Genomic DNA, 57671 nt, shown 5'->3' with positions numbered 1-57671 from the left:
GCCGCCGGGACGGACTCCCGGCTTGTCTCCACGGCAGTGCAGCGGTGTTGCGTCACCCGGCAAGGCACGGGCAGCACTGTCGACGTTGACGTTGACGTTGACGTTTCTAAGCAAACTGCGAACTGCAAAGTCAAAAGCAACTGCTGCTTCGCAGTGACGTCTTTACGCCGGGTGAAACAAGCTGACTGCACTGTCGTCATGACCAGGCCGGGTGTTCGCCCCGGCAGGCGACCTACTTCTTTTGCTTCGCCGTAACTATTCAGCATTCATAGAACGCAAGACGTATGCAGCCTTAACCTGTCGAAGGCATGCGACCGCTAAATAGCATGGTCAATGCCTGTATCAGATCCTTCGATTGCTTCTGCAATGTCCCTATGTAGGAACGAATGCTGCAATACGCCTGCGCGCCCGCAAAGCTGCGGTAGCATCCGCATACCTTCTGCTTGAGCTTGGGCATGCGAAGGTCGCGCTCGGCAAGGTTGTTCGTGAACGGCACCCGTGCATCATGCATGAAACGCAGCACATCATCAGCGTGTTGCTCCAGCCGCTTGATCAGGTTGTATGTGGTGCTTTGCTTGATGCCGCCTCGCTTGTCCTTGCGGGTCAGGTCAGTCAGCCTTTGCGGATTATGCTGGCGACCCTGCTCAAGGAGCTCACGGTATCGGCGACGGTAGCTTGCAGCAACATGCTGGCTCAACACCCCATCCTCGCTGGCATCCACAGCATGATTCATCTTCACAAGCAAGCTCATCATGTCTTGCGCCCATTGCTGCCCGGTCGAGTCGATTACGAACTCCAGCTCACGCAAATGATGCGCGTTGCATAACGCATGTTGTACGTTGAAACGGTAGTAGGAAGGCCAGCCGTCATGCACGGCCACACCCTTGAAGCGCGGCAGCAGGTTCAACGCCTCCAGCGCCTGGTAGCCGCGGCGCGCATGCACCTGATAGACCACTGCGTCCTCGGTCGATGCACTGTGCATCCAGTACAGCTTGGTGCCCACGCGCATGCCCGTTTCATCGAAGTGCACTACTGGCGCCTGCAGCAGTGACTCGCCCAGCGCCTGCACCACCGGTGCCACAGCGGCGTGCGCCTGCGCAATGGCGGCATGCACGCTGGCCGGGGACATCGTCACGCCAAACAAGTCCTGCATCAGGCGCGTGCATCGCTTCATCGGCACATGCTGATACTGCGTCAGATAAACCACCGCAGCCTTGATGGTCGCACCGTACTGTGCCGCCTGCGTCACCCCCTCGGGATAGCATCCGGTATGCGCCTGGCCGCAACGGCAGCGCACACGCTGCAGGCGATGCTCAATCACCGTCATGCGAATGGCAGGCAAGTCAATGACCTGACGCCCTTGCACATCGATCGTGGCGGTGCGCAGGTCGAGTTTGCTGCCACATGCCGTGCAGCGTTGCGGTGGCTGATGCACTTGCACTTGGTCAGCCACGTCGACTCGTTTCAATGTCGATCCGGGATGTCCCTTCTGCCCGCCCGCACTGGCCTTGCCAGCCACGCGGCGTGATTTAGGCTTGCGTTTGAAGCCGTCTGACGAAGGCGGCTTGCTGGAGTTACTGCTGTTTTTAAGCAGCATCGCTTCGAGCTTGTCGAGGCGATCCCAGAGTTGCAGGATCAGCTCGTCCTTTTGCTCGAAGCTCAGAGTGGAGAGATCGGGACGTGATTTCATGACATCGCACTATGCACCTGAATGAAGGAATTTAACAGTCTGATGCTGAATAGTTACGCTTCGCCAAAAGAAGTAGGCAAGAAAAGGCGACCCGGTGATCGCGCCCCGCTGCGCGGGGTCCCCGTGACGGCGACGCCTGAAGCGGGGCGCGGCTAAACTCGCTACGCTGCGCTGCGCTGCGCTCAGACAGACGCCGCACCTTATCCGCTTCAGGCGTCGCCGTCACGGCGCGCTCAACGGGACTTCACTGCAACGGCCACTTCAAAAGCAACTGCAACTGCAACTGCAACTGTCGCTATGCGTACTTCAACCGCAACCGCGTTCGCAAACCGGCACAGCCTTATCGGCCAACTTCCGTGGTTCACCATCCGTGGAATGCCCCTGCGGGGTATTCCACCCTACGAAAGACGCCGCACCTTATACGCTTCAGCCACCGCCTTCAAGGCGCGCTCAACAAGACCTGAAGTGCTACTGCAGCCAGCCCGTTGCCCAAGCCTCCTAACCTCACCCCACAGGATGCACAGCCCCAACCTCCTGCTCCTCCTGCGCCAGCGCAAAGCTGACCGAGAAAACCGTTCCACGCCCACCGCTGCCCGGCCCCACCTTCAGCTCGGCATTGTGGTCGGTGACAATGTCGCGCACGATGGCCAGGCCTAGGCCGCTGCCAGCGACGTCATTGTTGAGCCGGTAAAACCGGCTGAAGATCAGGTCGAGTTCATTCGCCGGTATGCCCGGCCCATCGTCCTCCACCCGGAGCAGGCCGCGGCCGTCGGCTTCATGGCAGCTTACCGTGACACGGCCGCCCGGCTGGGTATAGCGGATCGCATTGTCGACCAGGTTGTCGATCAGGTCACGCAGCAGGAAACGGTCGCCGGCGATGGTCAGCGGCGCCAGCTCGAAGCCGAGGTCGATCTGCTTCTTGTCGGCTTCCTCGACGAAATGCTGGATCGAGTCCTGCACCAGCTTGTCGAGCTCCACCGGGTACAGCCGGGTCTTCTGGAACTGGGTAGGTTCGGCCCGCGCCAGCGCCAGCAGCTGGTTGGTCTGGCGGATCATGCGCTCGGTGGAGGCCAGCATCATCGCCACCGAACGGGCGCTGTCGGGGTCGTTGGCGTGGCGCCGGTCCATCCATTCGAGCTGGGTCTTCAGGCCAGCCAGCGGCGTGCGCAGCTGATGCGCGGCATTGGCCAGGAAATCCTGCTGGCTGCGGGCGGCCCGGCGCACCCGTTCCAGCAGGCCATTGAAGGCGGCGGCCACGGGCTTGAGTTCCAGTGCCATCGGATCATCCGGCAGATTGGCCAGGTCATCGTCGGCGCGGCCGTGCAGGTTGGACTGCATCGCCCGCAATGGCGCCAGGCCGCGCGTCACGGCAATCCACACAATCGCCACCGACAGCAGGGTCAGCAGAAGCTCGTGAATCAGCAGCCCGGCGAAGTTCGACCCCGAGCGCACGCTGATGCGCTTCCACAAGGTTTCGGCAACGCAAATCGTGACCGGCTCGCTGCCCACCAGCGTTGACAAGGTGATCACGCGGATTGCCACGCCGCGCATCCGGCCGTCGCGCGCCTCGGGCTCGTTCATTGCCTTCGGTTCCGGCGTTTCCGGGAAATCGGCGTCCCCGGCGACGATCTCGCCCTTGTGGTTGCGCACCACGAAATACACGGCATCGACATGGTCCAGCCGCAGCACCTGCTCGGCCTGGCGCGACAGATCGACCACGATGCCGCCATCGCGCTGCGTCACATAAGGCAGCAGCGCCCAGGCCACGTCGGCCAGGCTCTGGTCGAAGGCGATCTGGGTCGGGCGCCAGGCCAGCAGGTAGGTGCCGGCCGCGCCGATCAGGTTAAGCAGGAGCAGCGGCAACAGCAGCCACTTGAGCAGACTCAGCCGTATGCTGCGCATCTTAGCGTTCAGTTTCCAGCATGTAGCCGAAGCCGCGTATCGTGCGCAGCGCCAGGCCGGCGTCGCCGAGCTTGATGCGGATGCGCGAGACATAGACTTCCACCGCGTTCAGCGTCAGCTCCTCGCCCCACGGCAGGATGGCGTCGATGATCTGCTGCTTCGAGACAACCCGGCCGCTGTGCCGTATCAGGTATTCCAGGATGCCCCATTCGCGCACCGACAGCTCGATCGGCCGGCCGCGCACCATGGCCCGGCGCGCGGCGGTGTCCAGCGTGAGTTCGCCCATCTGCACGCTGGTCTGGGCCGGGCTGGCCCGGCGCAGCAGCGCCCTTACGCGCGCCACCAGTTCCGGCGTGGCGAAGGGCTTGGCCAGATAGTCGTCGGCACCCAGTTCCAGGCCGAACACCCGGTCTTCCACCGCGTCGCGCGCGGTCAGGAGCAGCACCGGCGTGGTGCTGCCGCGGGCGCGCAGGCGGCGCACCACCTCGAAGCCGTCGATGCCGGGCAGGCCAATGTCGAGCACCACCACGGCGATGTCGCGCCGCTGCAGCGCGAGGTCGGCATCACGGCCGTTGGACACAACGTCCACCACCATGCCATGGTTGGTCAGGTTGCGGGCGATGCCGTCGGACAGTACGGCATCGTCTTCGACTAAAAGCACATGCATTGCGTAGGGAAAAGGCGGCGAGATTCGGGAGGGCCATTGTATGTGAAAACGACAATCGCCTGCCGTCAGGATTTTGTCAGCAAATCCTCAGTTGCCTGACAGGAAGCAACTCTAGGATGACTCCGCCGGCGAGGTCTTGCGCCTGTTTTGCAATGACCGTCCGGCAAGCGCGGGATAGGACGTTGTTTCACTGATCACGTAACAGTACATGAAGAAGTTTATTCTGCTGCTCGCCTGTGCATTGTCGGGCTTGAGCGCCGCCGCCCAGGACACTGGCATGGCCCTGAGGCTGGACGATGCGCAACGCATCGCCCTGGACAGCAACCATGACCTGAGGCTGGCCCTGACGGCATTGCGCAATGCGCAGGCCGGCGTGAGGTCCGCCGATGTCGGCCCCAATCCATTGCTGACCCTGCAAACCGTCAACATCAATCCGTCCCAGGGCGTGGGCAGCGGCCCGCTGCGCAGCAAGGCGGTCGACACCACAGTGCGCATCGACCAGCAGATCGAACGCGGCGGCAAGCGCGCGCTGCGGGTCGAAAATGCGCAACTGCTGGAGCAGGCGGCGCGCAACGACCTCGGCGACGTGCGTCGACAGATGCGCCTGGCAGTGGCGCAGGCCTATTACGACCTGCTGGAAGCACAGGAGCGGCGCGACATCGTGCGCGAGACCGCCAGCCTGTACCAGAAGACCCGGGAAGCGGCCGTGCAGCGCCGCAAGGCGGGCGACATCGCCGGCGCCGACGTGGCCCGTGTCGAGGTCGATGCGCTGCGCGCCGCCAACGATGTGAACCAGGTCGAAGCCGAGGTGCGACGCGCGCAGCAGACGCTGGCGCTGGCCCTGGGCGGCCTGACCGGCACATCCGACCTGCGCGCCACCGACGCCTGGCCGGTGCCGGACCCCGACCTTGCCTATGAGGCAATGGCCGACGCGGCGATCGCCAACCGTGCCGACATCCGCGCCGCCGAGGCCCGGGTACGCGCCGCCGACGCCGCGCTGCGCCTGGCCCTGTCGCTGCGCACCCGCGACGTGACGGTCGGCGTGCAGGCCGAACACTGGCCGCAGAACGGCGCCAACAACCAGGGCAGCGGCAATAGCGTTGGCGTGTCGATCCAGATTCCGCTGTTCCTGCAGAACCAGTTCACGGGGGAAATCCGCAGCGCCCAGGCCGCGGCCGACAATGCCGCAGTGGCGCTGGAAAAGATCCGCGCCGCTGCCCGCAGCGAACTCATCATCAGCGCCAGCGACGCGCGCCAGGCAGCCATCCGCCTGCGCCGCTACGACACCGAACTCCTTGCAGCCTCGGCCAAGTCGGCGGATGCTGCTGAATACGCATTCCGCAATGGCGCGGCCGGCGTCATGGATGTGCTTGATGCGCGCCGCACCCGCCGCGCCACCCTGCTCGAAGCGGCTGCCGCCCGCGCAGACCACGCAAAAGCACTGGCTGCCTGGGAAGCCGCCAAATCCAACGCCTCCGGAGACCAGCCATGAATTCCAAGAAACGCATCCAGACAGTCCTAGCCGTCGCCGTGGCGGCCGCCATGGTGCTGGGCGCCGTCAGCCTCACCCGCCACCTGCAGGCGGCCAACCAGCCTGTCGTCGCCGAGCCCGAGCAAGTCGCCAACCCCGCCTATCAGAATGGCGTGCTGCAATATCCGGCCAATGCGCCGCAACTGTCGACGCTGCGCACCGAAACCGCTAACGCCCTGCCGCTGCCGGTGTCGGAGCCGCTCAACGGCCGCCTGGCGCTGGATGAAAACCGCACTGCCCGCATTTCCAGCCCGATCGCGGGCCGGGTGCTGGCGGTGCGCGCCGAAGTGGGCGACCGCGTCGCCCGCGACGCCGTGCTGCTGCAGGCCGATGCGCCGGAACTGGCCGCCGCCGATGCCGACAACCAGAAGGCCGTGGCCGACGAGCGCCGCAGGAAGCTGGCCTACGATCGCGCCCGCACCTTGCTGGCGCATGAAGTGGTGCCGCAGAAGGAAGTCGAGGCCGCCGAGGCGGATTACCGCCAGGCAATGGCCGAGAGCCGGCGCAGCGCCTTGCGTTTGAAAAACCTGCATGCATCCGGCGCCGACAACGGCAGGTTCAACCTGCGTTCGCCGCTGGCGGGCGTGGTGGTGGAACGCCAGGTCACGCCCGGCATGGAGCTGCGGCCGGACCAGGCCGCGCCGCTGTTCGTGGTCAGCGACCCGGCCAGGCTGTGGCTGCTGGTGGACGTACCCGAACGCAGCCTGGGCCGGGTGCAGCCCGGCCAGAAGGTCGGCATCGAGACCGAGGCCTATCCGGGCGTGCAGTTCGCCGGTACCGTCGAGAAGGTCGGCTTCGGCCTGGACCCGGCCACCCGCCGCGTACAGGTACGCTGCAGCGTCGACAATGCCGACGGCCGCCTGCGGCCGGAAATGTTTGCCCGCGTCTCCTTCCTGGCAGACAACAACCGGCGCGCAATCGCCCTGCCCAACGGCGGCCTGGTGACCGAGGGCATCCATACCTATGCCTTCGTTGAAAAGGCGCCCGGCGCCTTCGAAAAGCGCAAGGTCAGCCTGGCCCTGCGCGGGCGCGATGTGAGTTTTGTTGAAAGCGGCCTGTCGGCCGGTGAAAGAGTAGTGGTGGAAGGTGCGCTGCTGCTGAATGCAGAAATGGCGTCCCATGCTCGATAAGCTGATTCGTTTCGTCCTCAACCAGCGGATATTCGTGCTGGTGCTGACCGCCGCGCTGGCGGTCTTTGGCTACCGCTCCCTGACCAACCTGCCGATCGAGGCCTTCCCCGACGTGCAGGACGTGCAGGTGCAGATCGTCACCCAGTACCCCGGCCAGGCGCCGGAGGAAATCGAGCGTACCGTCACCCTGCCGATCGAGCGCGAGATGAGCGGCGTGCCGCGCCAGACCCAGTTGCGCTCGGTTACCATCAGCGGCCTGTCGGTGGTGACACTGACCTTTGAAGACGGCACAAATGATTATTTCGCGCGCCAGCAGGTGCTGGAAAAGCTGCAGGGCGTCAACCTGCCGACCGGCATCCAGCCTACCCTGGCGCCGCTGACCACTGCCGTTGGCGAGGTCTACCGCTATATCGTCGAGGCGCCGTCCTCGATGTCGGAATCCGAGGTGCGGGCGCTGCAGGACTGGGTGATCCGCCCGTCGCTGCGCAGCGTGTCCGGCGTGGCCGATGTGGTCAGCTTCGGCGGCGCCGTGCGGGAATACCAGGTGCGCATCGATCCGCAGGCCCTGAAACGCTACGGCATCACCATGGACCAGGTCAGCCAGGCGCTGACCAACAACAGCGCCAATGTCGGCGGCGGCTATGTCAAGCGCGGCGACGAAGGCCTGATCGTGCGCGGGATCGGCCTGTTTTCCAGCGTGGACGACATCGGCCGCGTGATCGTCAGCGCCAAGGCCGGCAAGACGGTGCTGGTGTCCGACCTGGCCGAAGTGGCCATCGGCATCCGGCCCAAGTCCGGCATCGTGGCCTTCAACCGCAGCGACAGCGTGGTGCAGGGCGTGGTGCAGATGGTCCGCGGCGGCAATGCCGCCAAGGTGGTGGAAGACATCAAGGCACGCATCGAGGAAGTCCATACCCGGCTGCCCAGGGGCGTGAAGCTGCATGCCATCTACGACCGCACCAAGCTGATCGACCACACCGTGCATACCGTGGCGGAAAACCTGCTGGTGGGCGCGGCGCTGGTGATCGCGATCCTGGTGATCTTCCTGCGCGACTGGCGTGCCGCGCTGGTGGTGGCGGCGGTTATCCCGCTGTCGCTGCTGTTTGCCTTCATCATGCTGGACCTGAAAGGCGTGCCGGCCAACCTGATCTCGCTGGGCGCGGTCGACTTCGGCATCATCATCGACAGCGCCGTGGTGCTGGTGGAAGCGCTGATGGTCAGGCTGGCGGCGCACAACTTCGATCCGACCCATGCCGACGCCGACTACCTGTGGCGCAAGGATGTGCTGCGCGGCACGCTGGTCGACCTGGGCCACCCCATCCTGTTCGCCAAGGCCATCATCATCGTCGCCTTCATCCCGATCTTCACGTTCCAGCGGGTCGAGGGCAAGATCTTCACGCCGGTGGCGCTGACGCTGAGCTTTGCGATGCTGGGCGCCATCCTGCTGACCATGACGCTGGTGCCGACCCTGCTGGCATTGCTGATGAAGCGCCATACCATGGCCGAGCGGCACAGCCCATGGATGCACTCCCTGCAGGAACGCTACCGCGCCTTCCTGCTCCGCTTGCATCCGGGCCGCTTCATGGTGTTCGGCATCTCGGCCGCGGCGCTGGCAGTCACGCTGGCGCTGGCGCCCAGGCTGGGCAGCGAGTTCCTGCCCAAGCTCGATGAAGGCAATATCTGGCTCACCATCACGCTGGCGCCTTCCAGCTCGCTGGAGCAGACCAAGCGCATCGAGGGCCAGGTGCGGGCCGTGATGCTGACCTATCCCGAGGTCGGCAACGTGATCACCCAGGTCGGCCGGCCGGATGACGGCACCGACCCCAAGGGCCCGAACAACCTGGAAGTGCTGGCCGAGCTGAAGCCGCGCGACGCGTGGCGTTTCGAGACGAAGGAAAAGATGGTGGCCGACATGTCGGCCCGGATCCGCCGCCTGCCGGGCGTGCCGACCAACTTTTCCCAGGTCATCCAGGACAACGTGGAAGAGGCGCTGTCGGGCGTGAAGGGCGAAATCGCGGTCAAGATCTTCGGGCCCGAGCTCGACGTGCTGACGCAGAAGAGCGAACAGGTTGCTGCCATCCTCAACGGCATCCGGGGCTCGGCCGACGTTGCCGCGATCCGCATCGGCGGCCAGAGCGAGCTCGACATCGTGATCGACCGCGACCGTATCGCCCGTCTCGGCATGAACGTCTCGGATGTCAATGCATCGATCCAGACCGCGCTGGCCGGCAATGCGGTCAACCAGTTCTACGAAGGCGACCGCCGCTTCGACATCACGGTGCGGCTGCGCGCCGACGCGCGGGAATCGGTCGATGACATCGCGGCCATTCCGGTGCCGCTGCCGGGCGGCGGCACGATCAACCTGGGCGATGTCGCCAGGGTGCAGACCCGCCAGGGCGCGGCACGCATCAGCCGCGAGGCGGGCGGGCGCAATGCCTCGGTCAAGGCCAACCTGATCGGCCGCGACCAGGGCAGCTTTGTCGCCGAAGCCCAGCGCAAGGTCAGGGAACAGGTGGTACTGCCTGCCGGCTACAGCATGACCTGGGGCGGCCAGTTCGAGAACCAGCAACGCGCGGTGCGCCGGCTGACGGTGATCGTGCCGGTCACGGCGCTGCTGATCTTCTCGCTGCTGTTCTGGGCCTTCCGTTCGGTCGGCAAGGCCACCCTGGTGCTGTCCATCGTGCCCTTCGCCCTGATCGGCGGCATCGCCGGCCTGGCCGCTGCCGGCCTGCATTTCTCGGTGTCGGCGGCGGTTGGCTTCATCGCCGTGGCCGGCATCTCGGTGCAGAACGGCGTGATCATGGTCGAGCAGATCATGGAACTGGCCGGCAATGGCGCGGCTTCGCTGGAAAGCGCGGTAGAAGGCGCGGTGGCGCGCCTGCGTCCGATCCTGATGACGGCGCTGATGGCGGGCCTGGGCCTGTTGCCGGCGGCGCTGTCGCATGGCGTCGGCTCGGAAACGCAGCGGCCGTTCGCGGTGGTGATCGTCGGCGGCATCGTCTCGGCCACCTTCTTCACGCTGCTGCTGCTGCCGCTGGCCTACGGCTACTTCGCGCGCACGCCGGCGGAATAGCCGCATGCAGCGTTACCAGCGCCAAGAACACTAATAAAAAATAGTAACGATGAGAGACGAGACATGTATCCCCTTCTTGACACGATGCTGCTGTGGACCGTGCGCGCGCTGGCGGGCAGCACGGCCGCGCAGCGGATAGGCGCTGCCACAGAATGGCTCTATCCTGCAGCCGACCCCAGGACGGCGCGCTACCGGCGCAGCAAGATGCTGCTGCGCTCGCTGACCCACCTCGGCCCGACCATGCGGGTCCTGAACTGCCTCTGGGACAGCAAGCTATTGCTGGCATTGCTGCGGCAGCATCCCTACCTTGCCGAGAAAATACATCGTCCCTACAGCTACAAGAGCCTTAATGCCAATGCCCGCGCTGGCAATCTGATATCGCATTACGAATTCGTGCTGCGACAGCCCGGCGCCCAACTGCTGCTCGAAGCCATGCAGGCCGATGCCGTCCTGGCCGAATTCACCGGCAGGAGCGGCGCCAGTTACCGGTTGCGCCTGGGCTCGGCGCGAGACCTGCCCAAGGAAGGCGAACTGATGCTGCGACTGGAATGCGAGGGCTTCACGCTGCTCAAGACCGCCTTCACCTGCGGCAGCAGGAACGGCGTGCCCGGCCTGGTCGTCGGGTGCTGGCAGGGGAATAATTGCCCGACCAGCCGCGACAGGATGCGGGACGCCACCCGTCACCTGTGGGGCCTGCGACCGCGCGACCTGCTCTTCACCGGCTTGCAGGCGGTAGCCGCGGCGTGCGGGCTGCAGGGCATGGCGGGCATTGGCAACGCGCAGCACATCTACCGCCACTGGCGCAAGCGCCGTGCCATCGTCCAGTCGTATGACGCGATCTGGACCGATATGGGCGGCACCGAAGGCCCCGATGGCCTGTTCAGCCTGCCGCTGGAGCATCAGCGCCGGCCCCTCAATGCCTATCCGTCGAACAAGCGCGGCGCGGCAGCACGCCGCCATGCGCTGGAAGACCAGCTGCTGGCCCAGTTGATCGCTGCCTTCGCTGCATCGCAAGCGGAGCAGGAACAAACGAGGTCCACCCCTGCGGCCATGGATGAAAACAGCATCATGCGCAGCGGCTGGAAGACAGTGGCACATTCATAATGCCAGTCAGGCAAGTACAAAATATTTTCGTGGCGGAGGTCAACCGCCGCGCTTTTCGTCCGCTAATGAGTGACTCACTTGATGGACGAAATAATGCCTCTGGATCTGCCATCCGATATCGATTCTGCAAGCCTGGAATTCTCCCTTGATGCATTAAACAGCCAGCGGCAACCGTCCATGCTGATGGGCCCTCACCGGCCCGACTTCATCCGCGACGAAATCCTTGCCGACCTGCTGGAAGCTACCGCCCGGCGCATGCCGCACAAGACGGCGCTGGTCGACGGCATGCAGTCGCTGACCTATGCCGAACTCGATCATGCCGCCAGCCTTGCCGCATCCCGGCTGATCGAGGCCGGGATCGGCCCGGGCCAGATCGTTGGCCTGTGGCTGCCGCGCGGTGCAAACCTGCTGGTGATGCAGGCGGCCATTGCCAAGACGGGCGCGGCCTGGCTGCCGTTCGATGCCGACACGCCCCTGGCCCGCATCCAGGCCTGCCTCGAAGACGCGCAATCGCCGGGTCTGGTAGGTTGCAGGGACGCGGCCGGCCAGCTGGCGGCGCTGCCCTTCCCGACATGGCTGGCCGAGGACCTGCTGCTGCCGGCAACGGTACCCCTGCGCCAGCGCGGCCAGGTGCTTCCTACCGATCCGGCCTATGTGATCTACACGTCAGGCTCCACTGGCAAACCCAAGGGCATCGAAATCAGCCAGGGCGGGATCTGCCATTTCCTGCGCAGTGAAAACAGCGTGCTCGGCGTGCGCGAGAGCGACCGGGTATACCAGGGCTTTTCCGTGGCCTTCGACATGTCGTTCGAGGAAATCTGGATCAGCTACCTGGTCGGCGCCACGCTCTGGATTGCGCCGCGCGCGGTGGCCACCGATCCCGAAGCGCTGCCACAGGCGCTGGCCGCCAACGGCGTCAGCGTGCTGCATGCGGTGCCTACCCTGCTGGCCCTGTTCAAGCAGGACGTGCCAGGCCTGCGCATCATCAACCTGGGCGGCGAGATGTGCCCGCAGGCCCTGGTGGCGCGCTGGGCGCGGGAGGGCCGGCAGGTATTCAACAGCTATGGCCCCACCGAAGCGACAGTTTCGGCCAGCATGACCGTGCTGCACTCGGGCGAACCGGTCACCATCGGTTCGCCGCTGCCGAACTACGGCCTCCTGGTGCTGGACGCAGGCAGCGGCGACGCGCTGCGTCTGGCGCCGCGTGGCGAGGCTGGCGAGCTCTGCATCACCGGCCCCGGCGTAGCCCGTGGCTACCTCGGCCGCGCCGAACTCACCGCCGAAAAATTCATTGCCAATCCATGGGCAGCCAGCGCCGCCCATGCCCGCATGTACCGCACCGGCGACCTGGCGCGCATCGATGAGAATGGCCAGGTGCAATGCCTGGGCCGCACCGATGACCAGATCAAGATCCGCGGCTTCCGGGTCGAGCTGGGCGAGATCGAGGCCGTGCTGATGCGCCAGCCGGGCATCGGGACCGCGGCCGTGGTGCTGCGCAGCGAGGAAGGCATCGAGAAACTGATTGCCTTTTATGTTGCCGAAAGCGGCCGGGCAACCGGGCGCACCGCGCTGCGCGCCGCCCTCGCCGCCAGCCTGCCGCCCTACATGGTGCCAGGCCATTTCGAGGCGCTGGCGCAGATGCCGCGCCTGATATCGGGCAAGATCGACCGCAATGCGCTGCGCGCCCTGCCGCTTGCCATCGCCGTAGCCGCCGGCGGCGACCTGCCCGGCACGCCGGCGGAAGCGGCGCTGTTCGATGCGCTGCGCGTGCTGTTTCCCGGCCAGACGATCCGGCGCGATGCCGATTTCTTTTCCGACCTGGGCGGTCACTCCCTGTTCGCGGCGCGCCTGGCGTCGGCGCTGCGCGCCATGCCGGGCTACGCCCATGTCACCGTGCGCGACGTCTACCAGCATCGCACCGTGTCGGGCATCGCCGCGGCCATCGCCGCGAGCCAGCCGCAAGCCGCCGCCGCGCCGGCCACGCAGCCGCCGGCGGTGCGCATCGCCGCCTGGCGCCGCTGGCGCTGCGGCGCGGCCCAGGCCATTGCCGCCCCCGCGCTGATGACCCTGCGCATGGCGCAGTGGCTGGCGCCCTTCTTCACCTATCACTTCTACACCGGCGATCCGGGCGACTCGATTGCGCTGGCAGTGACGGCCTCAGCCGGCGTCTTCCTGCTAATGACCCTGCTGGCCTTCGCCATCTCGGCGGCCGGCGTGCGCCTGGTGGCCGGCAATCTCAAGCCCGGCAGTTACCCGCTCTGGGGCCTGACCTACTTCCGCTGGTGGCTGGGCGACCGTCTGGCCGAAGCGGCGCCGACCTATCTGCTGGCCGGCTCCTCGCTGTATGTCCGCTGGCTGCGCTCGCTCGGCGCCCGGGTCGGCCATGACGCGCTGGTCGGCTCGATCACGCTGCGGGTGCCGTCGCTGCTGGCCATCGGCGACGGCGCCAGCATAGGCCATGCGGTCAACCTGGAAAACGCCCATGTGCAAGGTGGCCGGCTGCACCTCGGCCGTATCGACATCGGCGCGGGCGCCTTTGTCGGTTCCTATGCGGTGCTGGAAGGCGATACCGCGCTTGGCGCCGACGCCCATCTCGACGGCCAATCCGCGCTGACCGCCGGCATGCGGATACCCGCCGGCCGCTGCTGGACCGGCTCGCCGGCGCGCGACGCCGGCGCCTTCGACCGCGCAGCGCAGCCGCCACGGCCGGCCGTGTCGCGCCGCCGCCTTGCGATGGAAACCGCATTCTTCGGCGTCGGTGCGCTGCTGGTGGCGCTGCTGTTCTTCCTGCCGGTGTTCCCGGCATTCATGCTGATCGACTGGCTGGGCGAGCCGGGCCGCTTCGGCTGGCTGCAGTCGGAAAACGTGCCGACCCAGCTGGCGCGCTACTTCCTGCTGGCGCTGCCGGCGTCGGCGCTGCTGATCGTCTGCACCGTGCTGCTGTCGGTCGGCATCCGCTGGACCGTGCTGCCACGATTGAAACCCGGTTCCTGGCCGGTGCACAGCATCGTCTATTGCCGCAAGTGGCTGGTGAACCAGATCCAGGAAGCCAGCCTGCATGTGCTGCACGGCGTCTATGCCACCGTCTACTCGGGGCTGTGGTACCGCCTGCTCGGCGCCAAGGTGGGCCGGGATGCGGAGATCTCTTCCGCGCTGGGCGTGGTGCCCGACATGCTGACGCTGGGCGATGAAACCTTCATTGCGGACGCGGTGATGCTGGGCGACGAGCATATCGATGGCGGCTGGATGACCATGCAGCCCACCGTGATCTCGCGCCGCAGCTTCGTCGGCAACGGCGCCTATGTGCCGGACGGCACGGTGCTGCCGGAAAACACCCTGATCGGCGTGCATAGCCGCGCGCCGTCGAACAGCCAGATGCAGCCGGGCGATACCTGGCTGGGCACGCCGCCGATCAATCTGCCGGCACGCGAAGGCACCACCGGTTTTCCGGAGACGCTGACCTTCCGGCCGTCCCGCCTGCGCCGCCTGTGCCGTGGCAGCGTCGAGGCATTCCGCATCGCCGCGCCGCACGCGATCATGACCGCAGTGGGCTACGTGGTGGTGCTCGACCTGATGCCGGCGGCAGAAGCCGGCCGCTGGGGCGACGTGACACGCGGCCTGGCGCTGGCCGGCCTGTCCTATGGCATCGGCACGCTGCTCTTCGTGGCCGCGCTGAAATGGCTATTCATGGGCCGCTATCGTGCCCGCACCGTGCCGATGTGGACGCCCTTCGTCTGGCTGTCCGAAGCGGTGACCAGCATGTATGAAGGCATTACCGTGCCCAACTTCCTGCGCTACCTGCGCGGCACGCCGTGGCTGCCGCTGGCCCTGCGGCTGCTGGGCACCCGGATCGGCGCCGGCGTCTACATGGACACCACCGACATCACCGAATTCGACTGCGTGACGATTGGTGCAAACAGCGAAATCAATGCGCTGGCCTGTCCGCAGACCCATCTCTTCGAAGACCGGGTGATGAAGATCGACCACGTGCTGATAGGCGAAGGCGTCTGCATGGGTCCGCGCAGCGCGGTGCTGTATGGCGCCCGCATCGGCGATGGCGCGCGACTGAACGCGCTGACCCTGGTGATGAAGGGTGAGGTAATCCCCGCCGGCAGCGCATGGCGCGGCTGCCCGGCGGCGCCGGCCCACGCATGAGAGGCGACGGCGCATCCGGCGCCAGGCTGGCGCCGCACTGGAGGGCTGGCTCCGGACCAGGCTCCGGCATGCCGACGCCTGCGCCGGACGGCAGCCTTTCTATCATTGCCGTGCCGACGCCGCGGACGAACCTGCGCGGCCAGGCGCGTGAACTGGTGCGCGACGCCTTGCGCGCATCGCTCGCAAAGCTTCTGGGCTGCGCGCCTGAAGCAGTGCCGCTGGAGAGCGAGCCGGGCCAAGCGCCAGCGCTGATGCTGCCGACTGCATCGATTCATCTGTCCATCAGCCATGAAGCAGGGCTGTCGCTGGCGGCCATGCGCGTGGGCGGACGGATCGGCGTCGACCTGATGGCATTGGGGGACGCCGCCCTGCCAGACCAGGAAACGCTGGCGCGGGACTATCTGGGGCCTCGCATGGCCGCCGCCTTGAACGGGACGCCGGCACCGCAACGGCAAGCTGCATTTGCGCGCGCGTGGAGCAGCCATGAAGCCTGCCTGAAATGCCTGGGCATGCCGCTGCAGGAATGGTCGCCCGAGCTTGCAACGCGCATGCGCAGGTGTCGCCTGGTTGAAATTGCATTGCCGCCAAATTACATCGGGATGGCAGCGTTGCTCGATTAGGTACATTGCCTGCTCGCCGTTGTTCTTGCAAGGCGCCTCATCAGCTTGCCCCCTGCTTGGGGTTTCCTTGTACTTCGTATCTATCCATGCCACAGAACTGGTTCGCAATTGCAGCAGGTTGGCTTACCAAGATCCCATGGGCCTGCCAGATTGAAGCTTTATTGCGCACCGTTCCCAGGAGAAATGAAAATGGACAAGATATCAAACAAGGTCATCGCCTTGCTGCAACTGGCCCGCAAGGACCCGGCGCTGGTAGACAGGATCAGCACGATCATGGCTGAGGAGAAGCGGGTTGATGCCCTGCTCGCATTCTCAGCGCAGAACGCGATCGCGATCGACTGCACTGAAATTACCGCTGGCTGCGAAGCGCTGATCAAGGCCAACATTCCGTTTCTTTCGGATGAAGACCTCCAGGAAATCAACGGCGGCCTGATCGGACAGAATATGGCGGAGGAAATGGCATGCATGGTGTTTAAGGAGCAGGCCTTTAACGCAAAAATCAGGGAGATGAGAAGCAGGGGCTGTAGTAAGGAATTAATTGATCGATACGCTTTTGTTTACAACAACCCCGGCAGGAAAGTTGTTTTCGATTTCAACTCCTGACAACAACACTGGCAGTTCGTGGGTTACGCTGGCCAGGGGCAGTGTTGGAGCAACCGCAACGCTGCGCCAAGCCGCCGCCGGCAAAGAGGGAAATGGCAAATAGGCAGCGTCAAAGATACTTGCGAAGCAAGGGCAACAGCCGCTCCCTGGTCGCTTCCGGCATCGCCGCCGGCGGCGTCACCAGCGCCTGCTTCAGCGCGTCATGCGCCTTCGACGGCGGCGCATCGGCGGCCAGCCGGCGCACGCAGGCGCGCAGCACATTCTGCGCATTGGCGGCGTTATGCATCAGGTTGGCAATCGCGATCTCGGCCGTCACTGCGTCATGTCCTTCATGCCAGCAGTCGTAGTCGGTCACCAGCGCCAGGGTGGCGTAGGCAATCTCGGCTTCGCGCGCCAGGCGCGCCTCGGGCATGTTGGTCATGCCGATTACCGAGGCATCCCACGAGCGGTACAGGCGCGACTCGGCCAGCGTGGAAAACTGCGGCCCCTCGATGCAGACATAGGTGCCGCCGCGATGCAGCATGGCGGCAGGCAGCGCGCAGTCGGCATAAGCCTCTGCCAGCACCCCCGACAGCGCGGCGCATACCGGCTGCGCGAGGCTGACATGGGCCACCGCGCCGTCGCCGAAGAAGGTGCCGGCGCGGTGCCGCGTCAGGTCGATGAACTGGTCCGGCAGCACCATGTGGCGCGGCACCAGCGCTTCTTTCAGCGAACCCACTGCCGAGACCGACATCAGATAATCCACGCCGAGCGACTTCATTGCCCAGATATTGGCCCGGTAAGGCAGGTCGCCTGGGAGTGTTGAATGGCCCCGGCCATGGCGTGCAAGGAACGCGACCGGCACGCCGTCGAGCAGGCCGGTGACGATGGCATCCGACGGCTTGCCGAACGGCGTGTCCAGCATGATTTCACGCGCCCCGGACAGGCCCTCCATCTTGTACAGCCCGCTGCCGCCGATGATGCCAAAACGTATCGCTTCCATAGTGCTCCGTGTCAGGTTTTCAGTCATGCCGGCCACAGGGGCGGCTCGGTCATCAGCGCCACCTGCTCCCGCAATTCGAGGATGCGGTCCTGCCAGTAGCGCTGGGTATTAAACCAGGGGAAGGCCGCCGGAAAGGCCGGGTCGTCCCAGCGCCTTGCCAGCCAGCCTGAATAATGAATCAGCCGCAGCGTGCGCAGCGCCTCGATCAGGTGCAGTTCGCGCGGGTCGAATTCGCAGAAGTCTTCATAGCCGGCCAGCAGGTCAGACAACTGGCGCACCATGTCGGCCCGATCGCCGGAGAGCAGCATCCACAGGTCCTGCACCGCCGGACCGTTGCGGCTGTCGTCGAAGTCGACGAAATGGGGGCCGTCCGGCGTCCACAGCACATTGCCGACATGGCAGTCGCCATGCAGCCGAAGCAGGCGCACCTCGCCGGCCCTTTGATAGCAGCCGCGCACGCCGTCAAGCGCCTGGTCGATCACGCTGCGCCAGGCCGACAGCAGCTCGGGCGGGATGAAATCGTGGGCCAGCAGGAAGTCGCGCGGCTCGATGCCGAAGGTGTCGAGGTCCAGCGCCGGCCGCGTTCCGTAAGGTTCAAGCGCGCCAACCGCGTGGATGCGGCCAAGGAAGCGGCCCATCCATTCCAGCGTGTCGCGGTCATCGAGCTCCGGCGCGCGGCCGCCATGGCGCGGAAACACGGCGAAGGCAAAGCCGCCGTGGTGATGCAGCGTGGCGCCGTTGATGCGCGATGCCGGCACCACTGGAATCTCCCGCGCCGCCAGTTCGTCGACGAAGGCATGCTCTTCCAGGATTTGCGCATCGCTCCAGCGGTGCGGCCGGTAGAACTTGGCCACCACCGGCGGACCGTCCTCCATGCCGATCTGGTAGACCCGGTTTTCATAGCTGTTCAGGGCCAGCAGGCGGCCGTCGCTGTAAAGGCCCAGGGTATCGAGCGCGTCGAGCACGAGGTCGGGCGACAGCGTGGCGTAGGAGGTGGCGGAATGGGTCATCCGCGCATTCTACGTCGGACGCGCCCGAACGGTTAAACTAGGCGCCCCGCTTCTCTCTCATTTCAAACGCCATGCATCTGGATGAACCGCTTTCCGACAAGGAATTCAACGAACTCGACACCTTCCTGCTTTCGGACCGCTGCGGCGACGACTGCATGACCATGGATGCGCTGCACGGCTACCTGACTGCACTGGCCATCGGCCCGCAGGAAGTGCCGTTTGCCGAATGGCTGCCACGGGTCTGGGGCGCCACGCCCGAGGATGCGCCGGCCTTCAAGAACGACAGGGAAGCCCAGCGCATCACCACGCTGATCGCGCGCTTCATGAATGAAGTGGCGATGACCTTCGAGGTGGCGCCCAAGGAATTCGAGCCGCTGTTCTGCGAGCACCAGTGGAATGGCCGCACCGTGCTCGACGGCGAAGCCTGGGCCTGGGGCTTCTGGGAAGGCATGCAGCTGCGTGCCGATGCCTGGCAGCCGATCTATGAATCGCCGCTGGCGCCGCTGTTGCGGCCGATCTACCTGCTGGGCGCGGAAGAGATCGAGGAAGAGGAACTGGCGCTGGTCGACGATCCGGGCAAATGCCACAAGCTGACCATCGAGGTCGAGGCGGCGATACCGCATATCCACAAGTTCTGGGCGCCGTTGCGCAAGTCGGCGGTGACCACGGTCAGGCATGAAACCGCCGCACCGGGCCGCAATGACGTCTGTCCCTGCGGTAGCGGCAAGAAGTACAAGAAATGCTGCGGCGCTGCCGCCGGGCCGGACCAGACGGGTAAGGATTGATTGAAAACAAAGGCCTGGCAGGTCGCGAAAATAGTTGAATCCGATTAGCCTGCCGCTGCATACAAGTCATCACAGCGTTCCGTTGTGCCGAATCCGTTCGGCTCCATCCAACCGAGGAGATGACCATGCGACTTGCCCTGCCCTTGCTGAAAACCACCTTATTGGCCACTGCCGTGGCCGGCGCGTTTGCACTGCCCGCCGCCGCGTCCAGCCATCGCGAAGGCCCCTACATTACCGGCGCGCCCAAGGTGGACGGCACCGACTTCTACATGTTTCGCAGCTACGAGAGCGGACGGCAGGACTACGTGACGCTGCTGGCCAACTACATTCCGTTCCAGGATCCGCAGGGCGGCCCGAACTTCAACCAGTTCGATCCCAACGCGCTGTACGAAATCCACATCGACAACAATGGCGACGCCAAGGAAGACATCACCTTCCAGTTCCGCTTCAAGAGCACTTCCAAGCGCACCGCGCTGCCGGTCGGCGACAAGCAGGTACTGATACCGCTGATCAATTCCGGCCCGGTCGATGGCATCAACCCGGCCAGCCTGAACGTGCGCGAAACCTATACGGTGGGCATGGTGCGCGGCGACCGTCGCAGCGGACAGCGCGCCAGCCTGACCAACCTGTCGGCCGGCGGCATGGAATTCGACAAGCCGGTCGACAACATCGGCGAGAAGTCCTTCCCCGGCGGCTATGCGGCCTATGCCAACCAGCACATCTACAACGTCGCCATTCCCGGCTGCGGCAATGGCCGGGTGTTCGTCGGCCAGCGCAAGGAGCCGTTCTATATCGCGGTCGGCAAGATCTTCGACCTGGTCAACCTGAACCCGCTCGGACCGGAAGTCGGCGGCAACAGGAATGACCTCGAACAGAAGAATGTCAGCACCATCGCGCTGGAAGTGCCGGCAGCCTGCCTGGCCGCCGCAGGCGACCCGGTGATCGGTGGCTACACCACCGCCAGCGTGCGCCAGGGCCGTCTCGCCAATCCGGCGCCTGCCTCCGGCCTGGCCAATGCCAGCAAGGAAGGCGGCGCGTGGACCCAGGTGTCGCGGCTGGGCATGCCTCTGGTGAATGAAGTCGTGATCGGCCTGGACGACAAGGACCGCTTCAATGCATCCAAGCCGCAGAACGATGCCCAGTTCGCCAACTATGTCACCAACCCGGCGCTGCCCAAGCTGATCGAATCCCTGTTCCCCGCGGCCAAGGCGCCCACCAACTTCCCGCGCACTGACCTGGTGACCGTATTCCTCAAGGGCATCAAGGGCGTGAACCAGCCGGCCAACGTGACCGCCTCGGAAATGCTGCGCCTGAACACCTCGATCGCGGCCACGCCGGCGGCCTCGCAAAGTCCGCTGGGCGTGGCGGCCGGCGACAATGCCGGCTTCCCCAACGGCCGCCGTCCGGCCGACGACGTGACCGACCTGTCGTTGCGGGTGGCGATGGGCGCGCTGTGCGTGCTGACCGGTGCGGCAGATGCGCTGCAGGTCGGCTGCAAGCCGGCGGATGCGCCCGCTGGCGGCCTCGTACTGACCGATGGTGTGCGCAAGACCGCCGCCGACTACCAGGCTACCTTCCCCTACCTGACCACGCCGCTGTCGGGCGCCACCAACAATTAAGGAGCAGGCGATGATGACCAAGCGATCCTACGTCGCGCTGGCGCTGCTGCTGGCGCTGGCCGCCTGCGGCGGTTCCAGCAACGACCATGGCAATGGCAATGACGGCGGCCAGGCCGCCAACCCCGGCCCGGCCGATGCCTTCCTCGCGAAGGTGCAGGCGCTGATAGGCACCAGCCCGGACAACACCGAGCCGGAGTCCATCGACGCCGTTGCCGTCACCACGCCGGAAACGACGGAGCCGGCGCCGCTGTAGCCGGCAGGGGTTAAGCACGGCAGGAAAATGGCGCACTGCCTTTACGCAGTGCGCCATTGCACATGGGAGAACTGCTGTTTTGCAAGCGCTATCGCGCTACACCCGCTCCAGCACGATCGCAATGCCCTGCCCCACGCCGATGCACATCGTGCACAGGGCAAACCGGCCCTTGGTGCGATGCAGCTGCCGCACCGCCGTCATCACCAGCCGCGCGCCCGACGCGCCCAGGGGATGGCCCAGCGCGATGGCGCCGCCGTTCTGGTTCACGCGCGGATCATCGTCCTGCAGCCCCCAGTCACGCAGCACCGCCAGCGCCTGCGCGGCAAAGGCTTCGTTGAGCTCAATCACATCCATCTGGTCCATGGTCAGGCCGACCTGCACCAGCACCCGGCGCGCCGCCGGCGCCGGCCCCATGCCCATGACCCGCGGCGGCACGCCGGCGGTGGCCATGCCGAGCACGCGGGCGCGCGGCATCAGTGTGTATTTGTAGGCAGCCTTCTCGCAGGCCAGCAGCAGCGCGCAGGCGCCATCGTTGACGCCCGACGCATTGCCGGCGGTAACCGTGCCTTCCGGCCCCAGCAAGGGCGGCAGCGCCGCCAGCGCCTCGAGCGAGGTCGCGCGCGGATGCTCGTCTTCCGTCACGATCAGCGGGTCGCCCTTCTTCTGCGCCAGCGTGACCGGCGTGATTTCCTCACCGAAGAACCCTTCGCGCCGTCCGCGCACCACTTTCTGCTGGGAAGCCAGCGCAAAGCGGTCCTGCGCCTCGCGCTCGATGTTGAATTCGCGTGCGACGTTTTCCGCGGTCTGGGGCATCGACTCGGTGCCGTACTCCGCCTGCAGCAGGCGGTTGACGAAACGCCAGCCGAGGGTGGTGTCATGGATCTCGGCATGCCGTGAAAACGGCGACTCGGCCTTGGGCATCACGAACGGCGCGCGGCTCATCGACTCGACGCCGCCGGCGATCATCATGGCCGCTTCGCCCGCACGGATCGCGCGTGCCGCCGTGCCCACCGCGTCCATGCCCGAGCCGCACAGCCGGTTGATGGTGGCGCCGGGCACGCCGACCGGCAGGCCTGCCAGCAGCGCGGCCATGCGGGCGACGTTGCGGTTATCCTCGCCTGCCTGGTTGGCGCAGCCCAGCAGCACATCATTCAACTGTTCCCAGTCGACGCCGGGGTTGCGCACCATCAGCGCCGCCAGCGGAATGGCGGCCAGGTCGTCGGCGCGCAAGGTGGAAAGGATGCCGCCATGGCGGCCGAAGGGCGTGCGGATCGCATCGCAGATGAAGGCAGGGATAATCATGGCGCTCCAAAAAAATAGTGACTGTCGATAAGTTCCTATTCCCGGGCATGACGCATGTGCTGCTTCGGATGGACTGATGAGCGGGCCGCGGCCCGCCGGGCTCATGCCTTGATGAAATGCTCGCGGTAGTAACGCAGTTCCTCGATGGACTCGATGATATCGGCCAGCGCAGTGTGCTTCTGATGCTTCTTGAAGCCCGCAATCAGTTCGGGCTTCCAGCGGCGGCAAAGTTCCTTCAATGTGGATACATCGAGATTGCGATAGTGAAAGAAGCTTTCCAGCCTGGGCATGCCGCGCGCCATGAAACGGCGGTCCTGGCAGATGGTGTTGCCGCACATCGGCGATTTGCCGGCCGGCACGAAGTGTTTCAGGAAATCGATCAGTGCGGTCTCGGCGTCGGCTTCGCTGACGGTGGATGCCTTGACGCGGTCGATCAGGCCGGAGCGGCCGTGGGTGCCCTTGTTCCAGGCATCCATGCCGTCGAGTATCTCGTCGCTCTGGTGGATGGCGAACACCGGGCCTTCGGCCAGGATGTTGAGAAGGGGATCGGTAACGACAACGGCGACTTCGATGATGCGGTCGGTGTCGGGATCAAGTCCGGTCATTTCCATATCGACCCAGACCAGGTTGAATTCATTGGGCCGTGCCGGAATGGCGGCCCGCCCGTCGACTTGGGTGGCTTGTGACATAATTTGTTTTTCCTCCGGTTTGTCCGCATTTTCTCACAGGCATAGCATGTCCACACACGGCTTTTCCATTTTGTTCATTGCGTTTCTGCTGGCCACGCTGACGGTGCGTTGCTGGCTGCTGTGGCGCCATGTCCGCCATGTGCAGGGCCATCGCGGCGCGGTGCCGGCCCAGTTTGCCGAAAGGATACCGCTGGCGGCGCATCAGAAAGCGGCCGACTACACGGTGGCGCGCAGCCGCTTCGGTCTCATCACCCTGTTCGTCAATACCGCGGTGCTGGTTGGCTTCACGCTGCTGGGCGGGCTGCAATGGCTGTCGGTGGCCATCCTCAACATCACCGGCCCCGGCATGACGTACCAGATCGCGCTGCTGGCCGCTTTCGCCGCCATCTCCGGCATCATCGACCTGCCCTTCGAGTACTACCGCAAGTTCGTGCTGGAAGCGAAATTCGGCTTCAACCGCATGACGCCGGCGCTGTTCTTCTCCGACATGATGAAGAGCGCGGCCCTGGGCGTGCTGATCGGCCTGCCGCTGGTCTGGGTGATCCTGATGCTCATGGACAAGGCCGGCGACCTGTGGTGGCTGTATGCCTGGTTTGTCTGGAGCGGCTTCCAGCTGCTGATGCTGGTGCTCTACCCGACCGTGATCGCGCCCATGTTCAACAAGTTCACGCCGCTGTCCGACGACAGCCTGCGTGCCCGCATCGAAAGCCTGATGCAGCGCGTCGGCTTCGCTTCCAAGGGCCTGTTCGTGATGGATGGCAGCAAGCGCAGCGCCCATGGCAATGCCTATTTCTCCGGCTTTGGCGCGGCCAAGCGCATCGTGTTCTTCGACACCCTGCTGGCGCGCCTGGCGCCGCAGGAGATCGAGGCGGTACTTGCCCATGAGCTGGGCCATTTCAAGCTCAGGCACATCGTCAAGCGCATCGTCGTGATGTTTGCGCTGTCGCTGGCGCTGTTGGCCCTGCTGGGCTACCTGAAGACGCAGGTCTGGTTCTATGCCGGCCTGGGCGTGGACCCGATTCCCGGCGTGCCCAATGATGCAATGGCGCTGATCCTGTTCATGCTGGCGCTGCCGGTCTTCGCCTTCCTGTTCTCGCCGCTGACCTCGATCAGCTCGCGCAAGCATGAATTCGAAGCCGATGCCTTCGCCGCGAAGCACAGCAATGCGCAGGACCTGGTGTCGGCGCTGGTCAAGCTGTACGAGGACAATGCCTCCACGCTGACGCCCGACCCGCTGCATTCGGCGTTCTACGATTCCCATCCGCCGGCCACCGTGCGCATCAACCGGCTGCTGGCCAACGCAAGGGCCGCATGAGCGCCGCCAGCGGAGTCATCATCGCGGCGCATGGCCGCCACTACGTCGCGCAAGCGGGCCAGCAGAGGCTGCATTGCGTCACCCGGGGAAAGAGGAGCGACGTCGCCGTGGGCGACACTGTCACGCTGAAGATGACTTCTTCGGACCAGGCGGTGATCGAAGGCATACAGGAGCGCCGCACCCTGCTCTATCGCTCCGACCAGTACAAGTCCAAGCTGCTGGCGGCCAACGTGACGCGCCTTTTGATCGTGGTGGCGACCGAGCCGGCGTTCTCCGACGACCTGATCTCGCGCGCGCTGGTAGCGGCCGAATCGGCGGGCGTTGAAGCCCACATCATCCTGAACAAGATCGACGTCACCGCTTCCCTGGAAAAGACCCGCGAGCGCCTGGCGCTGTATGCAGGCCTGGGTTATCCGGTGCATGAAGTCTCGGCCCGCACCGCGCCGGAGGATGCGGTGGCGAAACTGATGCCGGTGCTGCAAGGCCAGTCGTCGATCTTCATCGGCCAGTCCGGCATGGGCAAGTCCTCGCTGATCAACCTGCTGGTGCCGGACGCCGACATCGCGGTGCGCGAGATCTCCGCCGCGCTCGACACCGGCAAGCACACCACCACCTTCACCCGGCTGTATGCGATCGATGAAACCACCTCGGTGATCGATTCCCCCGGCTTCCAGGAATTCGGCCTGCACCAGCTGACCGAAGGCATGCTGGAGCGCGCATTCCCTGAATTCGCGCCCTGCCTGGGCCATTGCCGGTTCTATAACTGCCATCACATCAGCGAGCCCGACTGCGCGGTGCTGGCCGGCGTGAAGGAAGGCCGTATCGCGCCGATGCGGCATGCGCTGTATGCGCAGCTGCGGCATGAGTCGATGCAGACAATCGGGTATTAGCCGGTCCTTTCGGACCATGCATCCCGGCCAGCCAGGCCTCTATCAAGACGACGATGCTGGTGCAGGCAGACAGGCGTGTGCCGTCGACGAGTTGTTGTTCTTGCTGTTGAAAAAATAGGTATGGAACCTGAGGGGCTCCCTGTCGCCCATCTCGCGGACTGCACGATGCAGCACGGACAGGATTTGCGCATCGCTTAATACGGCGTGAGGGCCGAAGTGAAGTCCGGAATTGACGTAGATGCGGCCCAAATGCTGGACCCTGTTTATCTGTACCTGGTCTTCTTCCTTTAATTTCTTGAGAAGGTGGTTGAAATTTGCAATGGCAGTATTCATGTCAAGCGCTACATACTGCATATTGACGCCTCCCATCATGCGGGAGACGATCAACTTGAAGTCATCCTGGCTCAATGCATCGGCCCAGGCATCATCCCTTTCAAACGCATTTTCCGACACCGGGTTCCAAACCCCGGCCAGTGTTCCTTTCTGTTCAACTTCACGTTCGCGCAGCTTGATACCGGTGCCCGCAGTCCGTTGTCCGGCTTCGCGCCCTGCTCCGGGACGATTGGCGTCTTCTGCGGTTGTAACCTCGCCATTTCCCAAATTACTGAGGAATTGCTTTATTGACGATGTAAATTTATCCATGATTTCCCTGGTCTTCGATTATCACGTGGAGCTGTGCAGCCTTGACGGCGATCAGCAGAATTGACAAGAGATGCAAGAATCTCCTGAACAGGTTTGGTAACCAAGCGCAAAATGCCGTTGCGGTGAAAGGCAGTGACCTGCCCGATCGCAATCCAAACACCGTTGACGCTAACCATCTGGAAATGACGCTGCCAAAGCCCGTCGCGAAGCCGGATCAAGACGCCGCAGGCTCAAGAGCAAAGAAGTCTGCAGAGGCTCAACGCAGTTCATTGCACCACGCAAGCCCGTCGCAGAGCATTGCGATAATCCGCCCGCTGCCTCGCGCGTGCAGGCAACAAGTGTCTTTTCGCAAAAAACTCACCTATAATCAGCAAATTGACGAACTTCGGCGGCAGGCGCCACCCTCGCCGCCGTTTTCATTTATGGCAATCAAACACTTTCTGCAGTTCTCCGACTTCACGCTGGACGAGTTCGAGTACGTCCTTGAACGCGCTCGGGTGATCAAGCACAAGTTCAAGAATTACGAGCCCTACCATCCGCTGGAAGACCGCACGCTGGTGATGGTGTTCGAGAAGAGTTCCACCCGCACCCGGCTGTCGTTCGAAGCCGGCATGCACCAGCTGGGCGGCGCGGCCATCTACCTCAACACCCGCGACAGCCAGCTCGGTCGCGGCGAGCCGGTGGAAGACGCGGCGCAGGTCATGTCCCGCATGTGCGACATCATCATGATCCGCACCTTCGGCCAGGACATCATCGAGCGTTTCGCCGCGAATTCACGGGTGCCGGTGATCAATGGCCTGACCAACGAGCATCATCCCTGCCAGGTGCTGGCCGACATCCTGACCTACATCGAGCACCGCGGCAGCATCGCCGGCAAGACAGTGGCGTGGATCGGCGACGCCAACAACATGCTGTATTCCTGGCTGCAGGCGGCGCAGGTATTCGGCTTCCACCTGAACGTATCCACGCCGGCCGGCTATGACATCGACCAGACCCTGGTGGCCGACGACAACGACCGCTATACCGTGTTTGCCAATCCGTCCGACGCCTGCCAGGATGCCGACCTCGTCACCACCGACGTCTGGACCAGCATGGGCTTCGAGGAAGAGAATGCCGAGCGCCTGAAGGCGTTCGACGGCTGGATCGTCGACAGCGCCAAGATGCAGCGCGCCCGTCCGGATGCGCTGTTCATGCATTGCCTGCCGGCCCACCGTGGCGAGGAAGTGTCGGCTGAAGTCATCGACGGTCCGCAGTCGGTGGTCTGGGATGAAGCGGAAAACCGGCTGCATGTGCAAAAAGCCCTGCTCGAATACCTGGTGCTGGGCCGCGTGTCTGCGCAGTAATTTATCGATACCCTGTTTTAAAGAAAGCACTCCAATGAGCGACATCAATAAAGTCGTGCTGGCCTACTCCGGCGGCCTCGACACCTCGGTCATCCTGAAATGGCTGCAGGACAACTACCACTGTGAAATCGTCACCTTCACCGCCGACCTCGGCCAGGGCGAAGAGCTGGAGCCGGCACGCCAGAAGGCGCTGAAGTTCGGCATCAAGCCGGAAAATATCTACATCGACGACGTGCGCGAAGAGTTCGTGCGCGACTTCGTGTTCCCGATGTTCCGCGCCAACACGGTCTACGAAGGCGAGTACCTGCTGGGCACCTCGATTGCCCGCCCGCTGATCGCCAAGCGCCTGATCGAGATCGCCAGGGAAACCGGCGCCGACGCCATTTCCCACGGCGCCACCGGCAAGGGCAATGACCAGGTCCGCTTCGAGCTGGGCGCCTATGCGCTGATGCCGAACGTGAAGATCATCGCGCCGTGGCGCGAATGGGACCTGCTGTCGCGCGAGAAGCTGCTGAAGTACGCGGAAGACGCCGGCATCGAAGTCGACATGAAGCACAAGAACGGCGGCGCGCCCTACTCGATGGACGCCAACCTGCTGCACATCAGCTTCGAAGGCCGCCACCTGGAAAACCCGGCTGCGGAAGCCGAGGAATCGATGTGGCGCTGGACCGTCAGCCCGGAAGCGGCGCCCGACCAGGCCGAATATCTCGACATCGAATTCGAGAAGGGCGACATCGTTGCCCTGAACGGCAAGCGCCTGTCGCCGGCCGCGGTGCTGACCGAGCTCAACCGCCTCGGCGGCAAGCATGGCATCGGCCGCCTGGACCTGGTGGAAAACCGCTATGTCGGCATGAAGTCGCGCGGCTGCTATGAAACCCCGGGCGGCACCATCATGCTGCGCGCGCACCGCGCGATCGAGTCGATCACGCTGGACCGCGAAGTCGCGCATTTGAAGGACGACCTGATGCCGCGCTATGCGCAGATGATCTACAGCGGCTACTGGTGGTCGCCGGAGCGCGTCGCGCTGCAGACCCTGATCGACCATACCCAGCAAAGCGTCAACGGCTGGGTGCGCGTCAAGCTGTACAAGGGCAACGTGATCGTGGTGTCGCGCGACTCCAAGACCGATTCGCTGTTCGACATGAACATCGCCACCTTCGACGAAGACGGCGGCGCCTACAACCAGGCCGATGCCGGCGGCTTCATCAAGCTCAATGCGCTGCGCATGCGCATTGCCGCGATGGCCCGGTCCAAGCGCGGTCAGTAATCCTCAAGCCAGCACAGCAAGGGACCCATGCCGGGTCCCTTTCATTTTCAGGGAAGGAAGCACCATGAGCGAGCAGTTCGACAATGTTTCGGTGATCAAGAAGGCCAATGTCTACTTCGACGGCAAGTGCGTCTCGCACACCGTCGTGATGGCCGACGGCAGCAAAAAATCGGTCGGCGTGATTTTCCCGTCCAACCTGGTGTTCAACACCGGCGCGCCGGAAATCATGGAACTCAATGCGGGCAAGTGCCGCATCCGCCTGCAGGGCGAGGACGATTGGAAGGAATATGAAGGCGGCCAGCAGTTCAGCGTGCCCGGCAATTCCAGCTTCGACATCGTGACGCTGGAAATGCTGGACTACGTCTGCCATTTCGGCTGAACGGCAGCATCGATTGAAAAGGCAAGGCGCGCAATGCGCCCTGCCTTTCATGCATCAGACGAACACCGGCTCCGGCTCCAGCATCACGCCGAACCGGCGCTCGACATCCCGCTGGATCGCGGTCGCCAGCGCGACCACATCCGCGCCACGCGCCTCCCCGCGGTTCACCAGCACCAGCGCCTGCTTCTCATACACGCCGGCCGCGCCCATGGTCCTGCCTTTCCAGCCGCACTGGTCGATCAGCCATCCCGCCGCCAGCTTGTAGCTGCCGTCGCCTTGCGCGTAGCTCACCAGTTGCGGATGCAAGGCCAGCAGGGCATCGCGCTGGGAGGATGACACCACCGGGTTCTTGAAGAAGCTGCCGGCATTGCCGATCGCGGCCGGGTCGGGCAGCTTGCGCCGCCGGATCGCGATCACCGCCTCGCTGATTTCCGCCGGCTTCGGCGCAGACAGGCCGCGTGCCGCGACTTCCTGGGCCAGTTCGGCATAGCGCAGATCGGGCTGCCAGGCTCTGGGCAGCGCGAAGGTCACATCAAGGATCACCGCGCGGCCGCGCAGGCGGTGCTTGAACACGCTGTCGCGATAGCCGAATTCGCATGCGGCGCGGTCCAGCGTCAGCAGCTCGCCGGTGTCGAAGTCGAATGCGGTCAGGGAATGGAAGCAGTCCTTCAGTTCGCTGCCATAGGCGCCGATGTTCTGTATCGGCGAGGCGCCGACGCTGCCCGGTATCAGCGACAGGTTTTCCATGCCGCCCAGGCCATGCGCCAATGTCCATTGCACCAGGCCGTGCCAGTTCTCGCCGGCGGCGGCGCGCACCAGCGTGGCCTGCGCATCCTCGCCGACGATGGCGATGCCCTGGCCGCGCATATGCAGCACCAGGCCGGGAAAATCGCCGGTCAGCAGCAGGTTGCTGCCGCCGCCCAGCACCAGCCGCGGCAGGCTGCGCAGCGCCGGATCATTGCGCACGGCGCGCAGGTCGTCGGCGCCATGCACCGGCAGCAGCAGCCGGGCGCTGGCATCGATGCCAAAGGTATTGAAGGGGCGCAGCGATACGCCGGATTGCAGGGTAGGAACGGAAGCCATAGGCCGGGGATTATAGCCGGGCTGGGAGCCTGCGCGGCAGAAGGGTCGGCGGCTGCAACGCGCGAGAAAACGGTCCAGTCCGGCATCACCGCCTGCGCCCAGCGGTCCACCCTGGGCTTGTCGGTGCTACCAAACCGCACTCGTTTTTCGCGCGTTTCGCATCAAAGCCTTCTGCCGCGCAGGCTCCTAGCCACCCGGTTTTTTGTCCGCTAGAATGTCCGCCCGCATACCAATATAGCAACCCATACAGCGCCGCCGGCGCGCCAGCAAAGGACATTCCATGCCATCGTTCGACGTAGTATCCGAAGCCAACCTGGTGGAAGTGCGCAATGCGCTCGACCAGGCCAACAAGGAAATCTCGACCCGCTTCGACTTCAAGGGCAGCGACGCCCGCATCGAGCAGAAGGAACATGAACTGACCGGCTATGCCGACAGCGATTTCCAGCTGGGCCAGGTGCGCGACGTGCTCACTGCCAAGCTGACCAAGCGCAACGTGGACGTACGCTTCCTCGATATCGGCAAGGTCGAGAAGATCGGCGGCGACAAGGTCAAGCAGATCATCAAGATCCGCAAGGGCATCGAGTCCGACGCCGCCAAGAAAATCGTGCGCCTGATCAAGGACAGCAAGATGAAGGTGCAGGCCAGCATCCAGGGCGAAGCGGTGCGCGTGACCGGCGCCAAGCGCGATGACCTGCAGGCCACGATGGCGTTGCTGCGCAAGGAAGTGGCCGACCTGCCGCTCGAATTCAACAATTTCCGTGACTGAAGGCGCGGCCAGGCCCGTGCGCGCCGCATGGCTGGCGCTGCTGTGCGCATTGCCGGCGGCGCAGGCCGCTGACATCAGCGTGGTCGGCCTGTTTCCGGGCAAGGCGGTGCTGGTAGTCGACGGCGCCGGCCCGCGCACCTATGCGGTGGGCAGCCAGGTCGCATCCGGCACACGGCTGGTGTCAGCCGACCAGAATGGCGCGACGCTGGAATCCAATGGCCGGCGCGAGACGATCGCGCTGGGCAGCCACATCAATCGCCAGCCTGCCGCCACGCAGGCCAGCACGGTACTGCAGGCCGATGGCCGCGGCCATTTCTTTGCCGAGGCCATGGTCAATGGCAAGCCGGTACGCATGCTGGTCGACACCGGTGCATCGCTGATTGCGCTGCCGGCGTCGGATGCACAGCGCATGGGCATCGATTACCGGCGTGGCCAGCCGGGCATGGTCAGCACCGCCAATGGCATGGCCCCGGCCTATCGTGTGCGGCTTGATACGGTCCGGGTTGGCGACCTGGAACTGAGCCAGGTCGATGCGCTGGTGCAGGAACAGGGCCTGCCGCTGGCATTGCTGGGCATGTCTTTCCTGAACCGTACGGAAATGCGCCGCAGCGGCGAGCAGATGACGCTGCAGAAGCGTTACTGAGAGATGGGCCAGGCCTCCCATGACGCCTTCGTGGGGCGTAATACCCCGAAGGGGCATTACGCGATGCCGCCACGGTAGCCACGCCAGCCCGGCGCTTGCAACGGCTGAGGCCGTGGAATGCTCCTGCAGGGTATTCACCCCACCATCGCTTCAGGCATCACCGTCACGGGACAATTAACGGCGGGTTGAAAGAGAGCCGCGCCAAACAAAAAGCCGGCTGCCCGGCCTTGTGATATCTGGCTATCCTTATTCTTCTTCCACATGCAGCCGCCGCTGCCGCACGGCTTCGGCCAGGCCTTCCAGCACGCGCACGCTGCTGTCCCAGTCGATGCAGCCATCGGTAATCGACTGGCCATAGGTCAATTCCTTGCCCGGTATCAGGTCCTGGCGGCCGGCCACCAGGTGCGACTCCACCATGACGCCGACGATGCGGGTATCGCCGCGGGCTACCTGGGAAGCAATGTCGGCGCACACCGGCACCTGGTTCTCCGGCTTCTTCGAGCTGTTCGCATGGGATGCATCGATCATCACCCGCGCTGCCAGGCCATTGGCGGCGATCGCCTTGCAGGCTTCTTCCACGCTGGCGGCATCATAGTTGGGCGCCTTGCCGCCGCGCAGGATGATGTGGCAGTCCTCATTGCCGCCGGTGGAGACGATGGCCGAGTGGCCGCCCTTGGTCACCGACAGGAAATGATGCGGCTGGGAAGCCGCCTTGATCGCGTCGACTGCGATCTTGATATTGCCGTCGGTGCCATTCTTGAAGCCGACCGGGCAGGACAGGCCGGACGCCAGTTCCCGATGCACCTGCGACTCCGTGGTGCGGGCGCCAATTGCACCCCAGCTGATCAGGTCGGCCACATACTGCGGGCTGATCATGTCGAGGAACTCGGTGCCGGCCGGCAAGCCCAGCTCGTTGATGTTCAGCAGCAGTTCGCGGGCCATGCGCAGGCCGTCGTTGATGCGGAAGCTGTTGTCCATGTAGGGATCGTTGATCAGGCCCTTCCAGCCCACCGTGGTGCGTGGTTTTTCGAAGTAGACCCGCATCACGATCTCCAGGTCGCCCTTGAAGCGCTCGCGCTCGGCGGCCAGGCGATGCGCGTATTCCATGGCGGCATCGGTGTCATGGATCGAGCACGGACCGACCACGACCATCATGCGGTCGTCCTGTCCGTGGAGAATGCGATGCAGCGCGTTGCGCGACTCGGCAACCACGGTCGCGGCCTTGTCCGAACACGCGAATTCGCGGATCAGGTGAGAGGGGGGAAGCAGTTCTTTCAATTCTCGTATGCGTAAGTCATCGGTGCGCGGCATGTTCTCTCCAGTCCAGGTTCTTCAGTCTGTAAAACGAAAAAACCGCCATCGCTGGCGGTTTTGTCAGAATCTCGGTTTGTTTCGTTCGTCTTGCTTTTACGTGAACTTACCGCTTTTCCACCGCCTTGGGGCTGGAATAGCTAAAGTAAAAATAAAAGTGAAAACGGGCGAAGGTCATGAGTAAAGCGCTTGCTGTGAAAAATTCCGGGTCAATAGTGCAGCAAATCTTCCGGTTTGGCAAGCGCCTATCGATCAGGCTGTGCCGCCGACAGTAACACCGTCGATGCGCAGCGTCGGCTGCCCCACGCCTACCGGCACGCTCTGCCCTTCCTTGCCGCAGACGCCGATGCCGGAATCGAGACGCATGTCGTTGCCGATCATCGAGACCCGGTTCAGCACGTCCGGGCCGTTGCCGATCAGCGTTGCGCCCTTGACCGGATAGGTCACCTTGCCATCCTCGATCATGTAGGCCTCGCTGGCGGAAAATACGAACTTGCCGTTGGTGATATCCACCTGGCCGCCGCCGAAGTTGACCGCATACAGTCCGTTCTTCACCGAGGCAATGATTTCCTGCGGATCGCAGTCGCCGCCCAGCATGTACGTGTTCGTCATGCGCGGCATCGGCAGATGGGCGAAGGACTCGCGCCGGGCGTTGCCGGTCACCGGCATCTTCATCAGGCGGGCATTCATGGTGTCCTGGATATAGCCCTTCAGGATGCCGTCCTCGATCAGCGTGGTGCATTGCGTCGGATTGCCCTCGTCGTCGATGTTGAGCGAGCCGCGGCGATCGGCCAGGGTGCCGTCGTCGACCACGGTGACGCCCTTGGCCGCAACCCGGTCGCCGATGCGGCCGGAAAACGCGCTGGAACCCTTGCGGTTGAAATCGCCCTCCAGCCCGTGGCCGATGGCCTCGTGCAGCAGCACGCCAGGCCAGCCGGGGCCGAGCACGACCGTCATCGGGCCGGCCGGCGCCGGTCGGGAATCGAGATTGACCAAGGCCGACGCCACCGCTTCGGAGGCATAGGTTTCCAGCATCTGGTCGGTGAAATAGGCATAGCTGTAGCGGCCGCCGCCGCCGGAGCTGCCCATCTCGCGCCGCCCGTTCTGTTCGGCGATCACGGTGACGGACAGACGCACCAGTGGCCGGATGTCGGCGGCCAGCACGCCGTCGCTGCGCACCACCAGCACCACGTCGTATTCGCCGGCCAGGCCAGCCATTACCTGCACCACGCGCGGATCCTTGGCACGGGCGATGCGCTCCACGCGCTCCAGCAGCCTGACCTTTTCGGTCGCGTCCAGCGAACTCAGCGGATCATGCGGCAGATACAGCGAACGGCCGCCGGACGGCTGCACCCTGGCGGCAACCTTGACCCGGCCCGCGCCCTGGCGGGCAATGGTGCGGGTGGCGGCCGCCGCTTCCAGCAGCGCCGATTCGGAGATGTCGTCCGAATAGGAAAACGCGGTGCGCTCGCCCGAAATGGCGCGCACGCCGACGCCCTGGTCGATGGAAAAGCTGCCGGTCTTGACGATGCCCTCTTCCAGGCTCCAGCCCTCGCTCTTGGTAAACTGGAAATACAGGTCGGCATAATCCACCTTGTGGGTAAACATGGTGCCCAGCACATGGATCAGCCGCGATTCGTCGAGGCCGAACGGCGTCAGCAGCACATCGCGGGCGAGAGACAGGGTCTGGATGTTGGGTTCGAATGGTTTCATGGTGTGGAAAGTGATCTGAACTGAACTGGGCTGATGTGAACTGGTCTGGGCCGGACGGAAAACGCCGCCGAAATTTCCCACACAGATTAACCGATTGCCGCGCTTTATGTGATCCGAAGGATCAGTGGATCAAAGTACCCGATGGTTCAGCGCCGGCAGATTGGTGCGCACGGTGTCGAGCGTGCCGGGATCGACGTCGCCGCAGACCACGCCCTCGCCTTCCGGCAGCACGGCCTTCACGTCGCCCCAGGGATCGACCAGCATGCTGTGGCCCCAGGTGCGGCGGCCGTTGGGATGGCGGCCGCCCTGGGCGGCGGCCAGCACGTAGCACTGGTTTTCGATGGCACGGGCACGCAGCAGGATTTCCCAGTGGGCCTGGCCGGTGGTCCAGGTGAAGGCGGACGGCACCACGATCAGGTTGCATGGCCCCATGGCCCGGTAGAGTTCCGGGAAGCGCAGGTCGTAGCAGACCGACAGGCCGACCCGGCCCAGCGGCGTTTCCATGGTTTGCACTGACCGTCCCGGTGCGATGGTGCGCGACTCGTTATAGCTTTCCTCGCCGCGGGTGAAGCCGAACAGGTGGATCTTGTCGTAGCGGCTGGCGCAGCGGCCGTCCGGCCCGTAGGCCAGCAGCGTGTTGAGCACCTTGCCCGGCTCGCTGGCAACCAGCGGCATGGTGCCGCCGATCAGCCAGATGCCCAGTTCGCTCGCCATCGATGCCATCGCGTCCTGGATCGGGCCGGCGCCTGGCTGTTCGGCCACCGCGAGCTTGTCGTTTTCATGCATGCCGAAAATCGGCCAGTATTCCGGTAGCAGTACCAGGCTGGCGCCGTCCTGTGCGGCGCGGCTCACCAGGCGGCGGGCGGTTGCCAAATTCTCCGCCACGTCGGGCGTGGAAATCATCTGTATCGCAGCGATCCTGTTCATCTTGCCTGCTTTCCCTGGTTGTCTGCGGCGGCCCCGGCCATCGCATTCGGTTTGCGGTTGTGACGGTCGACCTTGCTGATCGCCGGGTCTTTCCAGGAGCCGGCAATCTGGTATTCCATCGTGAAGGCGGCAGTCAGCGGGTCGCGCAGCACCAGTTGCGCGAGGAAGGTGCCAAGACCGATCACCGGGTTGACCATCAGGCCATAGGCAACGGATGCCGCGCCCACGTTGATCTCGGGCAGCACCGCCACGTTCAGGTTCTGGGTTTCCTTGACGATGTCGACCGAGCCGTCGATCAGCACCGCAGCCGTCACGCTGCGCATCTTGAAGTTGTCGGTGTACATCACGCCATGGCTGATGCTGGCGTTGGCCACCACGCCGTCGAAAGCGAAACCCTCGGAAAACAGGTCGCGGAAGTCCAGGGTCAGGCGGCGCGGCAGGGATTGCAGGCTCAGCACGCCGAGCAGCTTGGCCGCGCCCGGATCCACCTTCAGGAACTGGCCTGCCGCCATGTCGAGCTGCATCTGGCCGGACAGGGTCGCCATGTCGATTGAAAACGGCAGGCCGACCCAGTTCAGGTCGCCCTGCATGGTGCCGCGCCCGCCGCGCAGCACATTGGCAAATCCGAAGCGTTCCAGCAGCCGGCCGGCATCGGCGACATCGAGCTTGTAGTTCAGGCTGGATGCGTTCTCGCCATTGCGGATGATCCATTTGCCGGTGGCGTTGAGCGCGCCGTCCGGATTGGCGATCGACAGCCTGCTGATCTGCCATTCGCGCTGCCCATTGACCCGGGCGTTGTTGGCGGCCAGTTCCAGCCTGCCCATCTTCTTGCCGCCGAGCTCGAAGCGGTCGGCGATGATGTCCAACGCCGGAATCTGGGTGGTGGCGCCCTTCTCTTCCGTCAGATCGGACACGTCCGATGCCGAAGACTGTGGAATGATCAGCGACGCCAGCCGGGCGCTCACCTTGCCCAGGCCACGGCCAGAGCGCGACTCGTTCCAGGTGACATGGCCGCTGGCCTGGGCCGAGTCGATGTTGGCCTGCCAGGAATTGTCGTCATGGGAGGCGCCGACCACCACGTTTTCCAGCTTCCTGCCCATGATGATCAGTTCAGTGGCGCGTGCCGCCAGGGTGTCCGGGTCGACATACTGGCCCATGTCGCCGTCGCCTGCACCCTTGGCGTTGCTGCCGCCGCCGGCGCTGCCGTCAGCCTTCTCGCCGACGATGGCCGATGCGGTGGCGCGCCAGGCATCGGCATCCAGCCGGTCTACCGCCAGGTTGGCGACCAGTCCGCTGTCCGGCTGCGGCGCAGGCGCATTGACGCCGATGCCGCCGCGCACCACCCGCCATGCCGCATTCCTGTCGTCCGGCTTGCGGCGGCTGTAGCGGGCTTCCATCATCCGGCCCAGGGTCAGCCTGAGTTCATCGCGCAGCTCGGCGCCCGGGCTTCCCGGCGCCGCTGCCATGTCGAACCTGAAAGGCAAGGCATCGTTGCCGGCCTTCTTCAGCGGCGCCGGAAAGTCCAGGCCCAGGCCCTGCAGGCTGGATTCCACCACGATTTCCGGGCGCTTGTTCTTCACGTTGATCTGGGCGCTGTAGCGGCTGCCGCCGCTGACATGCGCCAGCAGCCGCTGCATGGTCGGCGCCGGATAGGTGGCGCGCAAGCCGTCGGCTGTCATCGCACCGTCGGCGCGGATGGCGATCGTGCCGTCGCGCTGGCTGCCGCCCGTCACGCTGGCCTGGCCGCCCAGGAAAGCGGTGCGTATGCCGTTGAGCGAAAAGCCTTTCTCATGAAACTTCAGTTCGCCGGCGGTTTGCAGCAGCGGTGGAATCGCCGGTTGCAGCACGATGTCATTGTTCTGGAACTGCAGCGTGCCCTGCACCTTGGTTTCCTTCAACTGCGCCAGCGGCAATTGCAGCCTGAGCGCCAGCCGGGCGCCGCCGCTGGCCTGGCTTTCCTCGGTAAAGTGGCCTATCCATTCCGCGACCGGGCTGTTCCTGGTGAACTCCAGATAGTCCTCCAGCGCACCGCTTGCCGCGCCCCGTATCTCCAGCAAATGCGCATGATCGGCAAGGTCGGCGATCACCGCATCGACATTGCTGAGCCTGACCTTGCTGGTCTGGGCGCTGTCCGCATGGATCTCCATGCGGCTGCGTTCGAAGGTGAACTTGCCGTTGATCCTTTCCAGCAGCGGCCACAGCGGCCTGCCGGCATCGCCGACAGCGTCGCCGGGCGTGTAGTTGAGGCGGCCATCCTCGATTTTCCCGCTGACCAGAAACTGGCCTTTCTGGCGCTGGCTGGCCGCGAATGGGAAATGCGCCAGGTCACCCTTCAATACCAGCGCGACATCCCGCGCACGGCCCGCCTCCAGCGCGCCGGTCAGCCATGCGCGCAGCCGGGGCGACGTGGCGACAGGCAGGAAACGACCTATCTGCGCCACGTCGAAGCCATCGAGCTTGCCGGTCAGGTCCGCGGTACCCGGCCCGGCGAGATGGCCATCGGCCAGCCTGGCCAGGTACTTGCCGCTCAACTGGCCCGTCATGCCCTGCTCGCTGAACTGCAGGTGGCCGACGTCGATCTGCAACTGCTGCTGGCGCCTGACCCAGTTCGCCTGCAGCCCCAGGGTATCGAACGGGAGCGCCGCTTCCGACAGCAGGCCCGGCAGATGCAGCGTGGCATCGGTCGATGCCAGCATGATGCCGCCGCCGCGTTCGCTGGCATCGATGCTGCCGGTGAGATTGGCAAAACCCGGCGTGGCTGGCTGCTCGTCTCTCGCCGGCCGCGGCGCAATCGACAGGCCGCTGAATCGACCCTTGACCTGGTAGGCAGAAATTTCCGGGAACTCGCCCTGCCAGCCGGCCGTGAAATCATGCAGCCTGCCGTGTGGCGCGATGTCGGCCAGCAGGTGGCGCCGGGTTTCATCCAGCGGCAGCCGTCCGACGAAGCTGGCGATGGCCTGCAGATCGAGCAGCGTGGCGCGTACCTCGGTGCGTGCCGGCGTCTTATCGGTGGCGGCGATATGGGTTTCGCTGATGGTCGTGGGCGGCAGCTTCAGGCCATCGTCGGTTTCCATCGAAAAATCGCTCAGCGCGACGGCATGCCCGAACGCGCCCAGCGTCGGCACTCCCTCCTCCCCGCCGCCCATCACCTCGCTGGCGGCGACGCGGCCCTGTGCCTGCTTCAACCTCAGCGGCTCGAGTTCGGGCGCGAGCCGGGTCCACAGGCCGGCCAGCGCCAGGTCGGCAGTGAAACCGGCTACCCTGGCCTGGTCGAAATCCAGCCAGGCGCGTACCGAACCCTTGCCTTCACGCAGTTCGACCGGATAGTCAATGTACGGACGCCAGCGTGCCAGCTCGGTGTCGCGCCAGTCTGCATAGACGGTGCCGGTCCAGCGCCGCACATCCGAGATGCGGCGCGCAAACGACGGATGGCTGAAGTCGGCGCGCACGTCCATCGGCGCACCCAGTTCGGCCGGCGGCGTCGCCTTCAGCGCGAAACGATGATGCCGCCACTGGTTGCGCAGCAGGAAATCCACCTTTTCCAGGCGCAGTTCGGGCGCGCCGCGTTGCGCATCACGCCACCGGATCCAGCCATTGCGCACCACGATCTCGCGCTGTGACAGCAGCCATTCCAATCCCCTGCCATCGTCCGCGCCGCCCTTTTGGATCTCGACGCCGCCGACATACAGGATGCCCTCGGCGCTGCGCTCCACCTCCACGTCCGGGCGGTCCACCTGCAAGTAGTTCAGGCGCAGGTCAGCCGCCATCAGCGACCTCCAGGACAGGGTGGCAGACACCTGCGGCAGGCTGAGCGCTGCCTGGCCGTTGCGGTTGTGCACGACCACATCATTGAGCACCAGATGGGGATTCAGGCCATGCCAGGAGGCGTGGATCGTGGCAATGCTGACCGGTCGCGACAATGCCTTGCTGGCCATCTGTTCGACATTAGGCTTATAACGGTCGATATTCGGCAGAACAACATAACGCAGCATCAGCACGGTGCCGCAAAACAGAAAATACAGCACCAGCAGTCCTGTGAGCGCCAGGCTCAATGCATGATGCGTCACCCGGTTCAGTACCCGATATCCAAAGCGGATGCGCCGCCAGGCATGGGATGCCCAGTTGGCGATGCGGTGGAAAAAGGCGCGTTGAGTAGACATCGGAACCGGGAAAGCTGACGGGCATGCAAAAAAGACACCGCATGTTCTCATGGATGGCGGCGATTCGCCGCCGGAAACCGCAAACCGCCCTAAAATAGCGGGTCCATTTTCCCAGCGAGATTTCCCTTGGTCAACACCACCGCTTCCCGTTTTCTTGCCCGCTGGCTGCAGGCCGAGACCAGCCGGCCGGCGCAACTTGCGCAAGCAGCGGTCGCACCACTGACATCCCACCGGTTCGCACAACTGCTGCAAGCGGAAACAGGCGCCGGCATGCCCTTGCCGCGCGCGATGCGCCGCGTGCGTAATCTGGTCATTGCCTCCCTGATTACCCGCGACCTGGGCGGCCAGGCGGATCTGGCGGAAGTCGTGGAAACCATGTCCCGCTTTGCCGATTTCGCAGTAAGCACCCATCTGCAAGCCCTGACCGGGGACATGCGGGCGCTGTACGGCACGCCGGTTAGCGAAGAATCCGGCAAGGTGCAGGAAATGATCGTGCTGGGCATGGGCAAGCTGGGCGGTGATGAACTGAATGTGTCATCCGATATCGACCTGATTTTTGTCTACCCCGAAGACGGCGAAACGGTGACCGACCAGCCCGGCCAGCGCCAGTTGTCGAATCATGAATTCTTCATCCGCCTGGGCAAGAAGCTGATCGGCGACCTGTCCGAGATCACCGAGGATGGCTTTACCTTCCGGGTCGATATGGCATTGCGGCCGAACGGCGCCTCCGGCCCGCTGGTGGCCAGCTTCAATATGGTGGAGGAATACCTGATCGTGCAGGGCCGGGAATGGGAACGCTATGCCTGGGTCAAGGCCCGTGCGCTGACCGGTAATGCGGACGATATCGCGACCCTGGACAATATCGTGCAACCCTTTGTCTATCGACGATATCTGGACTTCAGTTCGATCGACGCAATGCGGAATATGCATGCCCAGATCCGCGCGGAAGTGCGACGCCAGGAAGCGCGCCATCCGGAACGCAGCCACAATGTGAAGCTGGGCCGTGGCGGCATCCGTGAAATCGAATTCCTGGCCCAGGTATTCCAGCTCATACGCGGCGGCCGCGAACTTGAATTGCGCGATCGCTCCACCCGCAGGACGCTGGATGTCCTGGCCCAGAAGCGCCTGCTGGGCGAACAGGAAGTCGAGCAGTTGCAGCATGCCTATGTCTTCCTCCGCGACCTGGAACACCGGCTGCAATACCTGGACGATGCCCAGACCCATACCCTGCCGGCCAACGAGGAAGACAGACTGACGATTGCGAAGATGGCGGGCTTCGATGACATTCCCGCACTCATGGCCGAGCTCCAACTACAGCGCTCGATAGTCGCCAAACAGTTCGATGACATGTTCAGCGAAAAGAAACCGGCGCAAGCTGATGAAGACAGTACCGTCTCCGGCCCTGACCTGTCCGCCGTACTGACAGATGGCGATACCGAAGAAGCGATTACCGCACACCTGACTGCCCTGCAATATGAGAACCCTCTGGTTGCGGCCCGTCGCCTGACTAACCTCTGGACCTCGCCGCGCCTGCAGGCCATGCCCGAGAGCAGCCGCAACCTGATGGTTTCGCTGGTCAACAGTGCGCTGCCGGCGATTGCCGCGATTGCCGACGACAAGTCGGCCACGCTGGGCCGCCTGCTCGACTTCTTCGACACCATTGCCCGCCGCGCCTCTTATCTCGCCTTGCTGACCGAATATCCGCAAGCACTGCAACGGGTGATACGGATGATGGCGGCCAGCGAATGGGCTGCTGGCTATCTGACCCGGCATCCCCTGCTGCTGGATGAATTGCTGGATGACCAAACCCTGCGATCACCGCCGGACTGGACGGCATTCGCTGCAGAATGCCAGCGGCAACTCGATGCGGTGCCCGGCGACACCGAGCGCCAGATGGATGTGCTGCGTGAATTGCATCATGCCCAGTTGCTGCGTCTTCTGGCGCAGGATCTGGAAGGCGACCTGACCGTTGAGCGGCTGGCGGATCATCTGTCCAGCCTGGCCGACGTGCTGGTCAGCGCCACCGTCACGGCCGCCTGGCAGACAGTGCGCACCCGGCACCGGGAAGTGCCCCGTTTTGCGGTGATCGCCTATGGCAAGCTGGGCGGCAAGGAACTGGGTTATGCGTCCGACCTCGACGTGGTATTCCTCTACGACGATGACGACCCGGAAGCGCCGGGCAACTATGCCCGCCTGGCCCAGCGTTTCATCACCTGGATGACCAGCCACACCCCGGCCGGCATCCTGTTCGATGTCGATATCGCGCTGCGGCCGGACGGTGCCAGCGGCCTGATCTGCTCCTCCATCGCCTCGTTCGAGAAATACCAGTTGTCTTCCGCCTGGGTATGGGAGCACCAGGCCCTGACCCGGGCCCGTTTCTGTGCCGGCGATGAGGAAATCGGCCAGCGCTTCGAGCAGCTGCGCGAGCGGGTGTTGCGGCTGCCGCGCGATCCGGACAAGCTCAGGCAGGAAATCCTGTCCATGCGCAGGAAGATGCATGATGCCCATCCGAACCGCTCACCGATGTTCGACCTGAAGCATGATGAAGGCGGCATGATCGATATCGAATTCATGGTGCAGTTCCTGGTATTGCGGCACGCGGCGCAACATCCCGGGCTGACGGCGGATATCGGCAACATCGCCCTGCTGAAATTGTGCGGCAAGCTTGGCCTGATCGATGACGCATTGGCGCAGCAGGTTGCAGACGCTTACCGGAAATTCCGGCGCCTGCAGCATCAGATAAGGCTGCAGGGTGAGGAGCGGGCCAGGGTGGCTTTGGAACGTATCGCCAGGGAGCGGGATGATGTGGAAGCCTTGTATCGGCAGGTGTTTGGCTGACGAGAGAAGATTCAGGACGAAGCGGCTGCGCATCGATAAGTTCAATCCGATATGTTCAATCCGCTGCCGGACATAGCCTTGCAAGAGCCAGTCGGCAATGCGGCGTCGATTTTGCTGCCACAGTCAGCCGTCAGGGGAGCATTAACGCCAGCCCGCCCCGGCGCTTCGTGTTGCCGGAACGCTTCAAATAGAGGATAATGCCGGCTGCGTTGCCGAGATGGCGGAATAGGTAGACGCACGGGACTCAAAATCCCGCGCTGGAAACAGCGTGCCGGTTCGATTCCGGCTCTCGGCACCAATCACTGAACGGCCTCTAGCGATATGGGCCGTTTTTTTATGGCTTGGCCAATCGTAAAAATCACGCTGCGGTGACACGACCGGAAGCAAGTCCCCGGTTGCAAATCATCCTGCTGATTCATTTTTCTGCCACTTACCCGCCAGGGAACCAGAGCGTCACCGTGGATACATGGCGCGTCAATGACGGAACCGGAACCATAAAGCCTTGTAAGCAACTACGCAATCTCGACCTGGGTCTGGAACAGAATCCCAATGACGAAGGACAGCGCCATAGCGCTGATCTTTATTTTTTGTTGTGCTTTCCACAAGAACCGTGAATATCACTCCCCTACCCGCCAGGACTGCCAACGTTCAACCTTCGAAGAAAAAAACATACTTCCACCTGTTCTGGTTGTATCTCAATAGTTCGCGGTCCCCAATCCATGCAGCAATGCTGGTGCCCATCGCCTTCGGCATCTGGTCGCTTCTGCTGGGCCCTGACAACAACTGGGATTTACGGAACTATCATCTTTACAATGCGTTTGCATTCCTCCATGACAAGCTCGGAACCGACTTTGCGCCGGCCGGCTTTCAAAGCTACTTCAATCCGCTTCTCGATATACCGTACTACCTCGCGATAAACCATTTGCCACCCCGCCTGCTTGGTTTCCTGATGGGCGTAGTCCATGGCCTTAATTTCGTGCTGCTGCTGGCGATATGCCGCAAGGTGCTGTCCTGGCTGCCGGATACGGATAGGCAGCGCACGCCCATCCTGCTTGCGCTTGCGGGATGCCTTACGGCCAATTTCCTGTCAGAGCTGGGAAGTACGATGGGAGACAACGCCACAGCGCTGTTCTGCCTGGCATCGATACTCGCCACGCTGCATGCGATTCCGACGCTTGCAACCCGATCCGCTCATGCCCTGTGGACGCTGGCAGCAGCGGGTGTGCTGGCTGGCATGGCTACCGGCCTGAAACTGACGAATGCGCCTTATGCCGTGGCGATTTGCCTTGGCATACTGACACTGCCTGGTTCGCCAGCGACGCGTATTCAGGCTGCATTTGCATTCGGCGTTGGCGTGCTGGCAGGCATTGCCGGTACCGCCGGCTTCTGGTTCCACACAATGTGGCAGACGTTTGGCAATCCGCTCTTTCCGCAATTCGGCAATCTGTTCCCCAATCCGCTTGCAGTCACCACCGGTGCCGCCGATAAGTCCTGGCTGCCCAAGACACTGTGGCAGCAGCTGCTCTGGCCCTTCATCATTTCAGCGGATGCGAAGAAGGCGGGCCAGATTCCGCTTCGCTACGTGATCTGGGCTATCGCCTACTTGCTCCTCATCCTGCTGGCAATGCAGATGATTGTCGCGAAAATCCGCAAGCTGGCAACTCGTCGACTGGCGCCGGATGCCCGGTTCCTTGTCGTTGTGCTGGTGCTCGGCTTCATTTTGTGGATGAAGATCTTCAGCATCTATCGCTATCTGGTGCCTATGGATCTGCTGGCGCCACTGGTCATTTATTTGCTTTGCGCCCGGCTGCTTTCCTATTCCCGGGCAAAGGCCACAGCATCGTGGCTTATTGCGATCGTCACGCTTCTCGTGCTTCTGGGTGGGTTCAAGTCATGGGGACATGAAGGATGGAGCGATAAGCCCTTCCATGTCGACGTGCCAGCGCTTGCAGATCCGGCACGTACCACCGTGCTTATTGCCGAGGGCGATCCGCCATGGGGCTGGCTCGTCATGGCATTTCCGCCCGAAGTGGCCTTTGTCCAGGTCGATGGCAATTTCCCAAAAGGCACCGCCTTTTCAGCAAAGGTCGAAAGCATGATCGCCGGCCGCAATGGCCCTGTCCATGCAATCTTCAAAGGTGAAAACGATGGTTATCCCGAGCGTGCGGCACACATGAAGGCGCTGGCAGATCGGTTCGGCCTGACGAGCACGCCTTCCCGATGCAACGCGCTACGATGGTTCATCGGCAGGTTCAAGCTACGTGCGAGTGTTTTAGCGGCCGACCCGGCTGCAAAGGGCGCAGCCTGCCAGTTGCAAAAGCAGGCTCCTGATCCCTACCCGGACATCGATGCGGAAAACAAGGCGCATCAGGACAAGGCGCAGCAGGTGCTGGGCACCTATGGCTACTCGCTGGACCCGCAAAGCTGCTCGCTGCACAGCGCAGGCATCGGGGATGACAGGCAGATGTTCCAGTGGTGTACCGTCAGGCGGATAACGCGCTGACCGGCAGGTCCTGATACAAACCCGAACCAGCCTGGGCGCGACGTGGCATCGCGCCCAGGCTTTTTCATGCCTACTGGGTCATGCTGGAGTAGGAGCACGACTTGGTAACGCCATACACCGGGTCGCCAAAGACCCAGTTTGCGCAAGCCGTAGAGCCGTTGACGACCTTGGTGGCATAGATGCCATTGGCGCCGTAGCGCACGGTGCGCGTGCCGGTGAAGGTGCAGTTGGCGCCTTCGACCGCGCAGTTGGTCCAGGTTTCAACAACCGGCGCTGGCGCCGGCGCCGTGGTGATGGTTGTGGTGCTGATGGCATCGCCGTAATCGCAAGTCTTCACGACGCCATACGCCGGGTCGCCGAATACGCCGTTGGAGCAGGCAACCGCGCCGGTGGCGGTGACGAAGGCGTAGGCATTGTTGGCGCCGTAACGCACCTGGCGGGTGCCGCTGAAGTTGCAGGCATTGCCTTCTGATGCGCAGCGGGTCCAGTTGCTTGCCACCTTGGCGGCATTGACGACATTCACCGCCACCGAGGGCGATACGCCGGGGTTGCCGGCAGCGTCATAGGCGACCACGGTCAGCGTCGCCGTGCCATTGGCCACGCCGGCACTATCCCAGGTGAAGCCAAAAGGCGCGGACGTATCGGTTGCCACCACGGTGCCATTCACCTTGAGGTCGGCCCGTATCACACCCACGTTGTCGCTGGCGGCCATGTTGACGGCCACCAGGCCCGACACCGTGTCGCCAGCCAGCGGCGCGGTCAAGGCGGCGGAAGGCGCCTGGCTATCGACCTTGACCAGGCGGCTCACGGCGGCCTGCACGCCGGCGGCGGCATTGACCCGGCCGTAGCCATAGTAAGGATCGCGTCCGGCGGCGCCGCGGTCCACCGTCGTGGAATACAGCAGGCTTTCGATGGTGAGGTTATCCAGCGAGGGGTTGGCCGACATCATCAGCGCGGCAACGCCGGCAACCAGCGGGCTGGCAAACGACGTGCCGTTCCACTGGCCATAGCGGCCGCCGGTGCTGGTGGTCCAGATATTGGTGCCCGGCGCAGACACGGTCACGAAGCTGCCATAGCTGGACCAGCTTGCCAGGTTGTCGTTTTCATCGGTTGCCGATACCACTGTCATGGTGGCAGTCGGCGCCACGCCCTCATCGCGGCCATTGTTGCCGGCCGATGCAAACAGCAGGCCGCCCTTGCTGCGCAGGTACTGCGCCGCGTTGAGTATCGCCTGGCTGCCGGCCACGCCGCTGTAGCTGACGTTGACGATGCGGGCGCCGTTGTCCGCGGCGAAGTTGATGCCGCTGACCACGGTGCTGTAATACGCATAGCAGCCGCTGGTGCTGGTGTTATAGAAGGCAACCTTGACCGGCATGATCCTGGCCTTGCCGGCAATGCCGGCCACGCCCGCGCTGTTATTGCTGACCGCGGCGGCAGTGCCGGCGACTGCCGTGCCATGTCCGCAGGTGTCATTGGTGTCGGCATTGCCGTCCACGAAGTTGTAGCCGGGGACCAGGTTGCCCACGAGATCAGGATGGCTGGCGTCGACGCCGGAATCCAGGATCGCGATCTTGACGCCCTCGCCCATGCCGGCGGCACTGTCCCAGGCCGTCGATGTCCCAACCTTTCCCACATGCCACTGGCTGCCCAGATACGGGTCGTTCGGCAATGCCGAGCTGACCACCAGGCGGTCGAGCTCCACCATTTTCAGGTGCGGATGGTGTTCCAGGAGTTTGGCCACCGCATTGGCATTGCCGTTGGGCAGGTCAACCACAAAGACATCGCTGCGGCCGATGCGGCGCGCCAGGCCACGATGCACTTTCAGCAGCTTGGCCAGTTCTTCATTCGACAGGCCGGCACGCGGCTGGATCAGAAGGCGGTTGGGCGCATAGAGCGGCAAACCAGCCGCCGTTGCAGCCCGCACATCGCTGGGTGCCGCTGCATGAGCGGAAACAGCCGGGAAAGTCAGCGCCGCGGCGAACGCCAGCGCAATAGTCGTGGAAGCCGAAGCAGCAGGAAAAGAAGCAAGACGGATTTGGGTCATCACAGTTCCAGAGAATGAAGGTCATGTCACTCGGGACATGGTTAACATTCTACTGGGAAATTTCTTGCAGGAAATAAAACGATATCTGTCTTGCAACGAATTGTGCTGCTTTTAAGCAACTAAACTTGACAAATCGGTCATGAGGTTACGGCGCATTCCTTGCCTTTGAGGCGGGCACTACAAGGTCAGAAGATCCAGTAGCTGCGTCTGAAAAAATCTCTTTTTGGTAAGTCTGCAATTGGCATTGCGCTCTGCCGATACCAGCAATTACATAGGGGGAAACGACATTGCGGATGTCACAACATGCAATGCTGTCTAAATTTTTCGCGGTAAATGCTTGTTTAAAAAAGAAAATTTCAAAAGTTCCGAAAAACAACTAGAGCTGTTGCTTTTCTTAACTCATAGAAACTTTTCTTGAAAGCAAGGGTATTTTTTAGTACCATTGGTTCATAACTTTGAGCAAAAGTCTGAGTTCACTGATGGTATCCGCCATCGCAGCCACGGCACCTGACGCCGGCGACGTTTTCCAAGATCAAATTCCGAGTCTGACCAATTACGATGAAGCCTGATGTATTCGAGGGAGTTTGCGATGTCGTTTCCTTCCCCTGCATGGCTGTTGCCGGCAATGCAGTGGTCGTGGCGTTTGGGCGTGTGACCGGCACCAGATCGGCATCCGGCCCTGCCGCTTCGCAGAACATCAAAGGACAATATGGTCGCCGCTAAAGCCCGCCTCGGCGACATCCTGGTCGAGCAAAATCTGCTCAATGCAGACCAGTTGCAGTGGTGCCTGCAGGAGCAGAAACGCTCGGGCCGCAAGCTGGGCCAGATCGTGGTCGACCAGGGCTTTGTCGCGGGCGACGACATCTGCATGGCGCTGAGCCGGCAGTTCCGGATCCCGTACATCAACCTAAAGACCTTCAACATCGATCCGTCCGCGATCCGCGTGCTGCCGGAAATCCGCGCGCGCCGCTTCCGGGCCATGGTGCTGGAAGACCGCGGCGACAGCCTGCTGGTTGGCCTGGCCGACCCGACCGATATCTACGTCTACGACGAACTGCACCGGATACTGGGCAAGCGGCTGGAGCTTGCCGTAGTGTCGGAAACCCTGCTGTTCGAGGCCATCAACCGCCTGTACAGGAAGACCGAGGAGATCACCGACGCGGCACGCGAACTCGGCCAGGAAATGGGCGACACGCAGGTCGACTTCGGCTTCACCGACAGCGCGGCCAGCCTGGAAGACGCGCCGGTGGTGCGGCTGCTGCAAAGCATCTTCGATGACGCGGCACAGGTGCAGGCATCGGATATCCATATCGAGCCGCAGGAAGCCAGCCTGCAGATCCGCTTCCGCATCGACGGCGTGATGAACTTCCAGACCGAGGCCAGCCCCAAGATCGCGGCATCGCTGGCATTGCGCCTGAAGATCATGTCCAACCTCGACATTTCGGAAAAGCGCCTGCCGCAGGACGGCCGTTTCGCGATGAAGGTCGGCCAGCAGAAGATCGACGTGCGCCTGTCGACGATGCCCACGCAGTTCGGCGAATCCATCGTGATGCGCTTGCTGAACCAGTCGCGCGGCGCGATCAGCCTGAACTCGATCGGCATGCCGCCCGACATGCTCAAGCGCTTTCGCGCCGTGCTGGCGCGTCCCAACGGCCTGGTGCTGGTCACCGGCCCGACCGGCAGCGGCAAGACCACCACGCTGTATGGCGCGCTGGCCGAACTCAACACGCCGGACCGCAAGCTGATCACCATCGAAGACCCGGTGGAATACAAGCTGACTGGCGTGAACCAGGTCCAGGTCAACGACAAGATCGAGCTGGACTTCGCCCGCGTGCTGCGCGCCTCGCTGCGCCAGGACCCGGACGTGGTGCTGGTGGGCGAGATGCGCGACCAGGAAACCGCGCAGATCGGCATGCGCGCCGCGCTAACCGGCCACCTGGTGTTCTCCACGCTGCACACCAACGACGCCGTCAGCACGCCCAACCGCCTGCTCGACATGGGCGTGCCGGCCTATATCATGGCCTCGGCATTGCAGCTGGTGCTGGCGCAGCGCCTGGTGCGGGTGATCTGCGACGTCTGCGACGAGCCGCATGCGCTCTCCCTGTCGGAACGGGAATGGCTCAAGGCGGAGCTGGGCAATCGGGTCGACGAGCACAGCTTCCGGCATGGCCGCGGATGCAGCCATTGCAACAGCAGCGGCTACCGCGGCCGGGTGGGCGTGTATGAAATGCTGGAAATGACCCAGTCGCTGGCCGACATCGCCTCGGAAAACAATCCGCAGGCCTTCCTGCGCGAAGCCGAGCGCCAGATGGGCGGCCGGACGCTGAGGCGCCATGCGGTGCAGCTGGCGGTCGAAGGCAAGACCACCGTGGCCGAGGCCATGGCTGTCTCCAACCAGTCGGCGGCGTAAACCACCATGGCTTACTACGATTACAAGGCGAGGAACAACCGCGGAGAGCTGCTGCAGGGGACGCTGGAAGGGGCTGACCAGGCAGCAGTGGCATCCTATTTGCTCGGCACAGGTGCAACGCCGATTGACATCACGCCGAGCAGGAACGAGTCCAGCGCCGCCCCCGCCAGTCTGCTAGAGCGGCTCACGTCGCCGCCGGTCACAAGTCTTGACGTGCAGTTGTTCAGCCGGCAGATGCATACCATGCTGAGGGCGAACGTTCCCATCATGCAGGGACTGAAGGGCCTGGAGGATTCAGCGTCCAACAAGAGCTTTGCTAGGGTCCTCAGATCGCTGCGCGCCGCACTCGATGCCGGCCGCGAACTCTCGGCGGCAATGCGCGACCATCCGAAAGTCTTCAACCAGTATTACGTCAGCATGGTGCAGGTCGGCGAGATGACCGGCCGGCTGGGCATGATCTTCCCGCGGCTGCATGACTACCTGCAGCTCGATCGCAGAATGCAGGAACAGATCAAGGCTGCGCTGCGCTATCCGAAGTTCGTGCTGTTCGCCATCGTTGGCGCCATCGGTGTGGTGAGCGCCTTCGTGATTCCGCAGTTCGCGAAGATTTTCATGAAGGCCAATTTTGAATTGCCCCTGATGACCCGCATGCTCATCGCGACGTCGTCGTTCACGCTGAACTACTGGGAACTGATTCTTGCAGCCGCTGCGGCTGCTGCCTACCTGTTTCGCCGTTGGACTGACGGCAAGAACGGCCGATATACCTGGGACAAGCTGAAGCTGAAGCTGCCCATCGCCGGCCCCATCATCCTGAAGGGCACCATGGCCCGCTTTGCCCGCAGCTATGCGCTGGCCGAAGAAAGCGGCGTGCCTATCAGCCGCGCGCTGAGCGTGGTGGCACGCACGGTGGACAACGCCTATATCGCTTCAGCGGTCGAACAGATGCGCGATGGCGTGGAGCGCGGCGAGAGCCTGTTGCGCACCGCTACCACCACCGGCGTGTTCATGCCGCGGGTACTGCAGATGATCGGCGTGGGCGAGGAAACCGGGGAGATCGGCAGACTGATGAGCGAAATCGCGGACATGTATGAAGAGGACGTGGAATACGAGCTCAAGACACTGGTTGCCCGAATCGAGCCAATTCTGATTTTTTTCATTGGCATCCTGGTGCTCATTCTGGCGCTTGGGGTATTCGTGCCGATGTGGGACATGGGACAGGTGCAGACCAGGCGCACCCGCTAATCGGGTTGAGCACTTGTGGCGAGACGCAGCGCTAACTGCTTAAAGGGTCGGGACAGATTTTTCCGCAGTAAAACCAAGTGGTACTTTTTTAAACTTCTAGAGGATATGAACATCATGACACCAAGAAAACTCAATAAGGCAATTCAGTCGGGCTTCACACTCGTAGAACTGATCATCGTTATCGTCATCCTGGGCATTCTGGCAGCAGTGGCGATTCCGAAGCTCACTAGCACATCCACGGCTGCCTATGAAGGTGTGCAGGACGCAACGCTGGGCGCGCTGAAGTCAGCATGGTCGGTCGCATACGCAAAAGCGAAAACATCGCCTACGCCAGTACAAATCGCGGCTGAGATGGCCGACCCTCTCTGCCCTACCGTCACCGGCGACGTCATTAAATGCACGGGCGTGACTCTCACCGACGGCAACTCTTTTGCCGAATTTACAGCTGTCTCTACTGGCGGAGTCGTTGCTTCCCCTTCTCTGATCACCGTCACCAAACGCACTCCTTAATCACCGACACCATTTCTTAACAGAACCGCGCACCGGAAAGCCTGCTCTTTTCCGGTGCGCGATGCCCCTGATATAAAAATGCGCCAACCGATCAGCAATCCAACTTACGGCTATACGATGCTTGAAATGATTGCCGTACTGGTCCTGATTGGCATACTAGCCAGCACCGCGCTAGTCAAGATAAGCGCGTCCTCCCAAGTCGACGCTCAGGAGCACGCCGACGCGTTAAAGCGAGGCATTGCCCGCCTTCAGGCAATCGCCATGAAAACAGGTTTGCCACTACGGCTGAATGTCGGCATCGAGATTACGGATGTGTGCAACAACACCGCCACATCAAGTTACACCACCAATACCACGACGCTTCCGGCGCTTGGTCAATCCTGCAAGCGCTTCGTCCGCCCCGCCTGGTGGGTGAGCTGCCCCAAGGTGATCGCCAATACGCTTTGCTTGAATACCACGACGCCGATCAAGGACCCGGTCACCAATGCGGATTTCAAATTTCCGACGGAAGCCTACAATTTCGGCGTTTATGAACGGGTCGCCATCAGCGCTGTCGATGCGTCCTCCACAAGCGCAAGCACCATCGATTTCGACAGCATAGGCAGGCCCTGGTCCGGCACCAGCCTGATTGCCAGTAATCCGGCCCGCACGTTCACCGTTTCCGCCGCATCAAAAAGGGCGACGGTCATCCTGCGACCCATCACGGGTTTCGCCGAAGTGAGCTACTGAAATGCGTACAAGCGCCGGGTTCACCCTGCTCGAACTGGTGGCCGTGATGGTTATGATCAGCGTCGCCATGCTGGGCACCGCCAAGCTCTGGGGGAACGCCAATGGCAGCCTTCAGCGGGCTGCCGATGCGCAACTGCTTTCCCGCTATGCGCAGGAATGCGCTGAGCGCGTGATCCAGACCCGCAAGGATTTCGGGTTTACATCGACCCTGATCAACAGCACGATGTGCGACCCAACGCCGGCTTCATTCATTCGCACCGTCACCGTGCCGGCCACATCGACCGGCACCACCACCACCGCCTGCCCCAATGGCGCGACCTGCCGCGACATCGTGGTCAAGGTATGCGCCGGCACCAGTGGCGTTACCTGCCCTTCCACCGCCGTCACGGCCAGCGTGACCCTGATGTTGGTGAGCTACTGATGCGCCGCCCGCCTGCCTGCCGCGGCTTCACGCTGCTTGAACTGGTCATGGTAATGGCCATCATCGGCATCCTGGTCAAGGCCGGCACACCCGTCATTATCGGGAGCCTGAAAGCGTACGGCACGACGACTGATCTCGCCGTAACCAGTGACAGGCTGCGCTACGCCAGCGATCGGATTGCTTTCGAGATCCGTGAGCTGACCCCCGGCAGCATCACAGCCATGAGCGCAACCTCCTTCAAGTTCGACCGTATCGACTATGCCGGTACCACGACGAGCCGGACTGTCACCATAGACCAGAGCGCGCCAAGCAACGGAGCGTGCAATGGCACTGTAAGGCTGTCTTACAACACGCCCGCAATGACTCCGGTAGCTGGCTATCTTCCCGTCCTGACCGACAGCATGTGCTCTCTTGCCTTCGCCTATTACGATCAAGCCGGCCTGACGACGTTGACTCCGGCGAACGTGCGTCAGGTCGAGTACACCCTTGCAGTCAAGTCCAATGCCACAGGACAGACCTACAGCCAGCGCACGCGCATCGCTCTACGGAACCGTTGACATGAACCAGTCGATCACCAATCCATCGGCAAGGCAGCGCGGCGTCGCCAGCCTGGGCATCGTCGCCTTGCTGTTCATGATTGTTTTCATTTCGCTTCTGCGCAACCAGGAACTGACCGGCTCCGTCGTGCGCGATGCGCTCAGTTCCGACCAGCGGGTGCAGTCGCTCTACCTCGCGGAGAGCGGCCTTGAGCGTGCCGCCCAGCGCTACGCGGCTGGCGCCGCCTGCACCTCCACATCCAATGAAACCCTGACGATGCCTGGCGTTGGCAGCTTCGGCCTCAACTACCTCGGCGCCTCGGACTTTGACGGCACCGCCTGCCCGGCAGCTACTTGCGGCAACACTTATTGCAGGGTGCAGAGCACTGGCAAGTCCTTCGCAGCCGATGGCCAGACGACGGTCGATGCCAGGACGTTGGAAGTGCTGCTGGTGCAAAAGGCACTGAATGCTTCTGGCACCAAGGCTCTGACTGCGGTCACCGTGAACGGCAACCCGCACTACACCATCACCAATACAGTGAGTGCCAGCGAAAAGCCGCTGTATGTGCTGACCGTCTTCTGGACTATCGCGGCAAACCGGCCGGCAAAGATACTCAATGTGAAGTACGGCTCATCGTTGATGTCGACGCCATTCACCACCGCGCCCAGCACCGCGCCAGCCGCGCCCGCCATCAACACCAATGACGCTTATGCCGTGCAGATTTATTACCTGGTCAATCCGCCTGTCGGCACAAGCACCGTGGACATCACCTTTGACGCCAGCCCGGCAGGCATTGCGGTCGGCAATGTCAATCTCAACGGCGTTGACCAGAGCAACCCGATTGCCAGTTTTGATTCGATCGCGTCAGCCACCGCAGTGAGCGCCATTTCGCACAACGTCACGCTGCCTTCCAACGGCGTGGTGATCGATGCGCTCTCACGTAACAACGGCGGCGCTGCCACTGGCCCATCGTGCAGCACCCTTTCGACAACCAACCTCTACAGCAGCAATGCCAACAATGTGGCCGGCGAATCATGGTTCTGCGGCCCTGCTGGTGCAAGCGGCGCGAGCTTCAATATGGGGTACACCTTTACGCAAAAGGCCGCTGCCTATGCGCTTATAACCGTGAGGCCCGACAGCACCTCTGGCGGCGGATCGCGGGTGCGCTTTCCCGGCGCGGGCGTAGTCAAGTGGCACGAAGTAGCGACGGGGCCGCAATAGCGCTCCACGCCGGCAAGCATCTCAACCCAATACCTGGATACGCATGTTCCGATTACGAAAAACCAAAGAAATGGATGGCTGGCGGGCAGTGACCTTCCAGGCAGGAGAGGTCCGCGCCGCGCATGTTTACCGGCCTGCTGGCGCGGCGCCGGTCGTTGCGATGATCGCGTCCGAGATGGATCAGAGTAACGCACCGTCGGAAGCACTGGCCCGTCTGGCAAGGAACTGGCAAGGCCAGCGCCATGCCTGCACCACAGCGCTGAATGCCGCGGATTATCACTTCCTGCCCGTAGAAGCGCCCAATGTGCCAGCGACGGAACTGAAGTCGGCCATCGCCTGGACAGTTGCCAGCATGATCGACATTAACAAGGAAGAAAACACCATCGATGTGCTCAGCATCCCAAGCAGCAAGGAGACTACGCAGCGCGCGCGCGGGATGTATGCAGTTGTGGCGCACACAGAGCTGGCCAATGAATATCATCGTCACTTCCAGGCTGCCCGACTGACGCTCAAGGCGATTGACATCCCTGAAATGGCGCAACGCAATCTGGCCGCGCTGCTGGAAAACGAAGGTCATGCAGCTGGCCTGATCAGCTTTGATACAACTGGAAGCCTGCTGACGATCACCAGCGGCGGCGAGCTATGCCTGGCGCGCCGACTGGACCTGACGGCGGACCAGATCGGCCACCCGGACCCGGCTGTGCGAGCGCATCATCATGAACGGGTTGCGCTTGAGATCCAGCGCTCGCTGGATCATTTCAACCGCCAGTTCAACTGGACCACTGTGTCACTGCTGGCAGTCGCGCCCTTCGGCGACGACGATGGCGGCCTGGTTACCTTCCTGGCAGACAACCTCGACACCAGGGTGGAGCCATTCCGCCTGGATAAGGTGCTCGACATATCGCGGGTTCCCGAACTAAAGGATTTGACTACGCAGCATAGGTTTCTCCTTGCGTTGGGCCTGGCATTGCGGCATGAGGAGAAAGCACTATGAGCCAGCAGATCAACCTGTTTAATCCGGTCTTCCTGCAACAGGAAAAACAGTTTTCGGCGCTGGCAATGGCACAGGGATTGGGCGCAATTCTGCTGGCAGTAATCGCATTCACCAGCTATTCGGCCTATCAGGCAGGACGCACCGGCCGGGAGGCGCAGGCAGTCGCGGCCAAACTGAAGGCAGCCCAGGAAAAGCTGGTCGTGATGGTGGAAAAGACACGTCCCCGCCCCGCCGACAAGGCGGTGGAAGAAGCCATTACGCAAGCCACCGCAAGGCTGGCGGCAAGCCAGCAGATTCTGGGCTTTGTACAAAGGGGCCAGCTTAATAACGATGAATCCTATGCCGCGGTCATGCGCGCGCTAGCTAACCGGGCTATGCCTGGTGTCTGGCTGACGGGACTGACGCTGGGCGATGGCGGCCATGAGCTTGAAATCATGGGCCGCGCAATGGCGCCAGAACTGCTACCGGCCTACATCCGTTTCCTAGGCCAGGAAAATGCGCTGGCCGGCAAGTCGTTGGGCAGCATGACACTGCGTGCGCCCTCTTCGCCTGCTCCCGCCGCCAATACGAAAGCTGGCGAGTTGACTGGCTATGTCAGCTTCTCGCTGGGATCAGCCGAAGCAGTGGCCAGTGCCAGCCAAAACATGAACGGAAATGAACGATGAAGATATTGAGTGCGCAAGCCAGTAGGCAGCTCAAGCTGCGCTGGACCAGCATGTCGGGCTGGGTCGACACACGGAGCCTGGGCGAGCGTGCTGCGCTGTTCTGTGCTGGCGCCGCCCTGATGATCGTTGTGTCGAACCAGCTGTTCCTGAATGCAGCTTCCACCCGGGCCGCCGCTCAGGGCAAGCAAATAGCCAGCGATTTGGCCGCTACCAGAAAGCTGCAAACCGAGATCGACAAGCTGGCTGCCGAGCCGGTGGTCGATCCAGATGCCGAAAACAAGGAACGATTGGCAAGCCTGAAGCAGCAGGAAGCAGCGGCGCAAGAGGCGATTGCAGCGCTGAGTCATGACCTGGTGCCGCCAGACCAGATGGTGACCATGCTGGAATCGATGCTGGCAAGGCAGGAAAGGCTGCGCCTGGTGTCGCTTGCCAAGCTGCCGATCCAGAGCCTTGACACCAGCGCCGGCCAGGCGAAACCGACGCCCTCTTCACCGGCAGCCGCCGGCACCACGGCGCAGGCAAGCGCCATGGTCTACAAGCATGGCGTGGAAATCGTCCTGCAAGGCCAATACCTGGATCTGATGAATTACATTGCCCAGCTGGAGAAACTGCCTGTCCGCGTGGTCTGGGGCAAGCTCGGCCTGCGCGTCAACGCTTATCCGACTGCCACCCTTTCACTTACGCTCTACACCTTAAGCTTGGAGAAGCAATGGCTCAATATCTAGGCCGCCTTGCCAGCATGCGAGTGCATCTTGCCTTGCTGGTCGCATGCCTGCCGGCCGCCGCGCTGGCCCAGTCGCTGCCTGACCCAACCCGGCCGCCGCAAGCCGGCGACCTCGCCATGTCGGCCTCCGGTGCGTCGTCCAGACTGGGCGTGCTGCAATCCGTGATGATCGCGGATGGCGTTCGCGAAGCCATTATCAGCGGCCGCGTGGTGCATGTCGGCGACCGCTACGACGATGCCCAGGTGCTGAAGATCACCGAAGGGGAAGTCGTACTGCGCACTGCAGAAGGCATGCAGACCCTGAAGCTGTATCCCGGAATAGAAACCCGCTATATGGACGGCAAGCTCCCTGCCGCGTCCGTCTCGCCCAAGCAAAGCAAAATCAAATGATCAAGAACACCCTCATCGCCGCAACTGCCCTCGGCCTCATCGGCTGCTCCACGCCGCCGACGCAACGCCAGACCTACGACATGATCAGGCAGGAGATCGAGAAGGCAACCGCCGCCGCCGCGGCCCGTCCGGCAGCGCCCGTGCCGCCCGCTGTATCGGAAGCGCTGCTGCCGCCATTGAAGCCGGCCGCGCCCCAGAAAGCCGAGGAACGGTTCAGCGTGGCGTTCAATGAAGTCAACGCCCGCCAGTTCTTCGCCGCGGTCGGCGCCCACAGCCGCTTCAACGTACTCGTGCATCCGGATGTGAATGGCACCATTTCCGCCAACCTGAAGAACGTCACCCTGTTCGAAGCGCTGGATTCGATCCGCGAGATCTATGGCTATGACTACACCGTCGAAGGCAACCGGGTGGTGATCAAGCCGCTGACGCTGCAGACGCGCGTGTTCCAGGTCAATTACCTCAATGCGATCCGTATGGGCTCGTCCGATACCCGCGTGGCGGCCAGCGCGGGCGGCGCCGCACAGCCCAACACCGGCACGACCGGCACCGGCGTCCCGCCAACCAGCAGCGTCAACCCGAGCGCCGCGCCCGGCACCACCAACACCACCACGCCAGGCTTGGCCAACAACCAGATCGCGCCGAGCAGCCGCGTTAGCTCCACCGCCAATAATGATTTCTGGACCGAACTGCGCGACTCGATCAAGGCCATCGCCAACATCGATGAACGCGACAAGAACATCGGCAAGGATGGCCGCAGCGTGGTGGTGAGCCGCCAGTCCGGCGTGATCGTGGTACGCGCCATGCCGGACGAATTGCGCGCCGTGGCGCAATACCTGAAAGCCTCGCAACTGGCTATCGAGCGCCAGGTAATCCTGGAAGCGAAGATCTT

45 protein-coding genes and 1 tRNA gene (1 of these 46 only partly in view) are annotated in these 57671 nt (G+C 63.3%); 32 read left to right on the top strand and 14 right to left on the bottom strand.

Annotated features, from left to right (window positions below; genetic code table 11):
* Positions 1–292: 292 nt before the first annotated feature.
* The 3 genes from KTQ42_RS02540 to KTQ42_RS02530 all read right to left on the bottom strand — a co-directional run bounded on the left by KTQ42_RS02540 (position 293) and on the right by KTQ42_RS02530 (position 4259).
* The gene (locus tag KTQ42_RS02540) at positions 293–1690 is read right to left on the bottom strand and encodes an IS66 family transposase (RefSeq protein ID WP_217343761.1); all 1398 of its coding nucleotides are present in this window, start codon (positions 1688–1690) and stop codon (positions 293–295) included.
* Positions 1691–2194: 504 nt separating this feature from the next.
* Positions 2195–3592 carry a sensor histidine kinase gene (locus tag KTQ42_RS02535; protein ID WP_217344076.1) on the bottom strand — a complete coding sequence of 466 codons (1398 nt, stop codon included), beginning with the start codon at positions 3590–3592 and terminating at the stop codon, positions 2195–2197.
* A gap of 1 nt (position 3593) precedes the next feature.
* Complete coding sequence (locus KTQ42_RS02530; RefSeq protein WP_217344075.1) at positions 3594–4259, bottom strand: response regulator transcription factor; 666 nt, start codon at positions 4257–4259, stop codon at positions 3594–3596.
* A 208-nt stretch (positions 4260–4467) separates the two neighbouring features.
* Here KTQ42_RS02530 and KTQ42_RS02525 point away from each other — a divergent pair, with 208 nt between their 5' ends.
* The 7 genes from KTQ42_RS02525 to KTQ42_RS02495 all read left to right on the top strand — a co-directional run bounded on the left by KTQ42_RS02525 (position 4468) and on the right by KTQ42_RS02495 (position 16475).
* Positions 4468–5751 carry a TolC family protein gene (locus tag KTQ42_RS02525; protein ID WP_217344074.1) on the top strand — a complete coding sequence of 428 codons (1284 nt, stop codon included), beginning with the start codon at positions 4468–4470 and terminating at the stop codon, positions 5749–5751.
* Positions 5748–6920 carry an efflux RND transporter periplasmic adaptor subunit gene (locus tag KTQ42_RS02520; protein WP_217344073.1) on the top strand — a complete coding sequence of 391 codons (1173 nt, stop codon included), beginning with the start codon at positions 5748–5750 and terminating at the stop codon, positions 6918–6920. The genes KTQ42_RS02525 and KTQ42_RS02520 overlap by 4 nt, the downstream gene beginning before the upstream one ends.
* A complete protein-coding gene (locus KTQ42_RS02515; RefSeq protein ID WP_217344072.1) occupies positions 6910–9993 on the top strand; it encodes a CusA/CzcA family heavy metal efflux RND transporter in 3084 nt (1027 codons plus the stop codon). Before KTQ42_RS02520 ends, KTQ42_RS02515 begins: the two co-directional genes overlap by 11 nt.
* Before the next feature lie 63 nt (positions 9994–10056).
* The gene (locus KTQ42_RS02510; RefSeq protein WP_217344071.1) at positions 10057–11097 is read left to right on the top strand and encodes a DUF535 family protein; all 1041 of its coding nucleotides are present in this window, start codon (positions 10057–10059) and stop codon (positions 11095–11097) included.
* Positions 11098–11274: 177 nt separating this feature from the next.
* Complete coding sequence (locus KTQ42_RS02505) at positions 11275–15252, top strand: Pls/PosA family non-ribosomal peptide synthetase (RefSeq protein ID WP_217344070.1); 3978 nt, start codon at positions 11275–11277, stop codon at positions 15250–15252.
* The gene (locus tag KTQ42_RS02500; protein WP_217344069.1) at positions 15216–15872 is read left to right on the top strand and encodes a 4'-phosphopantetheinyl transferase superfamily protein; all 657 of its coding nucleotides are present in this window, start codon (positions 15216–15218) and stop codon (positions 15870–15872) included. The genes KTQ42_RS02505 and KTQ42_RS02500 overlap by 37 nt, the downstream gene beginning before the upstream one ends.
* Positions 15873–16061: 189 nt before the next feature.
* Positions 16062–16475 carry a hypothetical protein gene (locus KTQ42_RS02495; RefSeq protein ID WP_217344068.1) on the top strand — a complete coding sequence of 138 codons (414 nt, stop codon included), beginning with the start codon at positions 16062–16064 and terminating at the stop codon, positions 16473–16475.
* Positions 16476–16584: 109 nt separating this feature from the next.
* On the opposite strand, the gene KTQ42_RS02490 is transcribed toward KTQ42_RS02495, so the two are convergent.
* Positions 16585–17457: an S-methyl-5'-thioadenosine phosphorylase gene (locus KTQ42_RS02490; RefSeq protein WP_217344067.1), complete on the bottom strand. Its 873-nt coding sequence runs from the start codon at positions 17455–17457 to the stop codon at positions 16585–16587.
* A gap of 23 nt (positions 17458–17480) precedes the next feature.
* A complete protein-coding gene (locus tag KTQ42_RS02485; protein WP_217344066.1) occupies positions 17481–18467 on the bottom strand; it encodes a serine/threonine protein kinase in 987 nt (328 codons plus the stop codon).
* Between the two features lie 71 nt (positions 18468–18538).
* Here KTQ42_RS02485 and KTQ42_RS02480 point away from each other — a divergent pair, with 71 nt between their 5' ends.
* From KTQ42_RS02480 to KTQ42_RS02470, 3 genes are all read left to right on the top strand, one after another.
* Positions 18539–19252: a UPF0149 family protein gene (locus tag KTQ42_RS02480; RefSeq protein ID WP_217344065.1), complete on the top strand. Its 714-nt coding sequence runs from the start codon at positions 18539–18541 to the stop codon at positions 19250–19252.
* A gap of 125 nt (positions 19253–19377) precedes the next feature.
* Positions 19378–20871 carry a DUF4331 domain-containing protein gene (locus KTQ42_RS02475; RefSeq protein WP_217344064.1) on the top strand — a complete coding sequence of 498 codons (1494 nt, stop codon included), beginning with the start codon at positions 19378–19380 and terminating at the stop codon, positions 20869–20871.
* Between the two features lie 10 nt (positions 20872–20881).
* On the top strand, positions 20882–21124 hold the full coding sequence (locus tag KTQ42_RS02470) for a hypothetical protein (RefSeq protein ID WP_217344063.1): 243 nt from the start codon (positions 20882–20884) through the stop codon (positions 21122–21124).
* A gap of 96 nt (positions 21125–21220) precedes the next feature.
* Here the strand turns inward: KTQ42_RS02470 and pcaF are convergent, their stop codons facing one another.
* Together pcaF and orn are read right to left on the bottom strand one after the other, a co-directional pair.
* Positions 21221–22426 (bottom strand): 3-oxoadipyl-CoA thiolase, encoded by a 1206-nt coding sequence (pcaF, locus tag KTQ42_RS02465; RefSeq protein ID WP_217344062.1) that lies wholly within the window; start codon positions 22424–22426, stop codon positions 21221–21223.
* A gap of 101 nt (positions 22427–22527) precedes the next feature.
* Positions 22528–23115, bottom strand: coding sequence for an oligoribonuclease (gene orn, locus KTQ42_RS02460; protein ID WP_217344061.1), 588 nt, complete (start codon positions 23113–23115; stop codon positions 22528–22530).
* A 46-nt stretch (positions 23116–23161) separates the two neighbouring features.
* Between orn and KTQ42_RS02455 the strand changes: the two genes are divergently transcribed.
* Positions 23162–24430 (top strand): M48 family metallopeptidase, encoded by a 1269-nt coding sequence (locus tag KTQ42_RS02455; protein WP_217344060.1) that lies wholly within the window; start codon positions 23162–23164, stop codon positions 24428–24430.
* On the top strand, positions 24427–25320 hold the full coding sequence (gene rsgA / locus KTQ42_RS02450) for a ribosome small subunit-dependent GTPase A (protein WP_217344059.1): 894 nt from the start codon (positions 24427–24429) through the stop codon (positions 25318–25320). The genes KTQ42_RS02455 and rsgA overlap by 4 nt, the downstream gene beginning before the upstream one ends.
* Positions 25321–25362: 42 nt before the next feature.
* On the opposite strand, the gene KTQ42_RS02445 is transcribed toward rsgA, so the two are convergent.
* A complete protein-coding gene (locus KTQ42_RS02445; protein WP_217344058.1) occupies positions 25363–25962 on the bottom strand; it encodes a hypothetical protein in 600 nt (199 codons plus the stop codon).
* 422 nt (positions 25963–26384) lie between these two features.
* Between KTQ42_RS02445 and argF the strand changes: the two genes are divergently transcribed.
* From argF to KTQ42_RS02430, 3 genes are all read left to right on the top strand, one after another.
* The gene (gene argF / locus KTQ42_RS02440) at positions 26385–27305 is read left to right on the top strand and encodes an ornithine carbamoyltransferase (RefSeq protein ID WP_217344057.1); all 921 of its coding nucleotides are present in this window, start codon (positions 26385–26387) and stop codon (positions 27303–27305) included.
* Positions 27306–27339: 34 nt separating this feature from the next.
* Positions 27340–28572 (top strand): argininosuccinate synthase, encoded by a 1233-nt coding sequence (locus KTQ42_RS02435; RefSeq protein WP_217344056.1) that lies wholly within the window; start codon positions 27340–27342, stop codon positions 28570–28572.
* A 64-nt stretch (positions 28573–28636) separates the two neighbouring features.
* The gene (locus tag KTQ42_RS02430; RefSeq protein ID WP_217344055.1) at positions 28637–28951 is read left to right on the top strand and encodes a pyrimidine/purine nucleoside phosphorylase; all 315 of its coding nucleotides are present in this window, start codon (positions 28637–28639) and stop codon (positions 28949–28951) included.
* Positions 28952–29005: 54 nt separating this feature from the next.
* Here the strand turns inward: KTQ42_RS02430 and murB are convergent, their stop codons facing one another.
* Positions 29006–30034 (bottom strand): UDP-N-acetylmuramate dehydrogenase, encoded by a 1029-nt coding sequence (gene murB / locus KTQ42_RS02425; protein ID WP_217344054.1) that lies wholly within the window; start codon positions 30032–30034, stop codon positions 29006–29008.
* Between the two features lie 280 nt (positions 30035–30314).
* Here murB and KTQ42_RS02420 point away from each other — a divergent pair, with 280 nt between their 5' ends.
* Both KTQ42_RS02420 and KTQ42_RS02415 read left to right on the top strand, forming a co-directional pair.
* Complete coding sequence (locus KTQ42_RS02420; RefSeq protein ID WP_217344053.1) at positions 30315–30800, top strand: YajQ family cyclic di-GMP-binding protein; 486 nt, start codon at positions 30315–30317, stop codon at positions 30798–30800.
* Positions 30793–31443: a TIGR02281 family clan AA aspartic protease gene (locus KTQ42_RS02415; protein ID WP_349292115.1), complete on the top strand. Its 651-nt coding sequence runs from the start codon at positions 30793–30795 to the stop codon at positions 31441–31443. The genes KTQ42_RS02420 and KTQ42_RS02415 overlap by 8 nt, the downstream gene beginning before the upstream one ends.
* Positions 31444–31689: 246 nt before the next feature.
* On the opposite strand, the gene aroG is transcribed toward KTQ42_RS02415, so the two are convergent.
* The 4 genes from aroG to KTQ42_RS02395 all read right to left on the bottom strand — a co-directional run bounded on the left by aroG (position 31690) and on the right by KTQ42_RS02395 (position 39554).
* A complete protein-coding gene (gene aroG, locus KTQ42_RS02410) occupies positions 31690–32754 on the bottom strand; it encodes a 3-deoxy-7-phosphoheptulonate synthase AroG (RefSeq protein ID WP_217344051.1) in 1065 nt (354 codons plus the stop codon).
* A 252-nt stretch (positions 32755–33006) separates the two neighbouring features.
* Positions 33007–34467, bottom strand: a complete 1461-nt coding sequence (tldD, locus tag KTQ42_RS02405; protein ID WP_217344050.1) for a metalloprotease TldD — start codon at positions 34465–34467, stop codon at positions 33007–33009.
* Positions 34468–34596: 129 nt separating this feature from the next.
* Positions 34597–35394 carry a carbon-nitrogen hydrolase family protein gene (locus KTQ42_RS02400; RefSeq protein ID WP_217344049.1) on the bottom strand — a complete coding sequence of 266 codons (798 nt, stop codon included), beginning with the start codon at positions 35392–35394 and terminating at the stop codon, positions 34597–34599.
* The gene (locus KTQ42_RS02395; RefSeq protein WP_217344048.1) at positions 35391–39554 is read right to left on the bottom strand and encodes a YhdP family protein; all 4164 of its coding nucleotides are present in this window, start codon (positions 39552–39554) and stop codon (positions 35391–35393) included. Before KTQ42_RS02395 ends, KTQ42_RS02400 begins: the two co-directional genes overlap by 4 nt.
* 126 nt (positions 39555–39680) lie before the next feature.
* Here KTQ42_RS02395 and glnE point away from each other — a divergent pair, with 126 nt between their 5' ends.
* The 3 genes from glnE (at position 39681) to KTQ42_RS02380 (ending at position 44895) form a co-directional block, all read left to right on the top strand.
* Positions 39681–42392, top strand: coding sequence for a bifunctional [glutamate--ammonia ligase]-adenylyl-L-tyrosine phosphorylase/[glutamate--ammonia-ligase] adenylyltransferase (glnE, locus tag KTQ42_RS02390; RefSeq protein ID WP_249222617.1), 2712 nt, complete (start codon positions 39681–39683; stop codon positions 42390–42392).
* Between the two features lie 211 nt (positions 42393–42603).
* A tRNA-Leu gene (locus KTQ42_RS02385) sits at positions 42604–42690 on the top strand.
* 312 nt (positions 42691–43002) lie between these two features.
* A complete protein-coding gene (locus KTQ42_RS02380) occupies positions 43003–44895 on the top strand; it encodes a glycosyltransferase 87 family protein (protein WP_217344047.1) in 1893 nt (630 codons plus the stop codon).
* 70 nt (positions 44896–44965) lie between these two features.
* Here the strand turns inward: KTQ42_RS02380 and KTQ42_RS02375 are convergent, their stop codons facing one another.
* Positions 44966–46939, bottom strand: coding sequence for a S8 family serine peptidase (locus tag KTQ42_RS02375; protein WP_217344046.1), 1974 nt, complete (start codon positions 46937–46939; stop codon positions 44966–44968).
* A gap of 709 nt (positions 46940–47648) precedes the next feature.
* Here KTQ42_RS02375 and KTQ42_RS02370 point away from each other — a divergent pair.
* From KTQ42_RS02370 to mshL, 12 genes are all read left to right on the top strand, one after another.
* A complete protein-coding gene (locus tag KTQ42_RS02370; protein WP_217344045.1) occupies positions 47649–49349 on the top strand; it encodes a GspE/PulE family protein in 1701 nt (566 codons plus the stop codon).
* A gap of 6 nt (positions 49350–49355) precedes the next feature.
* Entirely contained in the window at positions 49356–50591 is a 1236-nt protein-coding gene (locus tag KTQ42_RS02365) for a type II secretion system F family protein (protein WP_217344044.1), read from the top strand.
* A 114-nt stretch (positions 50592–50705) separates the two neighbouring features.
* Positions 50706–51101, top strand: a complete 396-nt coding sequence (locus KTQ42_RS02360; protein WP_249222616.1) for a prepilin-type N-terminal cleavage/methylation domain-containing protein — start codon at positions 50706–50708, stop codon at positions 51099–51101.
* Between the two features lie 78 nt (positions 51102–51179).
* Positions 51180–51830 carry a type II secretion system protein gene (locus KTQ42_RS02355; protein WP_217344043.1) on the top strand — a complete coding sequence of 217 codons (651 nt, stop codon included), beginning with the start codon at positions 51180–51182 and terminating at the stop codon, positions 51828–51830.
* Position 51831: 1 nt separating this feature from the next.
* The gene (locus KTQ42_RS02350; RefSeq protein ID WP_217344042.1) at positions 51832–52251 is read left to right on the top strand and encodes a type II secretion system protein; all 420 of its coding nucleotides are present in this window, start codon (positions 51832–51834) and stop codon (positions 52249–52251) included.
* Positions 52251–52808 carry a type II secretion system protein gene (locus tag KTQ42_RS02345; RefSeq protein ID WP_217344041.1) on the top strand — a complete coding sequence of 186 codons (558 nt, stop codon included), beginning with the start codon at positions 52251–52253 and terminating at the stop codon, positions 52806–52808. The genes KTQ42_RS02350 and KTQ42_RS02345 overlap by 1 nt, the downstream gene beginning before the upstream one ends.
* Before the next feature lies 1 nt (position 52809).
* Positions 52810–54009 carry a hypothetical protein gene (locus KTQ42_RS02340; protein WP_217344040.1) on the top strand — a complete coding sequence of 400 codons (1200 nt, stop codon included), beginning with the start codon at positions 52810–52812 and terminating at the stop codon, positions 54007–54009.
* Positions 54010–54052: 43 nt separating this feature from the next.
* Entirely contained in the window at positions 54053–55003 is a 951-nt protein-coding gene (locus tag KTQ42_RS02335; RefSeq protein WP_217344039.1) for an agglutinin biogenesis protein MshI, read from the top strand.
* Complete coding sequence (locus KTQ42_RS02330) at positions 55000–55668, top strand: PilN domain-containing protein (protein WP_217344038.1); 669 nt, start codon at positions 55000–55002, stop codon at positions 55666–55668. The genes KTQ42_RS02335 and KTQ42_RS02330 overlap by 4 nt, the downstream gene beginning before the upstream one ends.
* Positions 55665–56393, top strand: coding sequence for a hypothetical protein (locus KTQ42_RS02325; protein WP_217344037.1), 729 nt, complete (start codon positions 55665–55667; stop codon positions 56391–56393). Before KTQ42_RS02330 ends, KTQ42_RS02325 begins: the two co-directional genes overlap by 4 nt.
* Entirely contained in the window at positions 56378–56782 is a 405-nt protein-coding gene (locus tag KTQ42_RS02320) for a hypothetical protein (protein ID WP_217344036.1), read from the top strand. The genes KTQ42_RS02325 and KTQ42_RS02320 overlap by 16 nt, the downstream gene beginning before the upstream one ends.
* Positions 56779–57671: the 5' end (the start) of a pilus (MSHA type) biogenesis protein MshL gene (gene mshL / locus KTQ42_RS02315; protein ID WP_217344035.1), read on the top strand. 952 nt of this gene lie beyond the right edge of the window; 893 of the gene's 1845 nt are visible here — the first part of the coding sequence; it begins with the start codon at positions 56779–56781; its stop codon lies off the right edge, out of view. Before KTQ42_RS02320 ends, mshL begins: the two co-directional genes overlap by 4 nt.

Source organism: Noviherbaspirillum sp. L7-7A, assembly GCF_019052805.1.
Classification (GTDB): domain Bacteria; phylum Pseudomonadota; class Gammaproteobacteria; order Burkholderiales; family Burkholderiaceae_D; genus Noviherbaspirillum_A.
This window is presented reverse-complemented; position numbering and strand designations above follow the sequence as displayed.

Excerpts from the sequence above, each read along its gene's own strand:
- KTQ42_RS02320 (WP_217344036.1), top strand. The coding sequence starts at position 56,378 with ATGGCTCAATATCTAGGCCGCCTTGCCAGCATGCGAGTGCATCTTGCC.
- KTQ42_RS02540 (WP_217343761.1), bottom strand. The coding sequence starts at position 1,690 with ATGAAATCACGTCCCGATCTCTCCACTCTGAGCTTCGAGCAAAAGGAC.
- KTQ42_RS02515 (WP_217344072.1), top strand. The coding sequence starts at position 6,910 with ATGCTCGATAAGCTGATTCGTTTCGTCCTCAACCAGCGGATATTCGTG.
- KTQ42_RS02420 (WP_217344053.1), top strand. The coding sequence starts at position 30,315 with ATGCCATCGTTCGACGTAGTATCCGAAGCCAACCTGGTGGAAGTGCGC.
- aroG (WP_217344051.1), bottom strand. The coding sequence starts at position 32,754 with ATGCCGCGCACCGATGACTTACGCATACGAGAATTGAAAGAACTGCTT.
- KTQ42_RS02500 (WP_217344069.1), top strand. The coding sequence starts at position 15,216 with ATGGCGCGGCTGCCCGGCGGCGCCGGCCCACGCATGAGAGGCGACGGC.
- KTQ42_RS02355 (WP_217344043.1), top strand. The coding sequence starts at position 51,180 with ATGCGCCAACCGATCAGCAATCCAACTTACGGCTATACGATGCTTGAA.
- KTQ42_RS02530 (WP_217344075.1), bottom strand. The coding sequence starts at position 4,259 with ATGCATGTGCTTTTAGTCGAAGACGATGCCGTACTGTCCGACGGCATC.
- KTQ42_RS02370 (WP_217344045.1), top strand. The coding sequence starts at position 47,649 with ATGGTCGCCGCTAAAGCCCGCCTCGGCGACATCCTGGTCGAGCAAAAT.
- KTQ42_RS02395 (WP_217344048.1), bottom strand. The coding sequence starts at position 39,554 with ATGTCTACTCAACGCGCCTTTTTCCACCGCATCGCCAACTGGGCATCC.
- KTQ42_RS02435 (WP_217344056.1), top strand. The coding sequence starts at position 27,340 with ATGAGCGACATCAATAAAGTCGTGCTGGCCTACTCCGGCGGCCTCGAC.
- KTQ42_RS02505 (WP_217344070.1), top strand. The coding sequence starts at position 11,275 with ATGCTGATGGGCCCTCACCGGCCCGACTTCATCCGCGACGAAATCCTT.
- KTQ42_RS02360 (WP_249222616.1), top strand. The coding sequence starts at position 50,706 with ATGACACCAAGAAAACTCAATAAGGCAATTCAGTCGGGCTTCACACTC.
- orn (WP_217344061.1), bottom strand. The coding sequence starts at position 23,115 with ATGTCACAAGCCACCCAAGTCGACGGGCGGGCCGCCATTCCGGCACGG.
- argF (WP_217344057.1), top strand. The coding sequence starts at position 26,385 with ATGGCAATCAAACACTTTCTGCAGTTCTCCGACTTCACGCTGGACGAG.
- KTQ42_RS02400 (WP_217344049.1), bottom strand. The coding sequence starts at position 35,394 with ATGAACAGGATCGCTGCGATACAGATGATTTCCACGCCCGACGTGGCG.
- KTQ42_RS02475 (WP_217344064.1), top strand. The coding sequence starts at position 19,378 with ATGCGACTTGCCCTGCCCTTGCTGAAAACCACCTTATTGGCCACTGCC.
- KTQ42_RS02365 (WP_217344044.1), top strand. The coding sequence starts at position 49,356 with ATGGCTTACTACGATTACAAGGCGAGGAACAACCGCGGAGAGCTGCTG.
- tldD (WP_217344050.1), bottom strand. The coding sequence starts at position 34,467 with ATGAAACCATTCGAACCCAACATCCAGACCCTGTCTCTCGCCCGCGAT.
- murB (WP_217344054.1), bottom strand. The coding sequence starts at position 30,034 with ATGGCTTCCGTTCCTACCCTGCAATCCGGCGTATCGCTGCGCCCCTTC.
- pcaF (WP_217344062.1), bottom strand. The coding sequence starts at position 22,426 with ATGATTATCCCTGCCTTCATCTGCGATGCGATCCGCACGCCCTTCGGC.
- KTQ42_RS02350 (WP_217344042.1), top strand. The coding sequence starts at position 51,832 with ATGCGTACAAGCGCCGGGTTCACCCTGCTCGAACTGGTGGCCGTGATG.
- KTQ42_RS02335 (WP_217344039.1), top strand. The coding sequence starts at position 54,053 with ATGTTCCGATTACGAAAAACCAAAGAAATGGATGGCTGGCGGGCAGTG.
- KTQ42_RS02340 (WP_217344040.1), top strand. The coding sequence starts at position 52,810 with ATGAACCAGTCGATCACCAATCCATCGGCAAGGCAGCGCGGCGTCGCC.
- KTQ42_RS02430 (WP_217344055.1), top strand. The coding sequence starts at position 28,637 with ATGAGCGAGCAGTTCGACAATGTTTCGGTGATCAAGAAGGCCAATGTC.
- KTQ42_RS02525 (WP_217344074.1), top strand. The coding sequence starts at position 4,468 with ATGAAGAAGTTTATTCTGCTGCTCGCCTGTGCATTGTCGGGCTTGAGC.
- KTQ42_RS02375 (WP_217344046.1), bottom strand. The coding sequence starts at position 46,939 with ATGACCCAAATCCGTCTTGCTTCTTTTCCTGCTGCTTCGGCTTCCACG.
- KTQ42_RS02535 (WP_217344076.1), bottom strand. The coding sequence starts at position 3,592 with ATGCGCAGCATACGGCTGAGTCTGCTCAAGTGGCTGCTGTTGCCGCTG.
- KTQ42_RS02480 (WP_217344065.1), top strand. The coding sequence starts at position 18,539 with ATGCATCTGGATGAACCGCTTTCCGACAAGGAATTCAACGAACTCGAC.
- KTQ42_RS02520 (WP_217344073.1), top strand. The coding sequence starts at position 5,748 with ATGAATTCCAAGAAACGCATCCAGACAGTCCTAGCCGTCGCCGTGGCG.
- KTQ42_RS02495 (WP_217344068.1), top strand. The coding sequence starts at position 16,062 with ATGGACAAGATATCAAACAAGGTCATCGCCTTGCTGCAACTGGCCCGC.
- KTQ42_RS02510 (WP_217344071.1), top strand. The coding sequence starts at position 10,057 with ATGTATCCCCTTCTTGACACGATGCTGCTGTGGACCGTGCGCGCGCTG.
- KTQ42_RS02325 (WP_217344037.1), top strand. The coding sequence starts at position 55,665 with ATGAAGATATTGAGTGCGCAAGCCAGTAGGCAGCTCAAGCTGCGCTGG.
- KTQ42_RS02445 (WP_217344058.1), bottom strand. The coding sequence starts at position 25,962 with ATGGATAAATTTACATCGTCAATAAAGCAATTCCTCAGTAATTTGGGA.
- KTQ42_RS02490 (WP_217344067.1), bottom strand. The coding sequence starts at position 17,457 with ATGGAAGCGATACGTTTTGGCATCATCGGCGGCAGCGGGCTGTACAAG.
- KTQ42_RS02470 (WP_217344063.1), top strand. The coding sequence starts at position 20,882 with ATGATGACCAAGCGATCCTACGTCGCGCTGGCGCTGCTGCTGGCGCTG.
- KTQ42_RS02485 (WP_217344066.1), bottom strand. The coding sequence starts at position 18,467 with ATGACCCATTCCGCCACCTCCTACGCCACGCTGTCGCCCGACCTCGTG.
- rsgA (WP_217344059.1), top strand. The coding sequence starts at position 24,427 with ATGAGCGCCGCCAGCGGAGTCATCATCGCGGCGCATGGCCGCCACTAC.
- KTQ42_RS02330 (WP_217344038.1), top strand. The coding sequence starts at position 55,000 with ATGAGCCAGCAGATCAACCTGTTTAATCCGGTCTTCCTGCAACAGGAA.
- KTQ42_RS02455 (WP_217344060.1), top strand. The coding sequence starts at position 23,162 with ATGTCCACACACGGCTTTTCCATTTTGTTCATTGCGTTTCTGCTGGCC.
- KTQ42_RS02345 (WP_217344041.1), top strand. The coding sequence starts at position 52,251 with ATGCGCCGCCCGCCTGCCTGCCGCGGCTTCACGCTGCTTGAACTGGTC.